Below are 57,176 nucleotides of genomic sequence, written 5' to 3'. Positions count from 1 at the left end.
GCCGGCGGCTCGCTCGCCCTGTCGCTGCGCGGCGCCCCCGTGCTGGGGCACCTGGTGCGGCCGGAGACCACCTTCGACGGCCCCGAGGTGCGCCGCCACCTCACAGTGCTCGTGCTGACCCCCCGCCACCTCCTCGTCAGCCACCTCGACGACGACCCGGCGGACGACCTCAACCCCAGCCAGGTCATCGCGACCACGGAGCGCATCCGCCTCAGCCGCGTCACCGGCACCGGGCTCTCCCAGGTCTTCGACACCGAGGGGACGAGGGTGCGGGGCAGCGAGGCCGAGGTGACGCTCGGCATCACCTGGGGCGGCACCCGTCGCGTCGACCTCGAGCGCGCGGACTGCGGCGACCCGTCCTGCCAGGTGGACCACGGCCTCAGCGGCACCGTCGCCCCCTCGGACCTCGCCCTGCGGGTGAGCGCGCTCGCCGACGGCGAGGCCGCCGTCCAGGAGGCGCTCGCCTTCCACGGTCTGCTGCTCGACGCCGTCGACGCGCTCGACTCCTGAGCCCGGTGCAGCCCGCCGACTGGCCCTCCGACCTGCTGCCGCCGCCCTTCGCGGCGGGCGCCCGTCCCGCGCTGCTCGACGTCGTCGCCCCGCTGGCCCGGGCCGACGCCCGTGGGCGCGACGTCGTCGTGCTGATCGACGGCCTCGGCGCCGAGCTGCTCGAGGAGCACCGCGCGCTGACCCCGACCCTGCGCCGTCTCGCCGGGAGCACCGAGCGCATCCGCACCGTCGCCCCCTCCACGACGGCGACCGCCATGGTGTCGCTGCACACGGGCCTGGCGCCGCTCGAGCACGGGGTGCTCGGCTACACCGCCATCGATCCCGCGACGGGCACCGCCGTCAACCAGATCACCGGTGAGCCCGGGATCGACCCGCAGCGGTGGATGCCGCTGCCCGGGCTGCTCGAGGAGCACCCCCGCCGCGCCGTGCAGGTCGCCCCCGCGAAGCATCAGGGCTCGCACCTCAGCCGCGTCGCCTATCGCGGCTGGGACTTCCAGGGGCACGGCCGCCACGACCGCGCGGACGCGGTCCTCGTGGCCGTGCGGCGCGCCGGCCCGGACGGCCTCGTGCACCTGCACGTCGACGACGTCGACCATGCGGGGCACCACCACGGCACGGACTCCGACGCCTGGCGCGAGGCGCTCGCCGAGGCGGACGCCCTGCTCGGCACCCTCCTGCGGCGCCTGCCCTCGGGCACCCGTGTCACGGTCACCGCGGACCACGGCATGGTCGACACGGACCCCGCGCACACCGTGGACCTCGCCGACCATCCGTCGCTGCAGCGGCTCGCTGGCACCGTCGCGGGGGAGGCCCGTGCGCTCGCGCTCGCCGTGCGCGAGCGGGACGAGGCGCCGCTGCTCGCGGCGGGGCTCGCGGAGCTGCTCGTGGACCGCGCCCTCGTGCTCACCCGCGACGAGGTGCTCAGCTCGGGTCTGCTGGGTCCGCAGGGCGCCGAGCCCTCCGCCGTCGCCGCCGGACGGGTGCCGGACGTCCTCGTGCTCGCCCGCGGCCGCTGGGGTGTCGACGACTTCTCCCGCCGCCCCGAGGGCGCACGGAAGCTGGTCGGCGTGCACGGGTCGCTCACGCCGCGCGAGGCGCTCGTCCCGCTGCTGCGCACGGAGGCCTGAGCGCCGGGTCCCCGGGACGACGGATCACGGGAGACGTCGGGCACCGAGGACGACGACAGCGGCCCCGCCCGTGAGGACGGAGCCGCTGCCGAGGTGGGCGGTCGAGCCGCTCAGTCGTGCTTGGCGCCGAAGACGATCTCGTCCCAGCTCGGCATCGAGGCGCGGCCCTTCTTCGCGGGCTTGGACGCCTTCTTCAGGGCGGGGGCGCTCTTCTGCTCGGGCTTCCCGGTGCTCTCCGCAGCGTCCTCATCGTGCCCATCGGCGCCCGGGGCGTCGGGGACCGACGGGTCCTCGGTGGCTCCCGCGTCCTCGTCACGAGGGTCGTCGAAGCCGGGGAGCGGGGTGAGGTCCTGGGTGAGGTCCACCGTGTCCTGGTACTGGAGCGGCTCCGGGGCGGGGGCGCCGTCCTCGTTCTCGAGCTCGCCGGAGGGGGCGGTCGCGGCGTCGTCCGTCAGGTCCTCGGAGAAGGGGTCCTCCTCCTCGGGGGCCGCTCCCGCATGGTCCCGGTGCGCGTCGAGGTCCGGATCGGCGTCCAGGCCACGGTCGGCGGACGGCACGATGTCGGCGTCGGCGTCGGCGTCGTCGGCCGGACCGGTGATCCCGCGCGACGGCGTGCTCCGCGGCACGTCCTCGTCCAGGGTGCTCCACACGCCGGCGGAGTCGTCGTCCTCGAGCGGCGGCACCGACCGCAGCCCGCGCCGGGCGTTGAGCGCGTCCAGCTCGGCCTCGTCGAAGGCGGCCGGATGGGCGGAGCGCTCGGCCGCGCCGCGGCGCGGCCCGGCGGACTCGTCGAAGGAGCCGTCGGCCTCGAGGTCGTAGACGGAGCTCTTGACCGCCATCAGACGGGTGCGGCCGCGGGACGGCTCGACGGGGGCGTCCTCGTCGCTGATCCAGCGCGCCTCGTCGTCGACGGGGGCGAGGGAGCGGTTGTCGAGATCCGCGACCCAGTGCGCCTGCCGGGTGCGACCGGCGGCGTTGAAGCTCAGCTCGAGGGTCCAGGTGCCGTCCGGGCGGCGCCAGGCGTCCCAGGCGACGTCCTCGGCGGCCTGACGGGCGGCGAGCCGCTCGGAGACCACGGAGGTGAGGGAGGGGCCGCCGCGTCCCACGGGGAAGGTGCGGGCACGGCCCGCGGTCCACTCGCGCTCGGCGAGCACCGGGCCCTCGTAGCGACGCACGTGCTCGACGGTGATGGCCGCGAGCTCGGCGATCTCCTCGGCGCTGCGTCCCGACCGCAGCAGGCCCTGGATCTGGCGGGGGCTGAGCGGGGCGGCGTCGGCCGCCTGGATCATGCCCAGCGCCGGTCGGTCGCGCCGGACGGCGGCGCGGAGCGCCTCGTCGATGCGCAGGGTGTACCGCTCACCATCGGAGTCGAGGAGGATGAGGTGCTCCCCGTCGTCGTGGATCCCGTCGAGCTCGAGCTCGCGCATCGTCGTCCTCTCCGTCGGTGCCTGGTCGGAACGTGGACCGAGTCTAGACGCCGAACATAGCGTGTCGCGCAGGGAACTCGCTGATGCGCCGCGCCCGGTGGAGGGGACGCGTGGGACCCGTGTTGTCGCATGCCGGGCGGTCTGCAATAATGCCGCCGCATTCGGCGTTGTGTCGCGCATCGGCCCGCAGGGGACGGGCGCCTGCGCACAGCCGAGGATCCACCCCCGGAGGACGGCGGAGCTCGCCCCCGTCATCCCCCGGACCACCACCAGGAACGGACCGTAGATGGCCACAGATTACGACGCACCGCGCAAGAACGACGACGAGTCGAACGACGACTCGATCGAGGAGCTCAAGGGTCGATCGAACAAGGCGGCGACGCCGGTGGTCGACGAGGACGAGGCGGAGGCCGCGGACTCCTACGAGCTGCCCGGCGCGGACCTCTCCGGTGAGGAGCTCTCCGTCCGCGTGCTGCCGCGGCAGGCCGACGAGTTCACCTGCGCCAGCTGCTTCCTCGTGAAGCACCGCAGCCAGATCGACCACGTCGAGGGGACCCTCATCATCTGCACCGAGTGCGCCGCCTGAGCGCATCCGCAGAGCATCACCCCCGCATCGCGGGTCAGAGCCGACGGCGCCCCTCCGGGAGGAGGGGCGCCGTCGGTGCATCAGGGGAGAGGGGCATCAGGAAAGAGCGGCCGCCGCGCGGCGGCCGGGCTCGCGGGGCTCAGGCGCTGCGCAGGGCGAGCGCGAGATCCTCGGGACGGCGGGTCGAGACGACCCAGGCGGTCGTGGGATCGCCCTCGTCGAGCACCTCGGCGCGCAGGCCCGAGCGGATCCAGCCGCGGGTGAGGTGGAAGGCGAGGGGCTCGAAGCCGACGCCCATCGTGCGCTGCCAGTCCTCGCCCTCGAGCTCCTCGGGAGTCCCCAGCAGCCCCACCTCGATCTGCGCGCGTCCCGCGCGCAGGCGCCCGCCGCTCACCTCGACCACGGGAGCGGTGAGCACCCCGAGCACGACGGCCACGACGATCCCGACGATCCCGACGACCAGCGCGAGCGTGGCGCCCAGCGGCACGAGCACCACGCCGCACATGGCTCCCACGGCGATGATGACGATCCAGGTGCCGATCCCGGGCAGCAGGCGCTCACGGTGCAGGGGCGCGCCCGGCGGAGCGGCGGCCGGCCGGGTCCCCGCACGGGAGGACGGGACGGCAGGATCAGGGGGGATCGGGGCGGCGGGGGAGCTCCCCTCGGCGGCGTCGGACATGCCCCCATCGTCTCACGCAGAGCTTGGACCACTCCTCAGCACGGAGCGCCTACCCTGGGTCCCATGCCTTCCACCACCCCGACCGCCACCGCCGCGGGCGCCGTCCCCGCGGAGGGTGCACCCGAGCTGCGCCTCCGCCTTGCCGAAGGGGCCGTCGCCCCCGTCCGCGCCCACGCGGACGACGCCGGCCTGGACCTCTCCAGCGCCGAGGACCTCACGATCGCCCCGGGCGGCCGTGCGCTCGTGGACACGGGTCTCGCCGTCGCCCTCCCGCCCGGCACCGTGGGCCTCGTGTGCCCGCGCTCGGGCCTCGCCTCCCGCCACGGCGTCACCGTGCTCAACGGCCCCGGCGTCGTCGACGCCGGCTACCGCGGGCCGATCAAGGTCGCGCTGCACAACACCGATCCCGCCGAGCCCTTCGCGCTGCGACGCGGCGACCGGATCGCCCAGCTCGTCGTGGTCCCCTTCCTCGCCCCCGTCCTGCGCACCGTCGAGGAGCTCGACGACACCGAGCGGGCGGCCTCCGGCTTCGGGTCGAGCGGCGGCTTCGGGCCCGCCACGGACGGGGAGGTGGCCTGAGATGGGACTGTTCTCCCGCCGCGGCAGGAAGGCCGCCGAGGACGTCGACGAGTCCTGGGTCGGGACCGCGGACGGCACAGGGACCGCTGCCGGCGCCGCGAAGGCCGATGCTGTCGACGCCGATGACACGGCCGACGCCGAGAAGGAGCAGGGGCGCGCCGCGCACCTCGAGGACGGCCCCTACGACGCCTCCGACGCGCCAGAGGAGGAGCGCATCGACCTCGGCGGCATCCAGGTCCCGGGGATCGACGGTCTCGAGCTGCGCATGGAGGTGGACCAGCGCACGAACGCCGTGACCGGCGCGAACCTCGTGCTGGGCGGCTCCTCGCTCCAGGTCCAGGCCTTCGCGGCGCCGAAGACCAGCGGGCTCTGGGACGAGGTGCGCACCTCCCTGCGCGACTCCGTGGTCGGGCAGGGCGGCACGGCGGAGACCCGCCCCGGCCCCTTCGGCACCGAGCTCATCACGCGACTGCCCGTCAAGCGCTCCGACGGCCGCACCGGCTACCGACCCGCCCGTTTCCTGGGCGTCGACGGTCCCCGCTGGTTCCTCCGCGCGATCCTCACCGGGAAGGCGCTCGGCGACCCGGCGCAGGCGAAGGAGTTCGAGACGCTGATCTCGCGGCTCGTCGTGGTCCGCGGGCACGAGGCGATGGCCCCGCAGGAGCTCATCCCCCTGCACCTGCCGGGGGAGCGCGTCGCGCCGACCTCCGCTGCGCCCGACGAGCTCCTCGACCCGCTCGCGCGCGGTCCCGAGATCACCCAGATCGGATGAGCGCCGCCGACGGCGGCACGCCGGAGCAGGGGAGCGGATCCGCCCCGGGCGGCGGGCCGCGCCAGGACGGAGCCGAGGACCGGCGCGCCCGCGGCCTGGGCGGCGTGCTGCGCCAGGAGGAGTTCTCGGTGCGCGACGCCGTCGGCGGTCCGCGCGGGATCGCCGAGTCCGTCGCGCCCACGCTCCTGTTCGTCGTGCTCTTCGTCGTCACCCGCTCGGTGGCCGTCGCGGCGGTCGTCGCGGTCGCCGTGGTGGTCGTCGCGCTCGTGGCGCGGCTCGTCCAGCGGCAGAGCCCGCAGACCGTCCTCGGCGGGCTGATCGGGGTGGCGCTCGGCGCGGTGCTCGCGCTCCGCTCGGGCGACGGCACCGACTTCTACGCGCCAGGCATCGCGATCAACGTCGTGACCCTCGTGCTGCTCGTGGTCTCGGTGCTCGCCCGTCGTCCGCTCATCGGCCTCGTCGTGGGCGCGCTCGACCCACGGGTCGAGGACTGGGCGCAGGACCCCGACGCCCGCCGTGTCTACACCCGTGCGACCTGGCTGTTCGCCGGTCTGTACGCCGCGAAGCTCGCGGTGCAGGTCCCGCTGCTGCTCGCGGGACAGGTCGCGGCGATGGGCGTGGCCAAGCTCGCCATGGGTCTGCCGCTGTTCGCCGTGGTGGCCTATCTGGTCTGGCTCATGCACCGGTCGCTGCTCGCGCGCCGGGCGGCACGAGCGCAGGACGGACCGGCGCACCGCGCCGGGTAAAGAATCGATCCCGATCCGCCGCCACGGCGCCAGGTGCGTCCGCATCGCGATCATCGGGGTGGGAGACTGGCCCGGACATGAACGAGTCCGCGGCGGGTGCCGCCGCGGGAAGGGAGCGGGACGCATGAACGCCACGGACTCCGAGCCGGAGCGCACGGTCGAGGACGCCGCCGCGCAGGGCCGTCTCCTCTCGCTGACCGCCGAGCGTCCCGCCGCCGGCGGCACCTTCGTCGCCCGCCACGAGGGTCGTGTGGTCTTCGTCCGCGGCACCGCTCCCGGGGAGACCGTCACCGCCCGTCTGCTCGACGACCCCGAGCAGGCGGCCGACGCGCGCTTCTGGCGCGCCGAGGCGATCGACGTGCTCGAGGCCGGCGTGGACCGTGTCCCCTCCGTATGGGCCGAGGCCGGCGTGGACGGCGTGGGCGGCGCGGAGTGGGCGCACATCGCCCTCCCTGCGCAGCGCCGCATCGCCTCCGAGGTCATGCAGGAGCTGCTCCAGCGCGCCGGCGTGACGAGCTACCCGATCGAGGACGTCCAGGTCGAGCCGGCCACCCATGACATGGACGGACTGGGATGGCGCACCCGCGTGCGCTTCGCGGTGGACGCCGACGGCGCGGTGGGCATGCGCGGCTGGCGCTCCCACGAGGTGCGGTCCGTGGGGGAGAACCCTCTCGCCGCCCAGGCGATCCGCGACCTGGACCTCGGCTCGTGGACCGCGCCGGAGGGCGTCGAGGCGATCGACGTCGTCGCGCCCTCGGCGGGCCCGCCCGCGGTCGTCCTGATCGGCCGGGAGCTGGACCCCGCCTCGGTGAGCATCCCGGACTCGTGGGGGGACGCCGACGTCGCCGTGCGCACCGCGCAGGGGCTGACCCCGCTGCGAGGAGACGGCACCGTCACCGAGCGTGTGGGGGAGCGGCTGTTCACCGTCGCGGCGACGGGCTTCTGGCAGGTGCACCGTCGGGCCGCGGAGCTGCTCACGGAGGTCGTCTCCGGTGATCTCGCCGCGCCCCGAGGCGGCAGCGTCTGGGACCTCTACGGCGGTGTCGGGCTGTTCGCCGCGGCCGCGGCGGAGCAGGTGGGCCAGGACGGCTCGGTCGTGAGCGTCGAGGGCAACCGTCGGGCCTCGCAGCTCGCGGCGGAGAACCTCGAGGACCTCCGGCAGGTCTCCACCGCGACCGCGGACGTCACCGACTGGGTGCGGGCGCGTCGCGGCGGCGTCGACGTCGTCGTGCTGGACCCGCCGCGCTCGGGCGCCGGGGCGGAGCTCATGGAGCTGCTCACGAAGGTCGTGCGGGAGCGGATCGTCTACGTCTCCTGCGAGCCGTCGACCCTCGCCCGGGACCTCGCCGTCGCGGAGAAGGCGGGCTGGGGCATCGTGGACCTGCGCGTCTTCGACCTCTTCCCGCACACCCATCACGTCGAGTCGGTGACCGTCCTGGAGCGCCCGCTGCGCTGATCAGGCGCACTCCGGCGTGCCCACTCGAATATCGGGACGCAGGAATTCGCTAATGCGGTGAGCATGCCCTTGGCGGCGGAACTCACGGCCCCGCCGCAGTGTGGCGGCGGCGAGGCTCCGCCGGACGAGTGCCCTGCGTGCTAGGGTTATCTTGACGTCAAGATAACTGGTCCGTGGCCCCTCGCCCCGTGATCGCCGCGTCATTCCGGCGCCGACGGAGAAGTCCGTGCAGTCCGCTCCGCGACGCTGTGACCGCGATTACGATGGACGAGTTCGCCCACGACATGAAGGAGTGTGCCCCGTGAGCACAGTCGATTCGTTCTCCGCGAAGCAGAATCTCAGCGTCGGCGAGACCGACTACGAGATCTACGCCCTCGACGCCGTCGATGGCGCTGAGAAGCTTCCCTACAGCCTCAAGATCCTCCTCGAGAACCTCCTGCGCACCGAGGACGGCGCGAACATCACCGCCGAGCACGTGCGCGCCCTCGCCGGATGGGACCCCACCGCGGATCCCTCCGTCGAGATCCAGTTCACGCCGGCCCGGGTGATCATGCAGGACTTCACCGGCGTGCCCTGCGTCGTCGACCTCGCCACCATGCGCGAGGCCGTGCAGGACCTCGGCGGCGACCCCGAGCGCATCAACCCGCTCGCCCCCGCGGAGATGGTCATCGACCACTCCGTCATGATCGACGTGGCCGGCCGCCTGGACGCGCTCGAGAAGAACATGGAGCTCGAGTACGAGCGCAACCGCGAGCGCTACCAGTTCCTGCGCTGGGGCCAGACCGCCTTCGACGACTTCAAGGTCGTCCCCCCGGGCACCGGCATCGTCCACCAGGTCAACATCGAGCACCTGGCCCGCACCGTCATGACCCGTGAGGTGTCCGTCAACGGGGAGGCGCCGGTGCTGCGCGCCTACCCCGACTCCTGCGTCGGCACCGACTCCCACACCACCATGGTCAACGGCCTGGGTGTGCTGGGCTGGGGCGTGGGCGGCATCGAGGCCGAGGCCGCGATGCTCGGCCAGCCGGTCTCCATGCTCATCCCGCAGGTCGTGGGCTTCAAGCTCACCGGCGAGATCCCCGCCGCCGCGACCGCGACCGACGTCGTGCTCACGATCACCGAGATGCTGCGCCAGCAGGGCGTCGTCGGCAAGTTCGTCGAGTTCTACGGCGAGGGCGTCGCCCAGGTGCCGCTCGCGAACCGCGCGACCATCGGCAACATGAGCCCCGAGTTCGGCTCGACCTGCGCGATCTTCCCGATCGACGACGTGACCGTCGACTACCTGCGCCTCACCGGCCGCTCCGAGGAGCAGCTCGCGCTGGTCGAGGCCTACGCCAAGCGCCAGGGCCTGTGGCACGACCCGTCCACCGAGGCGCAGTACTCGGTGACGCTCGAGCTGGACCTCTCCACCGTCGTCCCCTCGATCGCCGGCCCCAAGCGCCCCCAGGACCGCATCGTGCTGTCCGAGGCCAAGGAGTCCTTCCGCGAGGTGCTGCCCTCCTACGCGACCGGCCACCCGGCCGTGAGCAACGGCGACGGCTCCTTCCCGGCCTCCGACCCGGCCACCCCCGACTCCGACAACGAGTCCGGCGGCCCCGCTCCCGAGCACCAGCACGTCACGGGCCGCGCCTCGCAGCCCACCGCCGTGAAGGGCGCGGACTACACGATCGACCACGGCATCGTCTCGATCGCCTCGATCACCTCCTGCACCAACACCTCGAACCCCTCGGTCATGATGGCCGCCGGCCTGCTCGCGCAGAACGCCGTGGACAAGGGCCTCGAGGCGAAGCCCTGGGTGAAGACCTCGATGGCCCCCGGCTCGCAGGTCGTCACGAACTACTACACGAAGGCCGGCCTCTGGCCCGCCCTCGAGCAGCTCGGCTTCCACCTCGTGGGCTACGGCTGCACCACCTGCATCGGCAACTCCGGCCCGCTCGCGCCGGAGATCTCCGAGGCGATCGCCGAGAACGACCTCGCCGTCACCGCGGTGCTCTCGGGCAACCGCAACTTCGAGGGCCGCATCAACCCCGACGTGAAGATGAACTACCTGGCCTCGCCGCCGCTGGTCATCGCCTACGCGCTCGCGGGCACGATGGACTTCGACTTCGAGAACGACGCGCTGGGCACGGACAAGGACGGCAACGACGTCTACCTCCGCGACATCTGGCCCAACCCGACCGAGGTCGAGCGGGTCATCGGCGAGAACATCACGCAGGAGATGTTCTCCGAGGACTACAAGGACGTCTTCGCGGGTGATGACCGCTGGCGCGGGCTCGACACCCCCGAGGGCGCGACCTTCGCGTGGGACGAGGAGTCGACCTACGTGCGCAAGCCCCCGTACTTCGAGGGCATGGGCGCCACCCCGGACCCGGTCGAGGACATCACGGGCGCCCGCGTGCTCGCCAAGCTCGGCGACTCCACGACGACCGACCACATCTCGCCCGCGGGCTCGATCAAGGCCGACTCCCCGGCCGGTCGCTACCTGCGCGAGCACGGCGTCGAGCGCAAGGACTTCAACTCCTACGGCTCGCGCCGCGGCAACCACGAGGTGATGATCCGCGGCACCTTCGCGAACATCCGCATCAAGAACCAGCTCCTCGACGGCGTCGAGGGCGGGTACACGAAGAACTTCCTGACCGGCGAGCAGGAGTTCATCTACGACGCGGCGCAGGCCTACGCCGGGCAGGGCATCCCGCTCGTGGTCCTCGCGGGCAAGGAGTACGGCACCGGCTCCTCGCGCGACTGGGCCGCCAAGGGCACCAAGCTCCTGGGCGTCAAGGCCGTCATCACCGAGAGCTACGAGCGCATCCACCGCTCCAACCTCATCGGCATGGGCGTGCTCCCGCTGCAGTTCCCCGCGGGCCAGAACGCCGAGTCGCTGGGCCTGGACGGCACGGAGACCTTCGACATCTCCGGTGTCACCGCGCTCAACGAGGGCACCACGCCGAAGACGGTCGCCGTGAAGGCCACCAAGGAGGACGGCTCCGTCGTCGAGTTCGACGCGGTGCTCCGCATCGACACCCCCGGCGAGGCGGACTACTTCCGCAACGGCGGCATCCTGCAGTACGTGCTCCGCTCGCTGGTCGCCGCCTGACGATCACCGCGCTCTGAGCGGCGCCCCGTCCACCTCCTGGTGGGCGGGGCGCCGTCGTTCGGGGCGGCGGTGGTGGCCCGGCGCGGGGATACGAGCACCCCTGAGCACAGGATCTGCACCCTGTTGCAGATGGCTCCCGTACGCCGTGAATCCCCGGTGAAGATGTGCACAGATGTGACCATGCCTCCCGTCGATCCTGGTCAGGGAGTCGTACGCTGGGCTGGTCCCGTCCCCGACCTCCTTGGGAGGAACGCGCGTGCCCACCACCCAGCAGCGCTCCTTCACCTCGCTGATGCGCACCGCCGCGCCGAGCGACCTGCCGACGGCGCCGTCGGCCCACGCCGAGGTCGCCCCCGCGGAGGTCGCGATCCCCGCGGACCCCGCCGCGCTGCGCGCCCTGGACCCCGAACAGCTCCCCGGGCTCGCGCGCACCCTGCGCCGGCGACTGCTCGAGATCTGCTCCCGCACGGGCGGGCACCTCGGCCCGAACCTCGGCGTCGTCGAGCTGACGATCGCCCTGCACCGCGAGTTCGTCTCCCCGCAGGAACCGATCGTCTTCGACACCGGGCACCAGGCCTACGTCCACAAGATGCTCACCGGACGCGCGGACCTCCCCGGTCTGCGCAGCGCGGGCGGCACCTCCGGCTACCCCGACCGCGGAGAGTCCGCCCACGACCTCGTGGAGAACTCCCACGCCTCCGGCTCGATCGCCTGGGCCCACGGCCTGGACCGCGCCCACCGACTCGCCGGGCAGGACGGCGCGAGCGTCGCGGTGATCGGCGACGGCGCGCTCACCGGCGGCGTGGGCCTCGAGGCCCTCAACGAGCTCGCGGCGGACCGCGGCTCCCGCACCGTCGTCGTGCTCAACGACAACACCCGCTCCTACGCCCCGACCGTCGGCGGTCTCGCCCGGCACCTCGCGTCGCTGCGCGACGGGGACGTCCCTGCGGGGACGGACGTCTTCACCGCGCTGGGGCTGACCTACGTGGGGCCGGTCGACGGGCACGACCACGAGGCCCTCGCCGTCGCCCTGCGCCAGGCGCGGCGCGCCGCGGAGGACCCCTCCCGCCCCGGTGTCGTCGTGCACGTGCTCACCCGCAAGGGCGCCGGCTTCGCCCGCGCCGAGTCCGACGCCGTGGACCAGTGGCACGCCACCGGCCCCTTCGCCCTCGACGACGAGACCGCCGCCCCCGCCGCCGTGGACACCTGGACCCGGCGCCTCGGCGAGGCCGTGCTCGACGCTGCCCGGGAGGACGAGAAGGTCCTCGCGATCAGCGCGGCGATGGTCGACCCCGTGGGGCTCACCCCGATGCAGGAGGAGATGCCGGACCGTGTGCTCGACGTCGGCATCGCCGAGCAGCTGGCGCTGGACACCGCCGCCGGCCTCGCCGCGGGCGGCCGACGGCCCGTCGTCTCCCTCTACGCGACCTTCTTGGGTCGCGCCCACGACCAGCTGCTCCTCGACCTCGCCCTGCACGGCGAGGACGTCCTCATCACCCTCGACCGCGCGGGCGTCACCGGCGACGACGGCCCCAGCCACCACGGGGTGTGGGACCTGGGCCTCGCCGCGCAGGTGCCTGGGCTGTCGCTGTGGGCGCCGCGGGACGGCGAGCGGCTCGCGGGAGCGGTGCGCTCCGGGCTCGCGACCTCCGGCCCTTCGATCGTGCGCTTCCCCAAGGGCGCCTGCCCGCCCGATCTCCCGGCCACGGCGACGATCCCCGCGGGCGACGTGCTCGCCGGGGATCCTGACGCCCCGATCGACGTGCTCCTCGTGAGCATCGGCGCCCTCGCGGGCCGAGCCGTCGAGGCCGCCCGCCTCGTCGCCGCGGAGCACGAGGGCGCGAACGTCCTCGTGCTGGACCCGGTGCAGGCGCTGCCGCTCGGCGATGCGCTGCTCGACCTCGCGAGCGCCGCCTGCGCCGTCGTCACGCTCGAGGACGGCATCGCCGAGCGCGGCATCGGTGCGGCCCTCGCCGTGCGCCTCGCCGCTCGGGGCACCCTGTCCCGCCCGGCACCGGTGCTGCGCACACTCGGCCTCGCCCAGGAGTTCGTGCCCCACGCCAAGCGCGACGCGATCCTCACCGCGCACGGACTGGACGCCGAGGGGATCGCCGCGAGCCTGCGCCGCGTGCTCGGCTGAGCACGCGGGAGAGCGGACCGTGGACGCCGCGGAGCCGTCCCCGGGGAAGCCCGCTCGCTCCCGGGGGTGACGGTCTGACAGGGTGGGGCACATGAGCACCCTCACTGCGGATCTCGCACGTCTCCGCGAGGCCTTCGCCCTCAGCGAGCTCGGGACCGTGAGCCTGACCCCCTTCGCCGCGGTGCACCGCTGCCGCACGCGGGCGGGCGAGGACGCGGTGCTCAAGCGCACCGCGCGCGCCGCGCCCGCCATGGCCCGCTGGCTGCGGGCACTGGACGCCGCCGGGGTCGACGTGGTCGTCCCGCTCGCCGAGGCGCAGGAGGTCGACGGCGCGACGTGGGTGCTCTACCCGTACATCGAGGGGGAGCGGTACAGGGGCACGACGGAGCAGCTCCGCGCCGCCGGCGACCTGCTCGGACGCCTCCATGCCGCGGAGGTGCCGCTCGAGGGCCTGCGCCGCTACGCCCACCCCAGCACCGTGCGCGCCGAGGTCGAGGCGGACCTCGTGACCCTGCGGGAGATCCTGCACCGCGCCCTGCCCGCGGAGCGCGCCGCCGCGGCGGACGCCTCGATCACCGCGCTCGGCGCCCGCTGGTTCGAGCGCTCCTGGCCCGCCCTGCGCGCCGCGGACCCGGACCTCCCGCGCACGGGCGTCAGCTCCGACTGGAAGGCCGCGAACCTCGTGTTCCGGCCGGAGGGCGCGGTGCTCGTGGACCCGGACAACGGCGGTGTGGAGCCGCGGCTGCTCGACCTCGCCCTCGCGCTCGTGCTCTTCCCCTGCGAGACGCCCGGCGCGCCGCCGCGCATGCTCGAGCCCGCCGAGTGGGACGTGCTGGCCGGCGCCTACGCGCGGCACGTCACGCTCACCGACCGGGAGCGGGAGCTGTGGCCCGCGGCGCTGGACCACCAGTGGTGGGAGGAGGGCACCTGGGTGCTCGAGGACGCCGGGGAGGACGGCTGGACGGATCCCGTCCAGGGCGGCTACCTGCGCTCGCTCGCCGAGTGGGACCCCGCCCCGTACCTCCTGCCCGTCTGACCGGCGCAGCGGGGGAGTCAGCCCAGCGAGGAGCGCGGGGCAGGATCGTCCGCGCGGGCGGTGAGCACGACCGGGTCGCCGTCGGTCACCTGCAGCGTGTGCTCGGCGTGCGCGCCGCGGGAACCGTCGGCGGAGAGCTGGGTCCAGCCGTCGCGCTCGTCGACCACGAGCCGGTCGGTCGTCGGGACGAGGAAGGGCTCGACCGTGATGAGCTGCCCCGCCACGAGGCGCACGCCCTCCCCGGGGGTCCCGTGGTTCGGCACGAACGGCGCCTCGTGCATCGTACGGCCCACGCCGTGCCCGCCGAAGCGGTCGTTGATCGTGTAGCCGAGGTCGTGCGCGGCCGTCATCACCGCATGGCCGATGTCGCCCACCGTGCCGCCGGCGCGGACCTGGTCGATGCCGGCCCACATGACGCTCTCGGTGTCGCGGATCAGCTGCAGGTCCTCGGGCCGCGGGGTGCCCACGGGGACCGTGACGCAGGAGTCCGCGACCCAGCCCTCGAGCTCGACCGCGAAGTCGAGGGAGAGCAGGTCGCCGTCGGCCAGAACCCGGTCGTGGGGGCGGCCGTGCAGCACGCCCTCGTTGACCGAGGTGCAGATGACGTGCCCGAACGGCGAGGCGCCGAAAGCCGGGTGGTAGTCGATGTAGCAGCTGGTCGCGCCCGCCTCCCGGATCAGGCGGTGCGCCTCCGCATCGACGTCCAGCAGGTTCCAGCCCGGCTCGACCACGGTGCGCAGGTGCGAGAGCACGGAGGCGACGAACTCGCCCGCGGGCCGCGCCTGCGCGAGCGTGGGCAGCTCCTGGGTCGAGGAGCGGCGGCGCCGCCCGATCATCACCGCGTGCCCTCCGGGGCGACCGGCTCGGGGTGCTCGCCCGGCGCCGCGGGATCCGTGCCCGCGGCCGGACGCCGCGTGACGAGCTCCGCACCCACCCAGGCGATGCCGCCGCTGAAGAGCGCGGCCCCGATGAGGTGGAGGAAGACGACCGCCGCGGGGAGGCCCGCGAAGTACTGGACGTAGCCGATGACGCCCTGCAGCGCGGTGAGCAGCAGGAGGACGATCGCGGCGCGGCGCGGGGCGCGGTCCGCGCGGCCCTTCAGCAGGATCACGAGCAGCGCCACGAGCAGGGCGCAGAAGACCCACACGGCGGCCGCGTGGGCGCGGGCGATCTCGACGGGGTTGATGAGCAGGCGGGTGATGTCGCCGCTGTCCCCGGAGTGGGGGCCGGTGCCGGTGACGATCGTGCCCAGCACGAGGACGACGAAGCCGGCCGCCGCGAGCGGCGCGTAGACCCACACCGCGGCGCGGGGCGCGGCGAGACGGCGCGGCCCCTCCACGTCCATGGCGCGCACGAGGAGCACCGTGGAGGCGACGACGAGCAGCGGCGAGATGAGGAAGTGGGGGCTCACGAGGCCCGGGTGCAGGTGGAGGATCACGACGAGGGCGCCGATGAGCGCCTGGGCGATGGTGCCGATCAGGGGCACGGCCGCGAGCAGGAGGAACGCCCGGCCGCGGTGCCGCATCCAGCGCCAGGTGACGATCAGGACGAGCACGGCGACGATGCCGAGCAGGCCGGTCATGGTGCGGTTGCCGAACTCGATGAACGGGTGGATCCCGGACTCCGGCGTGTACCGCGGGGTGAACTGGCCGGGCTCGCAGCTGGGCCAGGTGGAGCAGCCCAGTCCGCTGCCGGTGAGGCGCACGAGCCCGCCGGTGAGGATGATGCCCATCTGGCACACGAGGTTCGCCCACAGGACGATCGCGACGATCCGGGAGCGGGCGGCGGCACCGAGCCCTGGGAGGCGGGGTTCGGGCAGGGTGGTCAGGCGGCCGTGGCGCTCGGGTCGCGTCCCGGCGCCCGCGACGGGGGCAGCGGCGGTGGGCATGCGGTCGATCCTAGTGACCGGCCCGCGCACGACGGGGGTCCGAAGGTCCCGACGACGCGGGGATGGGACCAATCCCATCCCCGCCGGCCGCCCGGGGGTGCCGGGAGCGTCCGCGCACGCGGCGGTGCTCAGGCGTCGGTCCAGCGGAACCAGCGGACGACGGCCGCGGTGCCGCCCACGGCCCACGCGAGGAGCACGACGACCGAGCCGATCGAGAACGGGCCGTGGGCGAGGCACGCGCGCAGCAGCTCGCCGAGAGCGCCGGAGGGCAGCAGGTCGACGATCCCTCCGAGGAACCGCGGGTACCGGGTGACGGGGACGGCGATCCCGGCGACCACGAACAGCACGAAGACGAGGTTCGAGGCGGCGAGGACGCCCTCGGTGCGCAGGCGCCCCGCGAGCAGCAGGCCCAGGGCGCCGAAGGCGATCGTGCCGAGCGCCCACACGGGCACCGCGGCGAGCAGGCCGCCGATCCCCGGGCGCCAGCCCATGACGAGCGCGACCGTGCCGAGCACGAGCACCTGGAGCACGTGCACGAGGAGCGTCGCGAGGATCTTCCCGGCGAGATAGCCGTCCCGCCCCAACGGCGTCGTCGCGACCCAGCGCAGAACCCCGTTGCGGCGGTCGAAGCCGGTCTGGATGGCCTGCGAGGTGAAGGCCGTCGAGACGAGGGCGGTCGCGAGGGTCGCGGCGATCGCGGTGTCGATCGGGGCGGCGCCGTCGATGCGGCCCACGGGCAGCAGCCGCAGGCCGACGAGCACCATCGCGGGCAGGGCCAGCGCCACCATGAGCTGCTCGCCGTTGGTGAGCAGGGTGCGGGCCTCGAGCGCGGCGTGGGCGAGGATGCGCCGGCCGCGCGGAGCGGGGGTGGCCCCGTCGGCGGGGACGGGGGAACCGGGATCGAGGGCGGGGTCGAGAGTGCGGTCGGGCGTGCTCATCGGGTGGTCTCCTGCTCGGGCTCGGCCTGCGCCATGAGGTCCAGCAGCACGGCCTCGAGATCGGCCGCCCCGCCCGCCGTGATCCGCAGCCGGGCGCCGTGACGCTCGGCCGCGGCGCGGAGGTCGTCCTCGAGGGCGTCCCGTCGGGCCGGGTCGACCGCGTCGATGCGGGCGCTGAGGGACTGCGCGCCCGCACGGTCCCGGTGCGAGGCGATGACCTCCTCGACGGTGCCGGAGGCGACGGTGCGTCCCCGGGCGATCACGTGGACCTCGTCGGCCAGGCCCACCACGTCCTCCATGAGGTGCGTGGTGAGCACGACCGCCGTGCCCTTGCGCGCGAGGCCGCGCACGAGGGTGCGCACGCGCCGCCGGATCGCCGGGTCCATGCCGGCGGTGGGCTCGTCGAGGAAGACCAGCTCGGGGCGGCCGATGATCGCGAGCGCGAGGCCGAGGCGCTGGCGCTGGCCGCCCGAGAGCCGCCGCACGAGGGTGCGGGCGAACCCGTCGGGCCCGGTGATGCCGAGGTACTCGGCGATCTCGTCGACGTCGAGCGGGTGGGCGTGCATCGCGGCGCCGTAGCGCAGCAGCTGCAGGGCCGTCGCCCCGGAAGTGAGGCCGCCGTCCTGGATCATGACCCCGACCCGGGCGCGGTGCTCCGGGGAGGCGCGCCAGGGGTCCGCGCCGAGCACGCGGACGCTCCCGCCGCCGGGGCGGAGCAGTCCGGTAGCGCAGGAGATCGCGGTGGTCTTGCCGGCGCCGTTGGGGCCCAGCAGGGCGGTGACGGCGCCGCGCCGCGCGGTGAGCTGGAGGCCGTCGAGGGCGCGGACCTCGCCGAAGGAGACGGCGAGGGACTCGGCGACGAGGGCGGGGGAGTGGTCTTCCATGGCGGCGCCCATGCTAGGCCCCCGTCCCCGGTAGCCGCCTCGACGTCCCGGGCGTCGCTCAGCGCCCCCGGACGACCAGCGGCGTGTGCGCGGGATCGACGACCTCCGCGGCGAGCGGCGGCTGCGGGGCGGTGCCGCCGGGGCCCCAGGTGTCGGTCGGGAAACGGTCGCGGTCGTGGGGGTCGATCAGCGGCGCCGGGTCCGGGCCGAGCGGCACCACGCGGGTGGGGTTGATGTCCGTCTGGACCGCGTAGTAGTGCTCCTTGATGTGCTCGACGTCGATCGTGTCGCCGAAGCCCGGGGTCTGGAAGAGGTCCTTCGTGTAGTTCCAGAGGTTCGGCATCGTGAACAGCGGCTGCCGGTTGGCCTTGAAGTGGGAGTAGTAGACGAGGTCGAAGCGCACGAGGGTCGGGAAGAGGCGCACATCCGCCTCGGTGATCGCGGGGCCCATGAGGTAGCGGCTGCGGGAGAGGCGGTCCTCGAGCTCGTCGAGCGCCGCCCAGAGCTCCCGGTACTCGCGCTCGTAGTCCGACTGCGTGCCGGCGAAGCCGACCTTGTAGACGCCGTTGTTGACGCGGTGCAGCATCCAGCGGTTCAGCTCGTCGATCTCGCCGCGCCGCTCCTCGGGGTAGAGGTCCGGGGCGCCCTCGCGCTGGAGCGCGGTCCACTGGGTCGCCAGGTCGAGGGTGATCTGCTGGAAGTCGTTGGTGACGACGGCGCGGGTGGGGACGTCGACCATGGCCGGGACGGTGATGCCGCGCGGGTAGTCGGGATAGCGGGCGAAGTAGGCCTGCTGGAGCCGCTCGTAGCCGAGTACCGGGTCCACCCCGCCCTCGTCGAGGTCGAAGGTCCACGAGCGCTTGTCATGGGTGGGGCCGGCGATCGCGAGGGAGATCGCGTCCTCGAGGCCCAGCAGGCGGCGCGAGATGATCGTGCGGTTCGCCCAGGGGCAGGCCCGGGAGACGGCGAGGCGGTAGCGGCCGGCCTCGACGGGCCAGCCGTCGCGCGCATCGACGGTGATGCGGTCGGGGATGTAGGTCATGTCGCGGTCGAAGGGCTTCCCGGCGTGGACGTAGCTGCCCGTCTGGTCGTTCGCGTCGGACGTGCTCATGAGGTCTCCTCGGTGCAGGGTCATCGCTTGGACCCGGCCAGAATAGTTGAAAACCGTACGATCGGTCGAGGGTATCGACCCCCTCGATCGTCCCGCAGGTGACGCTTCTCATGGGGTGGTCCGGGGTCGACAATATGCAAGCTGGACATTGTAAAATCTTGGACCGATGATGGTCCCGGGACCTGCGGCACCGACCGCGCGTCCCCGTCATCGCGAGGCCCGTCGTCACGGGACCCGAACGCACCGGAAGGAGGGGCGCATGAGCACGAGCGCCGGCACCGTCGACAGCACGGGCACCGGAGCCCCGCCCGCCGCAGGAGCTCCCGGCGACATCCCCGGCGAACCCGCTCGGGGCGCCGAGCACCGCGACACCCGCGAGCGGCTCATCGAGACGATCTCCGCCCACGGACCCATCACCGCCCGGCAGCTCGCCGAGCGGTTCGGGCTCACGAGCGCCGCCGTCCGGCGGCACCTCGCGGCCCTCGAGGCCGACGGCGTCATCGCCGAGCACGAGATCATCGTGGCCCACCGCGGCCGCGGCCGGCCCAGCAAGGCCTTCGTGCTCTCGCAGTCCGCGCACGAGGCCCTCCCGGGCGGCTACGACGAGCTCGCCGTCCTCGCCCTCCAGGAGATCTCCGCCCTGGGCGGCGACGAGGCGGTGGCCCGCCTCGCGGACCGCCGCGTGGAGGACTGGGAGCGCGAGGTCGCCCGCCGCACCGCCGAGCGCGAGGCGGCAGGGGAGCACGTCTCCCTCGCCCGCAAGCTCGAGCTCCTGGCCGAGCTCCTCACCGAGCGCGGCTACGCCACGACCGTGCGCCCCCTGAACGTCCCCCTCCCCGCCGCCGGTGCGCGATCCGGCACGGGGACGCGTACGCTCGTCACGGCGCAGCTCTGCCATGGTCACTGCCCCGTCCTCGACGTGGCCGCGGACCATCCGGAGCTGTGCGAGGCCGAGACCCGCATCATCGCGCGCATCATCGGAGCACCCGTCCAGCGCCTGGCGACCCTCGCCCAGGGCGCCCACGTGTGCACGACCCACATTCCGCTCACCGAGGGAAGGACACCATGACGAGCGCACCAGAGCAGCTAAGCCAGGACGAGATCATCGACTCCATCGGCAACTACGCCTTTGGCTGGCACGACGAGGACACGGCCGGCGCGAGCGCCCGCCGCGGTCTGGACGAGGACGTCGTCCGCGACATCTCCCGCCGCAAGGACGAGCCCGAGTGGATGCTCGAGCGTCGCCTCAAGGCCCTCGGCATCTTCGACAAGAAGCCGATGCCCACCTGGGGCCCCGATCTCTCCGGGATCGACTTCGACACCATCAAGTACTTCGTCCGCTCCACCGAGGGCCAGGCCTCCAGCTGGGAGGAGCTCCCGGCGGACATCCGCGAGACCTACGACCGCCTCGGCATCCCCGAGGCGGAGAAGCAGCGCCTCGTGGCCGGCGTCGCCGCCCAGTACGAGTCCGAGGTCGTCTATCACCAGATCCGTGAGGACCTCGAGGAGCAGGGCGTCATCTTCGTGGACACCGACACGGGTCTGCGCGACTACCCCGAGCTCTTCGAGGAGTACTTCGGCACCGTCATCCCCTCGGGTGACAACAAGTTCTCCGCGCTGAACACCGCGGTGTGGTCCGGCGGGTCCTTCGTGTACGTCCCCCCGGGCGTCCACGTCGAGATCCCGCTCCAGGCCTACTTCCGCATCAACACCGAGAACATGGGTCAGTTCGAGCGGACCCTGATCATCGCCGACGAGGGCTCCTACGTGCACTACGTCGAGGGCTGCACGGCACCGATCTACAAGTCGGACTCGCTGCACAGCGCCGTCGTCGAGATCGTCGTGAAGAAGGACGCCCGCGTCCGCTACACGACGATCCAGAACTGGTCGAACAACGTGTACAACCTGGTCACCAAGCGCACCACGGTGGAGCAGGGCGGCACCATGGAATGGGTCGACGGCAACATCGGCTCCAAGGTCACCATGAAGTACCCGGCCGTGTGGCTGATGGGCGAGCACGCCCGCGGCGAGACGCTGTCGATCGCCTTCGCGGGCGAGAACCAGCACCAGGACACCGGCTCGAAGATGGTGCACATGGCGCCCCACACCTCGAGCTCGATCGTCTCGAAGTCGGTCTCCCGGGCCGGTGGGCGGACCTCCTACCGCGGCCTCGTGCAGGTCATGCCCGGGGCGGAGCACTCCGCCTCGACCGTGCTGTGCGACGCGCTGCTCGTGGACACGGTCTCCCGTACCGACACCTACCCCTACGTCGACGTGCGCGTCGACGACGTCCAGATGGGCCACGAGGCGACCGTCTCGAAGGTCTCCGAGGAGCAGCTCTTCTACCTGATGAGCCGCGGCATGGAGGAGACCGAGGCCATGGCGATGATCGTGCGCGGCTTCATCGAGCCCATCGCGCGCGAGCTCCCCATGGAGTACGCCCTCGAGCTGAACCGCCTGATCGAGCTGCAGATGGAAGGAGCAGTCGGTTGATGACCACGTCCACCACGGAGGGCACCGAGACCACCCAGGAGCGCTCGGACGGCGAGATCGTCGGCGGGGCCGCCGGCGCCGCCCCGGTCGCGGCCCGTGCGACGATCGACGGCCTCGCGCCCGTCGCCCCGCAGCTGGAGGACGAGCGGCTCACGCTGCCCGCCGACGGCCCCGCGAAGCACGCGGCCACGAGCCGTGCGGCGCGGCCGCGCTCCTTCGAGCTCGGTGACCACCCGGTGCCGACCTCGAAGATCGAGGAGTGGCGCTTCACCCCGCTGCGCCGCTTCACGTCACTGTTCCAGGACGACGCGACCGAGGACGGCGCGGTCGACCACGCGGTGACCGTCCCCGAGGGCGCGCCCGAGGCCTCGACCCTCGCGATCGGCGAGGCGCCCCGCGGCACCGCGCTCGTGCCCGAGGACCTCACCGCGGCGATCGCCTCCGCCCGCACGGAGCAGGCGCTGCACCTGGTCGCGCCCCGCAACGCGGAGCTCGCCGAGCCCTTCCGCGTCGAGATCACCGGGCGCGGGGCGGACCGCCGCGCGAACGGGCACCTCGTGCTCGAGACCGAGGAGTCGTCCACGGCGACCTTCGTGCTCAACCACACCGGCTCCGCGCAGTACGCGCAGAACGTGGAGATGATCGTCGGCGACAACTCGCGGATGACCGTCATCGCCCTGCAGGACTGGGACGACGACGCTCTGCACATCTCCACGCACCACGCCAAGCTCGGTCGGGACGCGAAGCTCAAGCACATCGTCGTCTCGCTCGGCGGCAGCGCCGTGCGCGTCAACGCGATCGGCGAGTTCTCCGCGCCCGGCGCCGAGCTCGAGAACACCGGGCTCTACTTCGCGGACGAGAACCAGTTCCTCGAGCACCGTCTCTTCGTGGACCACGCCGCCCCGAACTGCACCTCCGACGTCGCCTACAAGGGCGCGCTGCAGGGGCAGAAGGCCCGCTCCGTGTGGGTGGGCGACGTCCTCATCCGCAAGGAGGCCGAGGGCACCAGTACCTACGAGCTGAACCGCAACCTCGTGCTCACCGAGGGCGCGCGCGCCGACTCCGTCCCCAACCTGGAGATCGAGACGGGCGAGATCGAGGGCGCCGGCCACGCCGCCGCCACCGGGCGCTTCGACGACGAGCAGCTGTTCTACCTCCGCGCCCGCGGCATCCCCGAGAAGGAGGCCCGCCGCCTGGTGGTGCGCGGCTTCTTCGCGGAGCTCATCCAGAAGATCGACGTGCCGGAGATCCGCGAGCACCTCTTCGAGTCCATCGAGGCGGAGCTCACCCGGAGCATGAACTGATGCAGGACGTCTCCGACCGCTTCGTGCAGGTCGCCCGGCTCGAGGACCTCGCGCCGGGCACCGCGCTCGACGTCGTCGCAGGAGGGCTCGAGATCGCCCTCGTGCGCGACGAGGCCGGAGGCGTCCACGCCCTCGAGGACCGCTGCTCGCACGACGAGATCGCGCTGAGCGACGGCGACGTCGAGGGTTGCACCATCGAGTGCTGGAAGCACGGGAGCCAGTTCGATCTGAACACCGGCCGCCCGCTCCAGCTCCCCGCCGTCCGCCCCGTCCGGGTGCTGCCCGTGCGGATCGACGAGGCCGCCGGGACGATCCACGTCGATCTCGCCGGCGACGCCTCCCACCCCTGAACACTTCCACCGTCCCGCGAGGGATACCGGTCAAGGAGAAACCCACCATGTCTGTCCTGGAGATCACGAACCTCCACGCCACCGTCGACACCCCCGAGGGGACCAAGGAGATCCTCAAGGGCGTCGACCTCACCATCCGCGGCGGCGAGACGCACGCGATCATGGGCCCCAACGGCTCGGGCAAGTCGACCCTCGCCTACGCGCTGGCCGGCCACCCCAAGTACCAGATCACCGAGGGCTCGGTGACCCTGGACGGCGAGGACGTCCTCGAGATGAGCGTCGACGAGCGCGCCCGCGCCGGCGTGTTCCTCGCGATGCAGTACCCCGTCGAGGTCCCCGGCGTCACCGTCTCGAACTTCCTGCGCACCGCCAAGACCGCGGTGGACGGCGAGGCCCCCTCGCTGCGCACCTGGGTCAAGGACGTCAAGGGCGCCATGGACGACCTCCGCATGGACCCCGTCTTCGCCGAGCGCAACGTCAACGAGGGCTTCTCCGGCGGCGAGAAGAAGCGCCACGAGATCCTGCAGATGCAGCTGCTCAAGCCCTCCATCGCGATCCTCGACGAGACCGACTCCGGCCTCGACGTCGACGCCCTGCGCATCGTCTCCGAGGGCGTGAACCGCGCCAAGGAGAACACCGAGGTGGGCATCATGCTCATCACGCACTACACGCGCATCCTCAACTACGTGAAGCCCGACTTCGTGCACGTCTTCGTCAACGGCCGGATCGCCGAGCAGGGCGGCCCGGAGCTCGCCGAGCGCCTCGAGAACGAGGGCTACGACCGCTTCCTCGCGGCCGCGAACTGACCCTCCCGCCCCTCACCAGGAGGACACCATGACCGACCAGCTCCCGACGGCGACCGTGACCGTCGAGCAGGTGACCGAGGCGCTCAAGGACGTCATCGATCCCGAGCTCGGCATCAACGTCGTCGACCTGGGCCTCGTCTACGGGGTCACCGTCGAGGACGGCAACGCCGTGATCGACATGACCCTGACCTCGGCCGCGTGCCCGCTCACGGATCTGCTCGAGGAGCAGACCTTCGCGGCGCTCGATCCGATCACCGAGACCCACCGCATCAACTGGGTGTGGATGCCCCCGTGGGGCATGGAGAAGATCACCGAGGACGGCCGCGAGCAGCTGCGCGCGATCGGCTTCAACCTCTGATCGACCTCGCCCCGGACCCCCTGCCCCGCCTCGTGCGGGACAGGGGGTCCGTGCTGTGCGGGGGTCGAGCGACGTGTGCTTCCGCGGATGGGAAGCAGGCGTCGTCCGGCCGTTCGTGCAGCGCCGGGGTGCCGGCCGGACGGGGTCAGGCGAGGACGGTCGCGGGGTCGGTGACGTCGAGGTCGTGCGCCTCGCCGGTGCCCTCGTGCGTGAGCACACCCTCGTGGGTGTGCAGGCCCGCGGCGAGGGCGGCGTCGGCGCGCAGCGCGACCTGCCAGCCCTGGCCGGCGAGGCGCAGCACGTAGGGGAGCGTCGCGTTGGTGAGCGCCGCCGTCGCCGTGACGGGCACCGAGCCGGGCATGTTCGCGACGCAGTAGTAGATCGCGTCGTGCACCGTGAAGGTCGGGTCCGCATGGGTGGTGGGGCGGGAGTTCTCGAAGCAGCCGCCCTGGTCGATCGCGACATCGACGAGCACGGAGCCGGGCTTCATCGAGGCGACCATCTCGTCGGTCACGAGTTTCGGGGCGCGCTTGCCGGGGATCAGCACCGAGCCGATGACGACGTCGGACTCCGCGACCTGAGCCGCGACGTCGAGGGTCGTCGAGTAGCGGGTGAGGATCCCGCCGTCGTGGGTGGTCGCGATCTGGGAGAGCCGCGGGACGTTCACGTCCATCACGGTGACCTGCGCGTGCAGGCCCAGCGCCATCATCGCCGCCTGCTCGCCGACGACCCCGCCGCCCAGCACCGTCACCTTCGCCTCGGAGGTGCCGGGCACGCCGCCCATGAGCACGCCGGAGCCGCCGAGCGGTGCCATCAGGTGGTAGGCGGCGACCTGGGTCGCGAGGCGGCCTGCGATCGCGCTCATCGGGGCGAGCAGCGGCAGCGAGCGGTCCGGCAGCTGCACCGTCTCGTAGGCGATCGCGGTCGCGCCCGAGTCGATCAGGGCGTCGGTCAGGGCGCGGTCCGCGGCGAGGTGCAGGTAGGTGAACAGCACGAGCCCGCGCCGCAGGCGGTGGTACTCGGCCGGCAGCGGCTCCTTGACCTTGACGACCATCTCGGCGCGGGACCAGACCTCGTCCGCCTCGGTCACGAGGACCGCTCCGGCGGCCGCGTACTCCTCGTCGGTGATCCGGGCGCCGACGCCCGCGCCGGCCTCGACGAGCACCTCGTGGCCGCGCGCCACGAGCTCGTGGACGCCGGCGGCCGTGAGACCCACCCGGTTCTCGTTGTCCTTGATCTCCCGGGGGATGCCGATGCGCATGGGAAGCTCCTCGTCCTTCGCTCGTCGCGTGGCCCGGCCTCCTTGCCGGACCGGCACCAGCTTCGCATCGAGGGTGCCCGCCGCGGGCAGGAACGGCGCACCCCGTCGCCCGCCGAGACCGTGCTGTGATCCGGCGCCCCGGGGGAGGCGACGGCGCCGCCGTGTGGCGCTGGGCACCGCGGGCGATATGCGCGGGACCTCCCGCCGCCCGCGGACCTAGACTTCACGGGGCCGTCCGGCCCCCTGACCGTCCCTCCTGAGGAGCTCCTTCCGTGATCACCGTGCACGACCTCGCCATCCGGGTGGGCGCCCGCCTCCTCATGAGCGACGTCAGCTTCCAGGTGACCGCCGGGGACCGGGTGGGCCTCGTGGGCCGCAACGGCGCCGGCAAGACGACCCTCACCAAGGTGCTCTCGGGGACCCTCGCGCCCACCGAGGGCAGCGTCGAGATCACCGGCGAGCTCGGCTACCTGCCCCAGGACACGCACACGGGCGAGGACACGGAGCTGGTGCTCGCGCGGATCCTCTCCGCGCGCGGCCTCGACGACATCTTCGCCCGCCTGCGGAAGGCGGAGCACGAGATGGGCGACATGGACCTCAGCGAGGCCAAGCGGATGAAGGCGATGGACCGCTACCCGCGCCTCGAGGCGGAGCTCGACTCCCGCGGCGGCTACGCGGCGGAGGCCGAGGCGAAGCGCATGGCGGCGAACCTCGGCCTGCCCAGCCGGATCCTCGAGCAGGAGCTCGGCACGCTCTCCGGCGGCCAGCGCCGCCGCGTCGAGCTCGCCCGGATCCTGTTCTCGCAGGCGGACACGATGATCCTCGACGAGCCCACCAACCACCTCGACGCGGACTCCGTGATCTGGCTGCGGGAGTACCTGCTGACGTACCGCGGCGGGCTCATCGTCATCTCCCACGACGTGCAGCTCGTCGAGCAGGTCGTCAACAAGGTGTTCTACCTCGACGCGAACCGCCAGCAGATCGACATCTACAACATGGGCTGGAAGAACTACCTGCGCCAGCGCGAGGACGACGAGAAGCGCCGCAAGCGCGAGCGCCAGAACGCGGAGAAGAAGGCCGGCGCGCTCACCGCCCAGGCGGAGAAGATGCGCGCGAAGGCCACCAAGGCTGTCGCCGCACAGAACATGCTCAAGCGCGCCGAGCGGATGCTCGACGGCGTCGAGGGGGAGCGGCAGAAGGACCGCGTCGCCTCCCTGCGCTTCCCCAAGCCCGCCCCCTGCGGGAAGACGCCGCTCATGGCGGAGGACCTCTCGAAGTCCTACGGCAGCCTCGAGATCTTCACCGGCGTGGACCTCGCGATCGACCGCGGCTCGCGCGTGGTCATCCTCGGCTTCAACGGCGCCGGCAAGACGACCCTGCTGCGGATCCTCGCGGGAGTGGACCAGCCGGACACGGGCGGGATCATCCCCGGTCACGGGCTCCGCGTGGGCTACTACGCGCAGGAGCACGAGACCCTCGACGGGGAGCGCACGGTGCTGGAGAACATGATGACGGCCTCCCTCGACCTGCCCGAGGTCGAGGCGCGGAAGATCCTGGGCTCCTTCCTCTTCACGGGCGACGACGTGCACAAGCCGGCGAAGGTGCTCTCCGGCGGCGAGAAGACCCGCCTGGCGCTCGCGACCCTCGTCGTCTCGAGCGCGAACGTGCTCCTGCTCGACGAGCCGACGAACAACCTCGACCCGGCGAGCCGCGAGGAGATCCTCGGCGCCCTCGCCGCCTTCGAGGGCGCCGTGGTCCTCGTCTCGCACGACCCGGGCGCCGTGCAGGCGCTGTCCCCGGAGCGCGTGCTGCTCATGCCCGACGCCGTCGAGGACCTCTGGAACGCCTCCTACGAGGAGCTCATCCAGCTCGCCTGAGACCGCCCTCGCCGACGGCGGGATCCGATGATCCCCGCTGTCCCTCGAGGGTCAGCGGATAAGCGCTGTTCCGCGGTCGCCGGCTGGTAGCGTCCGAACCATGCTCGTCATCGCCCTCTCCCCGCCGCGCGGGCACCGCGGTCCCGACCCGCTGCCCGCCCTCCAGGAGGCGCTCGCCCCGCTGGACCTGCGCCGGCCCCCGGAGCGGACGGTCGGCAGCGCCGCGATCGCCCTCGCGGACCGCGCGGAGACGGCCGTGGACGCCGTGCGGATCGCCGCCGAGACGGGCGCCTGGGAGGTCGGCCTCGGCGTCGGCCCCGTCGAGCAGCCGCTCCCCGCGGAGACCCGCGCGGCCGGAGGGCCGGGCGTCGCCGCCGCGACCCTCGCGCTGCGCGCCTCCCGCACGACCGGCCAGGTGCCCCTGTCCGTGCGCGCCTCCGACCCCCGCCACGAGGCGACCGCCGCCGACGCCGAGGCGGTCCTCCGCCTCGTCGGCTGGATGATCGTGACCCGCAACCGGGGCCAGTGGCGCGCCGTGCACGCGCTGCGCGAGCACCCGGGGGCGACCCAGCGCGAGCTCGCCGCCCTCCTCGACATCACCCAGCAGACGGTCTCGCGGGCCGTGAAGACGAGCGGCTGGCGCGAGGAGAGCGCCGCCGTGCCGCTCGTCGTGCGCCTGCTGTCCATGATCGAGCTCACGTCGAGGCCCTGACCGTCGCGGCGTGCGCGGGGGAGCGGCGCCGCGGCACGCTATCCTGAATCGCGCGCGAGCCGCGGATGACCCGGCGGCGCCGACACTCATCCACATCGCCGCGGGGTCCCACGTGCCCGGCGGGAACCCGAGGAGACACATGGCGACGACGAACGACCTCAAGAACGGGATGGTCCTCAAGCAGGACAACGGCCTCTGGACCGTCACCGAGTTCCAGCACGTCAAGCCCGGCAAGGGCCCGGCCTTCGTGCGCACCAAGCTCAAGAACGTCCTGTCCGGCAAGACCGTGGACAAGACCTTCAACGCGGGTGTCAAGGTCGAGACCGCGACCGTCGACCGCCGCGACATGCAGTACTCGTACCTCGACGGCGAGCTGTACGTCTTCATGGACCCCAGCAACTGGGAGCAGACCAACGTCACCGCGGAGACCGTCGGTGACGCCAAGGACTTCATGCTCGAGGGACAGGACGTCATCATCGCCTTCCACGAGGGCGAGGCGCTGTTCGTCGAGCTCCCGGCCTCCGTGGTCCTCACGATCAGCTTCACCGAGCCGGGCCTGCAGGGCGACCGCTCCAACGGCGGCACCAAGCCCGCGACCCTCGAGACCGGCCGCGAGATCCAGGTCCCGCTGTTCCTCAACCAGGGGGACAAGGTCAAGGTCGACACCCGCTCCGGCAGCTACCTCGAGCGCGTGAAGTGACCGATTCCTCGGCGTCCTCCACCCCCTCGGCCCCGCGCAAGGGGCCGGGTCTGCCCCTGCCCGCACGGGACGGGGAGGAGATCGAGTTCGAGCGCACCCTCCCGGCCCGCACGGACCGGCTGCACACCCTGACCCGTCAGCGCATCCGTGCGCTCGACGTGCTCTTCGAGGCCGACGCCCGCCGCCTGCCCGTCCTCGAGGTGCTCGCGCAGCGTCTCCGGGTGACGGCCGCGCAGACCCCGGTCCCGGAGCGGGCCCGCGAGCTCGTCGAGGGGTACGCGGAGCACGCCGAGGAGGTCGACGACCAGCTCGAGACCCACTCGCGCGACTGGCCGCTGCACCGCATGCCCGCCGTGGACCGCGCGATCCTGCGCCTCGGCGCCGCGGAGGTGCTCTTCGACACCGAGGCGTCGGACCGCGGCCCCGTGATCGGCGAGTACACGAAGATCGCGGAGGCGCTCTCCACAGACGACTCGCCCCGCTTCGTCAATGGGCTCCTGCAGCGTCTGGCCGACGTGCGGGGCCTGCTGGGCTGAGCCCGCCCCGGCTCCGCGCCACGGCCCGCCGGCGCCGTCCCACGGGATGGGCGCCGGCGTGGCCCCGGCCGGGTCTCGCGTAGACTCGGCCCCGGTCCGCACGGACCGATCCACCCTTTAACGACACGTCCCGTGAGGCGTGGAAGGGAGAGACATGACCGAGAGCACGACCCCCGTCCCGGACCGCGTCAGGATCCTGGGGCCCGAGGAGATCCGACGTGCGCTCGTGCGCATCGCGCACGAGATCCTCGAGAGCGGCCACGGTGCCGACGACCTCGTCCTGCTGGGCATCCCGCACCGCGGCGTGCCCCTCGCCGAGCGGCTCGCCGCGCAGATCCTCGCCGCCGAGGGCATCGACCGCCCCGTCGAGGACCTCGCCGGCTCCCTCGACGTGACGATGTACCGCGACGACCTGCGGCAGCATCCCACCCGGGCCCCGAGCCCCACCCGCATCCCGCGCGGCGGCATCGACGGCCGCACCGTCGTCCTCGTCGACGACGTCCTCTTCTCCGGCCGCACCGTGCGCGCCGCCCTCGACGCCCTCGGCGCGATCGGCCGCCCCTCCGCGGTGCGCCTCGCGGTGCTCGTGGACCGTGGCCACCGCGAGCTCCCGATCCGCGCGGACCACGTCGGCAAGAACCTCCCCACCTCGCGCGGGGAGCGCGTCCACGTCGAGCTCGCCGAGACCGACGGCGAGGACGCGGTCGTCCTCGCCCGCCCCGCCGGCGAGGAGGAGACCCGATGAAGCACATGATCTCGATCGCGGACCTCTCCCGCGAGGAGGCTATCGCCGTGCTCGCGACCGCCGAGCACATGGCGCAGACCCAGTCCCGCTCGATCCGCAAGCTGCCCACTCTCGTGGGCACCACGGTCGTGAACCTCTTCTTCGAGGACTCCACCCGCACCCGCATCAGCTTCGAGGCGGCCGCCAAGCGCCTCTCCGCCGACGTCATCAACTTCTCCGCGAAGGGCTCGAGCGTCTCCAAGGGCGAGTCGCTCAAGGACACGGCCCTCACCCTGCAGGCGATGGGGGCGGACGCCGTCGTCGTCCGCTCCGGCTCCTCGGGCGCCGCGCACCTGCTGGCCCACGCGGGCTGGATCGACCAGCCGATCGTCAACGCCGGCGACGGCGCGCACGAGCACCCCACGCAGGCCCTGCTCGACACCTTCACCCTGCGCCGCCACCTGCGGCCGGGGGAGCCGGAGGCCGGGCTCGACGGCGCCCACGTCGTCATCGTCGGCGACGTGCTGCACTCGCGCGTCGCCCGCTCCAACGTCCTCCTGCTGACCCTGCTCGGCGCACGCGTCACGCTCGTCGCCCCGCCGGCCCTCGTCCCCGTCGGCGCGAGCGCCTGGCCGTGCGAGATCACCTACGACCTCGACGAAGCGCTCGGGCAGGGCCCGGACGCCGTCATGATGCTCCGCGTCCAGCGCGAGCGGATGGTCGGCGGCGGGTTCTTCCCGACCGCGGGGGAGTACTCGCGCCGCTACGGCCTCTCCACCGCCCGCGCCGCGGCGCTGCCCGAGCACACGCGCGTCATGCACCCCGGCCCCATGAACCGCGGCTTCGAGATCGCCGGTGACGTGGCCGACGGCCCCCGCAGCGTCATCGTCGAGCAGGTCTCCTCCGGCGTGTTCGTCCGGATGGCCGTGCTCTACCACCTGCTCGCCACCGACTCCCGGGAGGACGCCCGATGACCACCGCACCCACCCTCCTCCTGCGCGGGGGCCTGCTCTACGGCGAGACCGCGGCGGACCTCCTCCTCGAGGGCGGCGAGATCGCCGCCGTCGGCACGGACCTCGAGGCGCCCGCGGGCGCCGAGGTGATCGACGTGGACGGCTGCGTGGTCCTCCCGGGCCTCGTCGACCTCCACACGCACCTGCGCGAGCCGGGCGGCGAGGAGGCGGAGACCGTCGAGACCGGCACCCGCGCCGCCGCCCGCGGCGGCTACACGGCAGTCCACGCGATGGCCAACACGACCCCCACCGCGGACACGGCGGGCGTGGTGGAGCAGATCGCCCGCGCGGGCGAGAGCGCCGGCTGGTGCACCGTGCGGCCCGTCGGCGCCGTCACCGTGGGCCTCGCGGGGGAGCGGCTCGCCGAGCTCGACGCCATGGCGAGCTCCCGGGCCCGCGTGCGCGTGTTCAGCGACGACGGGAAGTGCGTGCACGACCCCGTCCTCATGCGCCGCGCGCTGGAGTACGTGAAGTCCTTCGACGGCGTCATCGCCCAGCACGCGCAGGACCCGCGCCTCACCGAGGGCGCCCAGATGCACGAGGGCGAGGTCTCCGCGCAGCTCGGCCTCGCCGGCTGGCCCGCCGTCGCCGAGGAGTCCGTCATCGCCCGCGACGTGCTGCTCGCCCACCACGTCGGCTCCCGCCTGCACGTCTGCCACCTGTCCACCGCGGGCAGCGTCGACATCATCCGCTGGGCCAAGCAGCGCGGCATCGCCGTGACCGCCGAGGTCACGCCGCACCACCTGCTGCTGACCGACGAGTCCGTGCGCGGCTTCGACGCCCGCTACAAGGTGAACCCGCCGCTGCGCACGCAGGCGGACGTCGAGGCGGTCCGCGAGGGCCTCGCCGACGGCACGATCGACATCGTCGCGACCGACCACGCCCCGCACCCCGCGGACGCCAAGGACCGCGAGTGGGACCAGGCGGCGATGGGCATGACCGGCCTCGAGACCGCGCTGTCCATCGTGCAGTCCACGATGGTGGACCGCGAGGCGCTCAGCTGGCGCGACGTCGCCCGCGTCATGTCCGAGACCCCCGCGCGGATCGGCCGGGACGAGGACCAGGGCCGCCCCCTCGAGGCCGGCAGCCCCGCGAACGTGCTCGTGTGGGACCCGCGCCCCACGACCGTCGTCGACCCCGCCGTGCACGCCTCCCGCAGCATGAACAGCCCCTTCACGGGCCGGGAGCTGCCGGGCCGCAACCGCCTCACCGTCCACCGCGGCCGCGTCACCGTGCGCGACGGCGCCCTCGTCGAGGGCTGAGGCGCGATGGACCGCCTTCTGCCCGTGCTCGTGCTCGCGGTGGTGTTCCTCGCGGCGCTCGGCCTCATGGTGCTCGGCTGGCGTCTGCGCGGCCGGCGCCAGTCCGGCCTACCCGCCCCGGACCGCCGCAGCGAGCTCGCCGACCTCGGCGAGGAGACCGAGGTGGGGCCCGTCGACGCGATCTACGTCGACACCGTCCTCGCCGACCGTCCCCTCGAGCGGGTCGTCGCCCACGGTCTCGGCGCGCGCTCCACGGCGCGCGTGAGCCGCGGCGACGGCGGCTCCTGGCGGATCCTCCGTCAGGGAGCCCCGTCCCTGACCATCCCCGCCGCTGCCGTCCTCGACGTCGCCTCCGCCCCCGGCATGGCCGGGAAGTTCGTGGGCGGCGACGGACTCCTCGTCATCCGCTGGCGCCTCGGCGACCAGGACCTCGACACCGGCCTCCGCCTCGGCGCACGCGCCGACCACGACCTGCTGCTCTCCCGGAAGGAGCACCCATGACCGCCCCCACCCCCGCTCGGGAGCGCCGAGGCGCCTCGCGCACCGAGCCCGCCCTGCTGATCCTCGAGGACGGCACCACCCTGCGCGGCAGCGCCTACGGCGCCCGCGGCTCCCGCCTCGGCGAGGTCGTCTTCTCGACCGGCATGACCGGCTACCAGGAGACCCTCACGGATCCCTCCTACGCCGGGCAGATCGTCGTGCAGACCGCTCCGCACATCGGCAACACTGGCGCCAACGCCCAGGACATGGAGTCCTCCCGGGTGTGGGTGCGCGGCTACGCCGTGCGCGAGGCCAGCCGCGTCGCCTCGAACTGGCGCTCCGAGCAGACCCTCGACGAGCTGCTCGAGAGCCAGGGCGTCGTCGGCATCGCCGGCATCGACACCCGCATGCTCACCCGCGTGCTGCGCGAGACCGGCTCCCTGCGCGGCGGCGTCTTCTCCGGCGACGCCCTCGCCGCGGGCGAGGCGGCCCTGCTCGAGCAGGTCCGCGAGCAGCCCTCCATGGAGGGCGCGAGCTTCGTCGACGAGGTCACCATCGCCCAGCCGCTGCTGCTCGAGCCCGAGGGCGAGGCGATCGGCACGGTCGCCGCCGTGGACCTCGGCATCAAGGGCGCGACCCCCCGCGCGATGCTCGAGCGCGGGCTGCGCGTGCACCTGCTGCCCGCGACGACGACCCTCGAGGAGCTCCGCTCCACCGGCGCGGACGCCGTCTTCTTCTCCAACGGCCCGGGCGACCCGGCGACCGCCGACGCGCAGGTCGAGCTCCTGCGCGGCGTGCTCGACGCCGGGCTGCCGTTCTTCGGCATCTGCTTCGGCAACCAGCTGCTGGGCCGCGCCCTCGGCTTCGAGACCTACAAGCTCAAGTACGGGCACCGCGGCATCAACCAGCCGGTGCTCGACCGCGAGTCGGGCACCGTCGAGATCACGGCCCACAACCACGGCTTCGCGGTGGACGTCCCGCTCGAGGGCGAGCACACCGCTCCCCACGACGGCGGCCGCTACGGGAAGGTCGTCGTCTCCCACGTCGGCCTCAACGACGACGTGGTCGAGGGTCTGCGCTGCCTCGACCTGCCGGCCTTCTCGGTCCAGTACCACCCCGAGGCCGCCGCGGGACCCCACGACGCCTCGTACCTCTTCGACCGCCTCGTCGACCTCGTGCGCGCCCGCCGCGCCGGCGACCAGAGCAAGGAGTCCTGATGCCCCGCCGCACCGACATCTCGTCCGTCCTCGTCATCGGCTCCGGCCCGATCGTCATCGGCCAGGCCGCCGAGTTCGACTACTCCGGCACCCAGGCCTGCCGCGTGCTCCGCGAGGAGGGCCTGCGGGTGATCCTCGTGAACTCGAACCCCGCGACGATCATGACCGACCCGGAGATCGCCGACGCCACGTACGTCGAGCCGATCGACCCCGACGTCATCCGGACGATCATCGCCGCCGAGCGCCCCGACGCGATCCTGCCGACCCTCGGCGGGCAGACGGCGCTCAACGCCGCCGTCGCCCTCGCCGAGAACGGCACCCTGGAGGAGTTCGGCGTCGAGATGATCGGCGCGAGCCTCGACGCGATCCAGAAGGCCGAGGACCGCCAGCTGTTCAAGGGCGTCGTCGAGCGCGTGGGCGGGGACTCTGCCCGCTCCCGGATCTGCCACAGCATCGAGGACCTGCTCGAGGCCGCCGACGAGCTCGGCTACCCGATGGTCGTGCGCCCGAGCTTCACCATGGGCGGCCTGGGCTCCGGCATGGCCTACGACGAGGCGGACCTGCGCCGCATCGGCGGCGACGGCCTGCACTACTCGCCGACCACCGAGGTGCTCCTGGAGGAGTCGATCCTCGGCTGGAAGGAGTTCGAGCTCGAGCTCATGCGCGACCGTGCCGACAACTGCGTGGTCATCTGCTCGATCGAGAACGTCGACCCCGTGGGCGTGCACACCGGCGACTCGGTGACCGTCGCCCCCGCGCTGACCCTCACCGACGTCGAGCTGCAGAAGCTCCGCGACCTCGGCATCGGCATCATCCGCGAGGTCGGCGTCGACACGGGCGGCTGCAACGTGCAGTTCGCGGTGGACCCCGCGACGGGGCGCGTGGTCGTCATCGAGATGAACCCCCGCGTCTCCCGCTCCTCGGCGCTCGCCTCCAAGGCGACGGGCTTCCCGATCGCGAAGATCGCCGCGCGCCTCGCGATCGGCTACACGCTCGACGAGATCCGCAACGACATCACCGGCACCACCCCGGCGAGCTTCGAGCCGACCCTCGACTACGTCGTCGTCAAGGTGCCCCGCTTCGCCTTCGAGAAGTTCCCGGCGGCGGACCCGACGCTCACCACGACCATGAAGAGCGTCGGCGAGGCGATGGCCCTGGGCCGCAGCTTCACCGAGGCGCTCGGCAAGGCGCAGCGCTCCCTCGACGTCAAGGGCGCCGCGGTCTCCTACGCGGGCCGGCCGCCGAGCCCCGCCGAGGTCACCGAGCTCATCGATGCCTCCCGGATCGCGACCGACGGTCGCCTCGGGGCGCTCGCCCGCGTGCTGTGGTCCGCCGCGGAGGGCGTCGTGGACGTCGACGAGACGCTCGAGCGGGTCCACGAGGCCACCGCGATCGACCCGTGGTTCCTGGACCAGATGCTGCTGGTCGCGGAGATCGCCGCCGAGATCCGCTCGGCCTCCGTGCTCGACGCGGAGCTCATGCGGCTGGCCAAGCGCCACGGCCTCTCCGATGACCAGATCGGCGAGCTGCGCGGCCAGGGCGGCGACGTCGTCAAGGGCGTGCGCGAGGCGCTCGGCATCAACCCCGTCTTCAAGACCGTGGACACGTGCGCCGCCGAGTTCGCCTCGAGCACGCCGTACCACTACTCGAGCTACGACCAGGAGACGGAGATCGAGCCGCGCGAGCGGCCGGCCGTGCTCATCCTCGGCTCGGGCCCGAACCGGATCGGCCAGGGTATCGAGTTCGACTACTCGTGCGTCCACGCGGTGCTCGCCCTCGGCGACCGGGACCTCCCCGGCGGCGGCTACGAGACCGTCATGGTCAACTGCAACCCCGAGACCGTGTCGACGGACTACGACGTCGCCGACCGCCTCTACTTCGAGCCCCTCACCTTCGAGGACGTCGTCGAGGTGTACGAGGCGGAGAAGGCCGTGGGCCCCGTGGCCGGCGTCATCGTGCAGCTCGGCGGGCAGACCCCCCTCGCCCTCGCCCGCCGGCTCGAGGCCGCGGGCCTGCCGATCATCGGCACGAGCCCCGCGGCGATCGACCTCGCCGAGGACCGCGGCCACTTCGGCGCCGTCCTCGCCGACGCCTCCCTCCCGGCCCCGCCCTACGGCACCGCCTGGGGGCTCGGCGACGCGCTCGAGGTGGCCCGAGAGGTGGGCTACCCCGTGCTCGTGCGCCCCAGCTACGTGCTGGGCGGCCGCGGCATGGAGATCGTCTACGACGAGGCGCAGCTGACGGACTACGTGGGCCGCAACCTCCCCGAGGGCGGTCGCGCCGAGGCGCCGATCCTCATCGACCGCTTCCTCGACACCGCGACCGAGATCGACGTCGACGCCCTGTACGACGGCGAGGAGCTCTACATGGGCGGGATCATGGAGCACATCGAGGAGGCCGGGATCCACTCGGGCGACTCGGCCTGCACCCTGCCCCCGGTGACCCTCGGCGACGGCGTGCTCGAGCGGATCCGCGAGTCGACCCTCGCGATCGCGCGCGGCGTGGGCGTGCGCGGCCTGCTGAACGTGCAGTACGCGCTCGCGCAGGACATCCTCTTCGTCCTCGAGGCGAACCCGCGCGCCTCCCGCACGGTGCCCTTCGTCTCGAAGGCCACCGGCGTTCAGCTCGCCCAGGCCGCCGCCCGCGTCATGGCGGGGGAGAGCGTCGCGCAGCTGCGGGCCGCGGGCGTGCTGCCCGCGGAGGGCGACGGCACCTCGCTCCCGGACGACGCGCCGATCGCGGTCAAGGAGGCCGTCCTGCCCTTCAAACGGTTCCGCACCGCCGAGGGCCGCGCGGTGGACTCCCTGCTGGGCCCCGAGATGCGCTCGACCGGCGAGGTGATGGGCCTGGACACGACCTTCCCGCTCGCCTTCGCGAAGTCGCAGCTGGCGGTCTCCGGCCAGGGTCTGCCCACCTCCGGGGCGGTGTTCGTCTCCGTGGCCGACGGCGACAAGCGCGGCGTGGTGCTGCCCGTCGCGCGGCTCGCGGCCCTCGGCTTCGAGATCCTCTCCACCGCGGGCACCGGCCGTGTGCTGCGCCGTTCCGGCATCCCGTGCCGGGTCCTGCGCAAGGCCTCCGAGGCCGGCGAGGGCGACAGCGTCATCGAGATGATCGAGTCCGAGCAGATCGCGCTCGTGCTCAACACCCCCTCGGGCTCCGACGCCCGCGCGGACGGCTACGCGATCCGCGCGGCGGCGACGAGCATGGACGTCCCGATCATCACCACGCTGCAGGAGTTCCAGGCGGCCGTGCAGGCGATCGAGGCGCTCCCGGAGGAGCCGTTCTCGGTGCTCAGCCTCCAGGAGCACACCGCACGCCTCGTGGCCGCGCGGACGGTGACGGCGTGAGCAGCACGGCCGGGGCGACCGGGCCGGTGAGCTTCGGCGCACGGCTGCAGGCCGCCGTCGCGGAGCACGGCCCGCTGCTCGCCGGCGTGGACCCCCACGCGGGGCTGCTCGCGCAGTGGGAGCTGCCGGACTCCCCGGCCGGGCTGGCCACCTTCTCCCGGGCGGTGCTCGACGCCGTGGACGGGCAGGTCGCCGCGATCAAGCCGCAGTCGGCGTTCTACGAGCGCCACGGCTCCCGCGGTCTGGCGGTGCTCGAGGAGCTGCTCGCCGGTGCCCGGGAGCGCGGCATCCTCACGATCCTCGACGTCAAGCGCGGGGACATCGGCTCCACCATGGGCGCCTACGCCGAGGCGTACCTGCGCCCCGGCGCCCCGCTCGAGGCCGATGCCATCACGGCGAGCCCGTTCCTCGGTGCCGGGTCCCTGGACCCCGCCGTGGACCTCGCGCTCGAGCACGGCAAGGGCGTGTTCCTGCTCGCGCTGACCTCGAACCCCGAGGGGCACGGCGTGCAGCACGCGATCGCGGCCGACGGCACGAGCGTCGCGCTCGGCGTGGCGCGACACGCCGAGGAGCGCGGCGGCGGCGACGGATCCGTCTGGGGCTCGGTCGGGCTCGTGGTCGGCGCGACGGTGGGGGACGCCTATCGTCGCCTCGGCCTGGACGCGGCCGCACCGAGCGTGCCGCTCCTCGCCCCGGGCTTCGGCGCCCAGGGCGCGGGCATCGCGGAGCTCGCCGACGTCTTCGGTGAATCCGCAGGTCACGTGCTGGTCTCGGTGTCCCGCGGGCTTCTCGCCGCGGGCCCGTCGGTCGAGGACCTGCGGGTGCGCGCGAAGGACCTGCAGGCCGACTACAGCTGAGCCGCGGCGACGGGGCGGGACCGGGGCGGATCACCGCTCGCCGGGCCCGCCCCGTCGGCGTCCCGGACGCCTCCCCGGGGGAGTGCACATGCCCCTGATCTGCGACACCTCGGGCGATCAGTGTGCTCCGACACGTCGATGGGGTTACGCTCTTCCCACGTGCGGGGGCCTTCCGGTTCCTGCGTACCACCAGCGACAGAAGAGGTTAGAACCGTGGCTCTCCCTCCCCTCACCCCCGAGCAGCGGGCCGAGGCCCTCAAGAAGGCCGCTGAGGCCCGCCGCGAGCGCGCCGCCATCAAGGCCCGGCTCAAGGACAGCGCCGGTCGTCGCAGCGAGGAGATCCAGAAGGTCCTCGAGGAGGCCGAGACCAACGAGGTGATCGGTCGCCTCCGCGTCGCGGCGCTGCTCGAGGCCCTCCCGGGCGTCGGCAAGGTCAAGGCGCAGCAGATCATGGAGGAGATCGGCATCTCCCCGTCCCGCAAGATCCGGGGCCTCGGCTCCCATCAGGCGGAGAAGCTCGTCTCGCACTTCTCGGAGTGACGCCGCTCGACGGGGCCGGTGCCGCCACGGCACCGGCCCCCGTGACGGTCCTCGCCGGCCCCACCGCGGTCGGCAAGGGCACGGTCTCCGCCGCGATCCGCGCGCGCTATCCCGAGATCTGGCTGTCCGTCTCCGCGACCACCCGTGCCCCGCGGCCCGGGGAGATCGACGGCGTGCACTACCGCTTCGTGAGCGAGGAGGAGTTCACCCGTCTCGTCGACGAGGGCCAGATGCTCGAGTGGGCCGTGGTCCACGGCCGCAACAAGTACGGGACCCCGCGCGGCCCCGTCGAGGAGATGCACGCGGCCGGCCGGCCCGTGCTCCTCGAGATCGACCTCGCCGGAGCCCGCCAGGTGCGCGAGACCATGCCCGAGGCGCACTTCGTCTTCCTCGCCCCGCCGGACTGGGACACGCTCGTGGACCGGCTCGTGGGACGCGGCACGGAGGACGAGGAGGAGCGGGCCCGCCGGCTCGAGACCGCGAAGGTCGAGCTCGCCGCCGAGAGCGAGTTCGACGTCACCATCGTCAACGACGTGGTGGAGCGCGCGGCGGACGAGCTCGCCGCGCTCCTCGGCGTCCGGCGCTGATCATCCGCCCCGCGCACCGGGCCAGGCGCGAGGGTCGGGGGAGTGCGCAGTCTCACCCGACCCCGCCCCGGAACGCCTCGCGCTCGCACGGCTCCAGGGCGTATCCTGGACCGTCGCACGCACACTTTCGATGAAGGGACTTCCGTGGCCGGAACCGTCGCCCAGCCCGAGGGCATCACGAACCCGCCGATCGACCGTCTCCTGGAGACCGTCGACTCGAAGTACGCCCTGGTGCTCTACGCGTCCCAGCGCGCCCGCCAGATCAACGCCTACTACTCGCAGCTCTCCGAGGGCCTGCTCGAGTTCGTCGGCCCGCTGGTGGACGTCGAGAACCAGGAGAAGCCCCTCTCGATCGCGCTGCGCGAGATCGACGAGGGCCTGCTGACCGTCCGCGAGGTGGACGAGGAGGAGCTCGCCGCGGCCGCCGCCCCGGATCCCGACGCCCCTGCCCCGCTCGTCCTCGGCGACGACGCCCCCGAGGCGCCGTCCACGGACTTCACGCTCTGAGATGACTCCTCCGGGACGCGCCGCGGATCTGAGCGGCGCACGGGTCCTGGTCGGCATCGGCGGCGGCATCGCCGCGTACAAGGCCGCGCACCTGGTGCGCGGCCTTGTCGGCGTCGGGGCCGAGGTGCGCGTGGTCCCCACCGCCGCGTCCCTCGAGTTCGTGGGCCGTGCCACCTGGGAGGCGCTGAGCCACCATCCGGTGCTCACGAGCGTCTTCGAGCAGGTCGACGAGGTCGCGCACGTGCGCCACGGCCAGGAGGCCGATCTGACGATCGTCGCCCCCGCCACCGCCGATCTGCTCGCTCGGATGCGGGCCGGCCGGGCGGACGACATGCTCACCGCCTCGCTGCTCGTGACCCGCGGGCCGGTCGTCGTCGCCCCGGCGATGCACACCGAGATGTGGGAGCACCCCGCCACCCGCGAGAACGTCGCCGTGCTGCGCGAGCGCGGGACGATCGTGCTCGAGCCGGCCGTGGGGCGCCTGACCGGCCCGGACTCCGGTGCGGGGCGACTGCCCGAGCCCGAGGCGATCCTCGCCGCCGCGCGCGCCGTGCTCGCCGCACCGCGCGCCGAGGACGGCGCCGTGCGCCGCGACCTCGCCGGGCGCACCGTGCTCGTTACCGCCGGTGGCACGCGTGAGGAGCTCGACCCCGTGCGCTATCTCGGCAACCACTCCTCGGGCAAGCAGGGCTGGGCGCTCGCCCATGCCGCCCTCGCCCGCGGCGCGCGCGTGCAGCTGCTCGCCGCCAACGTCGACCTCGAGACCCCTCCCGGCGCCGAGCGCGTGGACGTGGGCAGCGCCGCCGAGCTCGCCGAGGCCGTCGAGGCCCGTCTGGACGGCGTGGACGCCCTCGTCATGGCCGCCGCCGTCGCGGACTTCACGGCGGCCTCGCGCTCCGGGGACAAGATCAAGAAGGACGAGTCGCAGCCGGACTCCGTGCCCGTGCTCGCGCTCGCCCGCACCCGCGACATCCTGCGTCACAGCGTCGAGGTGCGCTCCGTCTCCTCCCACCCGGCGCGGCCCGTGATCGCCGGCTTCGCTGCGGAGACCGGGGGAGAGGGCGGCACCGCCCTCGAGCTCGGGGCGCAGAAGGCGCGACGCAAGGGCGCGGACCTGCTCGTCCTCAACGACGTCTCCACGGGCGTCTTCGGGGCCGAGGACAACGCGGTGCGGATCCTCGACGCCCAGGGGGAGATCCGCGGCGAGGCGAGCGGGAGCAAGGTCACGGTCGCCCACGCCGTGCTCGACGCGCTCGTCCCGCGCCTGCCTGTCCTACCCTGGGACGCATGACGTCCAGCGACCTGCGCACCTTCACGTCCGAATCGGTCACCGAAGGGCACCCCGACAAGATCTGCGACCAGATCTCCGACGCCATCCTCGACGACATGCTCGCGCAGGACCCCGGCGCCCGCGTCGCCGTCGAGACGATGGTGACCACCGGACTCGTGCACGTCGCGGGCGAGGTGCGCACCACCGGCTACAGCGACGTCGCCCGCATCGTGCGGGACGTCATCCGCGAGATCGGCTACGACTCCTCCGCGAAGGGCTTCGACGCGGACTCGTGCGGCATCGAGGTCTCGATCGGCGCGCAGAGCCCCGACATCGCCGCGGGCGTCGACGAGTCCTGGGAGCGCCGCGACGGCGGCTCCACGGAGGCCTTCGCGAACCTCGGCGCCGGGGACCAGGGCCTCATGTTCGGGTACGCCTGCAACGACACCCCCGAGCTCATGCCGCTGCCCGTGCACGCCGCGCACAAGCTCTCCGAGAACCTCTCCGAGGCCCGCCGCAGCGGAGTGCTGCCCTTCCTCCGCCCGGACGGCAAGACCCAGGTCTCGATCGGCTACGACGCCGACGGCGTGGCCCGCAGCGTCGAGGCCGTCGTCGTCTCCTCCCAGCACGACGACGATGTCGACGTGCGCGAGCAGCTCGACCCGGGCCTGCGCCGCGTGGTCATCGCCCCCGTGCTCGAGGAGCTCGCGGGCATCGGCCTGGACGTCGAGGACGTCACCTTCCACGTGAACCCCTCGGGCCGCTTCGTCATCGGCGGCCCCAAGGGGGACGCGGGCCTCACGGGCCGCAAGATCATCGTCGACACCTACGGCGGCATGGCGCGCCACGGCGGCGGCGCCTTCTCCGGCAAGGACCCGAGCAAGGTCGACCGCTCCGCCGCGTACGCGATGCGCTGGGTCGCGAAGAACGTCGTCGCCGCCGGCCTCGCGGACCGCTGCGAGGTGCAGGTCGCCTACGCGATCGGCGTCGCCGCCCCCGTCGGCCTGTACGTCGAGACGTTCGGGACCGGCAAGGTCGCCGACCACCTCATCGCCCGCGCCGTCGAGAAGGTCTTCGACCTGCGCCCCGCCGCGATCATCGACGCCCTGGACCTGCTCCGCCCGATCTACGCGCGCACCGCCGTGCACGGCCACTTCGGTCGCGAGCTGCCCGAGTTCACCTGGGAGCGCACCGATCGGGTCGCCGAGCTGGAGCGTGCCCTGTGAGCGCCGCGGACGCCGCGGCCCCCACCGCCTCCTCACCGGCGGCCCCCGGGCTCGACCCCGCCCTCGCCGCCCGGCTCAAGCGTGACCCGCAGGGGCTCGTGACCGCCGTCGTCCAGGACGCGAGCAGCCGTCGCGTGCTCATGGTCGGCTGGATGGACGACGAGGCCCTGCACCGCACGCTCACCACGGGCCGCGCGACCTACTGGTCCCGCTCCCGCCAGGAGCTGTGGGTCAAGGGGGAGACCAGCGGGCACGTGCAGTACGTGCGCTCCGCGTCCCTGGACTGCGACGGCGACACGCTGCTGCTCGAGGTGGACCAGATCGGCCCGGCCTGCCACCGCGACACCGACACCTGCTTCGACGGCGGGGAGCTGGAGGCCGTGGTCCTGCACCCGGAGGAGCGCACCGCATGAGCGCCGAGTCCTACCCCGAGCTCGTGGGCGGGATCGAGGGGGACGCCCTCGGCGTCGTCCAGCCCGACCGTGAGACCTTCCGCGCCCTCGCCGCCCGCCAGCGCATCGTCCCGGTGACCCTGCGGCTGCTCGCCGACGAGGACACCCCGATCTCCCTGTACCGCCGCATCACCCGCGGCACCGACGCGCGGGGCACGTTCCTGCTGGAGTCCGCCGGGGAGGGCGAGGACTCCCGCTGGTCGATCATCGGCGCCCGCGCCCGCGCCGTGCTCACCGAGTCCGGCGGCCGCGCCCGCTGGATCGGCGACGTGCCCGCGGGCCTCGCCGAGGGCGGCACGCCCGTCGAGGCGCTGCAGGAGATCACCTCCGCCTTCCGCGCCGCGCGGCTGCCGCACCTGCCCCCGTTCACGGGCGGCATGGTCGGCTACCTCGCCTACGACGCGGTGCGCTACTGGGAGCGCCTGCCCGACTCCCCGCCGGACGAGATCGGCCTGCCCGACCTCTCGATGCTGCTCGCCGAGGACGTGCTCGTCCACGACGCGCACGACGCGACCGTGCTGCTCGTCGCGAACGCCCTGAACATCGACGGCTCCCCGGACAACGTCGACGCCGCCTACGACGCGGCCGTGGACCGCCTCGACGCGCTGCGCGGGAAGCTCCGCGGCCCGGGCGGCGACGGCGCGGTCGCCTACACGGGCGTGCGCGAGGTCGAGCCGAAGTCCCGCACCGCCCAGCTCGAGTACGAGGCCGCGGTGCAGGAGGCGGTGCGCGACATCGTCGACGGCGAGATCTTCCAGGTCGTGCCCTCGCAGCGGTTCTCGCTGCCCACGGCGACCGACCCGCTGGACGTGTACCGGGTGCTGCGGCGCATGAACCCGAGCCCCTACATGTTCCTGCTGCGCACGACCGATGCCGACGGCGCCCCGATCGACGTGGTCGGCGCGAGCCCCGAGTCGCTCGTGACCGTGCGCGGCCGCACCGCGACCACCCACCCGATCGCCGGCTCCCGCCCCCGCGGCGCGAGCCCGGAGGAGGACCAGGCCCTCGCGGAGGAGCTGCTCGCCGATCCCAAGGAGCGCTCCGAGCACCTCATGCTCGTGGACCTCTCCCGCAACGACCTGCAGCGCTTCTGCGAGCCGGGCACGGTGGTGGTGCGCGACTTCATGCACATCGAGCGGTTCTCGCACATCCAGCACATCGTGTCCACGGTCACGGGCCGCCTCCGCGAGGACGCCCGTGCCTACGACGCGCTGCGCTCGACCTTCCCCGCGGGGACGCTCTCGGGCGCCCCGAAGCCCTCCGCGATGGCGATCATCGACCGGCTCGAGCCGGTGCGCCGCGGCGTCTACGGCGGCACGGTCGGCTACATCGACTTCGCCGGGGACATGGACATGGCGATCGCGATCCGCACCGCCGTGCTCAAGGACGGCACCGCCCACGTGCAGGCCGGCGGGGGAGTGGTGGCGGACTCGGTCCCCACGATGGAGCATCGCGAGACCCAGTCCAAGGCGGCCGCCGCCCTGCGCGCCGTCGCCTCCGCCGAGACCCTGCGGCCCGCATGAGCGCCGACGACACCACCCCGGCGCCGTTGCCCGAGCGCACCGACAGCGCAGACAGCGCTGTCGAGGCTCGCACGACCGGCGCCCCGGACGGACCGACGGGCCGCCGCCGCGGACCGGGCCGCCGGGGCGCGGTCCTGGGCGGACTCGTCATCGCGGGCCTCGTCGCCGGCAGCACCCGCACCAGCTGGGCGACCGCCACCGCCCCGGACATCACCGGAGCCGTGCAGACCTATCCCGTGACCGGTGCGGACGCCGCCCCGGCCGTGCTCGCCCTGTCGCTCGTGGCCCTCGCGGCCGCGGCCGCGACCTCCCTCTCCTCGCGCTGGGTGCGCTGGGTGACCGGCCCCGTGCTGGCCCTCGCGGGCATCGGCACCGTCGTGGCCGCCGCCGGCATGCTCGGCGACCCCACGGCGGCCTCTGCCGGCGCGGTCGCCGACGCGACGGGCATCTCCGGCGTCGAGCTGCACGCGACCGCGAGCGCCTGGCCCGTCGCCGCGATCGTCGGCGGCGCGCTGCTCGCCCTGCTGGGCGTCCTCGTGCTCGTCGTGGGCGGCCGCTGGCCCCGCGGGAGCAGCCGCTACTCGCGGGCGACGCTCGCCCCGCGCCGCGCCGTGGACCCGGAGCAGGACCCGGCCGCCGCCTGGGACGCCCTCACCCGGGGCGAGGACCCCACCGAGCCCCCGGACGACGACGCCGACCCCGATGCCGACGCGGAGCCCGCGCCGGCCCAGGAGCACGCCGACGCAGCGGACGAGCAGGTCCCCGCGACGTCCGATGACCCGCGTCACAGCGCCGCGTCAGGACCCGCCGCACGCCCCGCGGACCGCGAAGATCCGCCCGCTGGCGTGGCACAATGACCCCGTACCCCACGCCTTCGATCGGAGCTGGACGATGACCAAGACCTACACGGTGCCGCCGCCCCCGCCGCACAACGAGGGCAAGACCCCCGCCGCCTGGACGCTCAGCCTCGGCGTCGTGATCGGCATCACGCTCGCGGCGCTCGGCATGGTCATCGGAATGCCCGCGCTGCTCGTCGTCGGCATCGTCGTCACGGCGCTCTCCGTCGTCGCCGGCGTCGTCATGTCCGTCGTCGGCCTCGGGAAGAAGCGCCCCACCCGCTCGGCCGCCACCTCGTGAGCTCCGCGGTGCGGGCCGGGGACGGCCTCCCCGCGCCGGAGGACCCGCGGCCCCGCGGCCCGCACCGCGCCCTGCTCCCGCTCGGCATCGCCCTCGGCGGCGCCGGCCTCGCCCTGCTCGTGCAGCAGGTGTTCGACCCCTTCCGCACGGACATCCCGTTGTGCGCGGTGTACCACCTCACCGGTCTGTACTGCCCCGGCTGCGGCGCCACCCGCGCCGTGCACGCGCTGCTCGACGGCGATCCGCTGCTCGCCCTGCGCAACAACGTCCTCATCGTGGTCGCCCTGCCCGTCGTCGCCGCGGGACTCGTACTCTGGACCGCACGGCGAGTGCAGGGACGCACCCTCGGCCCGCCGCCGCAGGTCGTGGTCGTCCTCCTCGCCGTGCTGGCCCTCGTGTTCGCGGTGCTCCGCAACATCCCGGCCTTCTGGTTCATCGCCCCGACGTCCCTGATCGGCGCCTGATCTGGCCCCGCCGTGATCGGCCCGACCCCTGCAGGAGTGCACCCGTGACCCTCACCGGAACGGTCCTCGACGAGATCATCGTCGGCGTCCGCGAGGACCTCGCCGCCCGCCGCGCCGAGGTCCCCCTCGCCGCGGTCGAGGAGCGCGCCGCGGCGACCGCCCCGGCACGGGACGCCCGCGCCTCCCTCGCGGGCGACGGCACGACCATGGGTCTGATCGCGGAGGTCAAGCGCCGCAGCCCCTCCAAGGGCGCGCTCTCCGAGATCCCCGAGCCCGCCGTCCTCGCGGCTGCCTACGCGGGCGCGGGGGCGAGCGCGATCAGCGTGCTCACGGAGGAGCGCCGCTTCGGCGGCACCCTCGCGGACCTCGACGCCGTGCGCGCCCGGGTCGAGGTGCCCGTGCTGCGCAAGGACTTCGTCGTGGACCCCTACCAGGTGACCGAGGCGCGGGCCCACGGAGCGGATCTCGTGCTGCTCATCGTGGCCGCGCTCGACGACGCGCTCCTGCGGGACCTGCACGACCAGATCACGGGCCTCGGCATGCAGGCCCTCGTGGAGACCCACACCGAGGAGGAGGTCGAGCGCGCCCTCGCCCTCGGCGCCGACATCGTCGGCGTCAACGCCCGCAACCTGCGCACCCTCGACGTGGACCTCGACCGCGCCGCCGCGCTGCTGCGGCGGATCCCCGCCGGCCCCCTCGCGATCGGCGAGTCCGCCGTCGCAGGCGTCGCGGACGTCGAGGCCTACGCGGCCGCCGGCGCCGACGCCGTGCTCGTGGGCGAGGCCCTCGTGACCACCGACGACCCGGCCCGCGAGGCCGCCGCCTTCCGCGCGGTCACCCGCCGCGGCCGGCCCCAGCAGGACGGAGAGAGCCGATGACCGACACCGCTCCCCAGGACGGCCCCGTGCTGCCCGAGCTCACCCGCCCCACGACGCCGCTGCGCGCCGTCACCGGCCCCTACTTCGGCGACTTCGGCGGGCGCTTCCTGCCCGAGGCGCTCGTGCCCGCCCTCGACGAGCTCACCGAGGTCTACGAGAAGGCTCTCGTGGACCCGGAGTTCCTCGCCGAGTACCGCCGGCTGTGCGCCGAGTACACCGGCCGCCCCTCCCTGCTCAGCGAGGCGCCGCGGTTCTCGAGGCTCGCCGGCGGCGCGCGGATCCTGCTCAAGCGCGAGGACCTCAACCACACCGGCAGCCACAAGATCAACAACGTGCTGGGCCAGGCGCTGCTCACGCGGCGCATGGGCAAGACCCGCGTCATCGCGGAGACCGGCGCCGGCCAGCACGGCGTCGCGACCGCGACCGCCGCGGCCCTGTTCGGCCTCGAGTGCACGATCTACATGGGTGAGGAGGACACCGAGCGGCAGGCGCTGAACGTCGCCCGGATGCGCCTGCTCGGGGCGGACGTCGTCGCCGTGTCCCAGGGGTCCCGCACGCTCAAGGACGCCATCAACGAGGCCTTCCGCGACTGGGTCGCCAACGTGGAGACCACCCATTACCTGCTGGGCACGGTCGCCGGCCCCCACCCCTTCCCGACGATGGTCCGCGACTTCCACCGGATCATCGGCGAGGAGGCCCGCTCCCAGGTCCTCGAGCGCACCGGCGCCCTGCCCGACGCGGTCGTCGCGTGCGTGGGCGGCGGCTCCAACGCCATGGGCATCTTCCACGCCTTCCTCGACGACACCGACCCGCTCGTGCGGCTCGTCGGCTGCGAGGCAGGCGGCGACGGGATCGCGACCGGACGCCACAGCGCGACCCTCACCGGCGGGACGCCCGGCGTGCTCCACGGGGCGCGCAGCTTCGTCATGCAGGACGAGGACGGCCAGACCATCCCCTCGCACTCCGTCTCCGCGGGGCTCGACTACCCGAGCGTCGGCCCCGAGCACGCCTGGCTCGCGGCGACCGGCCGCGCCGAGTACCGCGCGATCGACGACGGACCCGCGATGGACGCCTTCGCCCTGCTCTCCATGACCGAGGGCATCATGCCCGCCGTCGAGTCCGCCCACGCCCTCGCGGGAGCGCTCGAGCTGGGCCGTGAGCTGGGGGAGGGGTCCACGATCCTCGTGAGCCTCTCCGGCCGCGGCGACAAGGACGTCGACACGGCCTCGCGCTGGTTCGGCCTCGTCGACGACCAGGACCGCCCCGCCGAGCAGGGCACCTTCCCGGGCGTCCCCGGCGATCTCGAGCACCTGCGCGAGCTCGCCCGCGGCACCCTCGACACCCCTGCCCAGGAGGCCACGCGATGACCGCGCCCCGCTCCGTCGCCGCGAGCGGCACCGACCGGCTGCGCGCCGGCCATGCGATCGACGCCGCCCGCGCCGAGGGCCGCCCCGCCCTGATCGGCTACCTGCCCGTCGGCTTCCCGTCCGTGCAGGGCTCGATCGATGCCGCTCGCACGCTCATCGACCACGGTGCGGACATGATCGAGCTGGGCCTGCCCTACTCCGACCCCGTCATGGACGGCGCCGTCATCCAGCAGGCCGCGAGCGCGGCCCTCGCCGCCGGGACCCGCACCCGCCACGTGCTCGAGGCCGTCGAGGCGCTCTCCGGCCGCGGCGCCGCGATCCTCGTCATGTCCTACTGGAACCCGATCCTGGCCTACGGCCCGGACGCCTTCGCCCGGGACCTCGCCGGCGCCGGCGGCGCGGGGGTCATCACCCCGGACCTCATCCCCGACGAGGGCGCCGACTGGATCGCCGCGAGCGAGGAGCACGGGGTGGACCGCGTCTTCCTCGTCGCCCCGAGCTCCCCGGCCGACCGCCTCGCCTACGTCGCCGGGCACAGCCGCGGCTTCGTCTACGCCGCCTCCACGATGGGCGTCACCGGCACCCGCGCGAGCGTCTCCGCCGCGACCGAGGGCCTCGTCGAGCGCACCCGCGCCGCGGGCGCCCGCAACGTGTGCGTGGGCCTCGGCGTCTCCGACGGCGCCCAGGCCGCGCAGGTGGGCTCCTACGCCGACGGCGTGATCGTCGGCTCCGCCTTCGTGCGCGCGCTGATCGAGAGCCCCGAGGGCGACCTCGCGCCGCTCGCCGCCGTCGCCGACGACCTCCGCGCCGGCGTGGACCGCGCGCGCGGCGCCGGGGCACGGCCATGATCCCCAGCTCCCCGATCTCCGCGATCCACCTCGGACCGCTGACGATCCACTTCTACGCGATCTGCATCCTGCTGGGGATGGGCGTCGCCCTGTGGTGGGCCACGAAGCGCTGGGTGGCCCGCGGCGGGGACGGCGACGACCTCTTCGACATCGCCTTCGCGGGGATCATCGCCGGCATCGTCGGCGCCCGGGTCTGGCACGTCCTCACCTCCCCGGAGCCGTTCTTCGGCCCCGGCGGGAACCCTGTCGCGGTGCTCTACATCTGGCAGGGCGGCCTCGCGATCTACGGCGGCGTGGCCGGCGGCGCGATCGCCGTGTACGTCATGTCGCGGATCAAGAAGGTCTCCTTCGCCGCGCTCGCGGACACGATCGCCCCCACGCTGATGGTCGCCCAGGCGATCGGCCGCTTCGGCAACTGGTTCAACCAGGAGCTGTACGGCCCCCCGACGGACCTCCCCTGGGCCTGGCAGGTCACCTGCGTCACCAACGGCGAGACCATCGCCGGCTGCACCCCGGGCGGCTACCACCCGACCTTCCTCTACGAGCAGGTCTGGAACCTCCTCGGCGTGATCGTCCTGCTCGCGATCTCCCGCCGCCTCCACCTCGCGGGCGGCCGCGTGTTCTGGGCCTACGTCGGCATCTACTCCGCCGGGCGCGCCTGGATCGACGCGATCCGCACCGAGCCCGTCCTCATGGTGGGACCGCTGCGCATCCACACCGTGGTCGCCCTCGCCATGGTCGTGGTCGCAGTGGGTATGTTCTGCCTCCTGACGGTCCGCCGGCGTCGCCGCGGCGGTGAGACCGTCGCCGCCGACGGCGCCTTCGAGCTCTCCCCCCAGAACCCGGGGAACGGGCCCGACGAGACCGCCGTCGCCACCTCCGGCACCCCGCCCTCCGACCAGGACGAGCCCCGCACCGGATCGTAGGACCGGGCCCCCGCGCCACCGCGCGGCAGGCGCCAGGCCACGTCCGGAACCCGTCCCTCCCGACGCGCCCTGGCCGTCGGCCGAACCCTGAAGGGTCCCGCATGATCCCCCTCGACTCCCGCTTCTCCAGCCTCCCTCCCGCTCAGGGCCTCTACCGGCCCGAGAGCGAGGTCGACTCCTGCGGCGTGGCCATGGTCGCCACCCTCCGCGGCACTCCCGGGCACGACATCGTCGAGGCCGGGCTCACCGCCCTGCTCAACCTCGACCACCGCGGCGCCGTGGGCGCCGAGGAGAACACGGGCGACGGCGCGGGCATCCTGCTGCAGATGCCCGACGCCTTCCTCCGCGAGGTCTCCGGCCTCGAGCTCCCCGAGCGAGGCGCCTACGCGGCCGGCATCGGCTTCCTTCCCCGCGAGGACGCCGCCCGCGGCGAGGCCCTCGCGGCCCTCGACACGATCGCCCGGGAGGAGGGCCTGAGCGTCCTCGGCCGGCGCGAGGTCCCGATCGTCGAAGGGCTCGTGGGCCCCTCGGCGGCCGCCGTCCAGCCCCGCTTCGAGCAGGTCTTCCTCGTCGACGCGGCGGGGGAGCGCACCGGCCTCGCCCTCGAGCGCGCCGCCTTCGCGGTGCGCCGCCGGTTCGAGCACACGACCGGCGCGTACTTCCCCTCGCTCTCCACCCGGGTCATGGTCTACAAGGGCATGCTCACCCCGCAGCAGCTCGCGGACTTCTACCCGGACCTCGCCGACCCGCGGATGACCACCGAGCTCGCGGTCGTCCACTCGCGCTTCTCGACGAACACCTTCCCCGCCTGGCCGCTCGCGCACCCCTTCCGCGTGCTCGCCCACAACGGCGAGATCAACACCGTCATCGGCAACCGCAACCGCGTGCGCGCGGCCGAGGGCGTCATGTCCACCGACGTGTTCGGGGAGGACTTCTCGCGGCTGCTGCCCGTGAACAGCGAGGGCGCCTCCGACTCCGCGAGCCTCGACGAGGTCCTCGAGCTGCTGCACCTCTCGGGCCGCTCCCTCCCGCACGCGCTCATGATGCTCGTGCCGGAGCCGTGGGAGAACGACCCCCACATGGACCCCGAGCTGCGCGCCTTCTACGAGTACCACGCGGCGCTCCAGGAGCCGTGGGACGGCCCCGCCTCGCTCGTCTTCACCGACGGCACCCAGGTGGGCGCCCGTCTGGACCGCAACGGACTGCGCCCCCTGCGCTACTGGATCACCGAGGACGACCTCGTCGTCCTCGGCTCCGAGACCGGCCTGCTCGACGTGCCCCGCGAGCGGATCGCCCGCACCGGCCGCGTCGCCCCCGGCGAGATCTTCCTCGTGGACCTCGAGCGCGGCGAGGTCGTCCCGAGCGACGAGGTCAAGCACGAGATCGCGAGCGCTCAGCCCTACGGGCAGTGGGTCGCCGAGCAGAAGGTGCGCCTCGCGGACCTCCCGCGCCGCGAGCACATCGTCCACTCCCGCTCCTCGGTCGTGCGCCGCCAGCAGACCTTCGGCTACACGGAGGAGGAGCTGCGGGTGCTGCTCGCCCCCATGGCCGCCAAGGGCGCGGAGCCGCTCGGCGCGATGGGCACCGATACCCCGATCGCGGTGCTCTCGGACCGCCCGCGGCTCCTGTTCGACTACTTCACGCAGATGTTCGCGCAGGTGACGAACCCGCCTCTCGACTCGCTGCGCGAGGAGATCGTCACCAGCCTCGGCGTCACCATCGGCGCCTCGGGCAACCTGCTCGACGAGACGCCGGAGCACGCGCGCCAGCTCTCGCTCGACTTCCCGATCATCGACAACGACGAGCTCGCCACGATCTACGGCGTCCACACGCTCGAGGGCACCGCGGACTTCCGCGCCGCGCGCCTCAAGGGGCTGTACCACGTGGCCGGCGGAGCGCGGGCGCTCGAGGAGCGGCTCCACGAGATCTGCGAGGAGGCCGTCGCCGCGATCGACGCGGGCGCGACCTTCCTCGTGCTCACCGACCGCGACGCCAACGCGCTGCTCGCCCCGATCCCCTCGCTGCTCATGACCTCGGCCGTGCAGCACCACCTCGTGCGCACCGGTCGCCGCACCCGCGCCGCGCTCGTGGTCGAGGCGGGCGACGTGCGCGAGGTGCACCACGCGGCGCTGCTCATCGGCTACGGCGCGAGCGCCGTGAACCCGTACCTCGCGATGGAGAGCGTCGAGGACCTCGTGCGCCGCGGCGTCCTCGGCGACGTGACCCCGGAGAAGGCCGTCGCGAACCTCAACTACGCGCTCGGCAAGGGCGTCCTGAAGATCATGTCGAAGATGGGCATCGCGACGGTCGCCTCCTACCGCGGCGCGCAGATCTTCGAGGCCGTGGGCCTCGCCGAGGACTTCGCGGAGACCTGGTTCCCCGGCACCACGACCCGGATCGGCGGCATCGACCTCGAGGTCGTCGCGAAGGAGAACGCGGCGCGCCACGCGCTCGCGTACCCCGTCGAGGGCGACCAGCTCGCGCACCGCCGCCTCCCCGTGGGCGGCGAGTACCAGTGGCGTCGCGAGGGCGAGCCGCACCTGTTCACCCCGGAGACCGTCTTCCGCCTCCAGCACTCGACCCGCAGCCGCCGCTACGACGAGTTCCGGAAGTACACGGACGCCGTGGACGACCAGCACGAGCGGCTCATGACGATCCGCGGCCTGCTGCGCCTGCGCACCGGCCAGCTGAACCCGGTGCCGATCGAGGAGGTCGAGCCGGTCGAGTCGATCACCAAGCGCTTCATGACCGGTGCGATGAGCTACGGCTCGATCTCGCAGGAGGCGCACGAGACCCTCGCGATCGCGATGAACCGCCTCGGCGGCATGTCCAACAGCGGTGAGGGCGGCGAGGACCCCGAGCGCCTGCACGATCCCGAGCGCAGCAGCGCGATCAAGCAGATCGCCTCGGGCCGCTTCGGCGTGACGAGCGAGTACCTCAGCTTCGCCAAGGACATCCAGATCAAGATCGCGCAGGGCGCGAAGCCCGGCGAGGGCGGCCAGCTCCCGCCGGAGAAGGTCTACCCATGGATCGCGCGGACCCGTCACTCGACCCCCGGGATCGGTCTCATCTCCCCGCCGCCGCACCACGACATCTACTCGATCGAGGACCTCGCCCAGCTGATCCACGACGCGAAGTCCGCGAACCCCGCGGCCCGCGTCCACGTCAAGCTCGTCTCCCGCTTCGGGGTGGGCACGGTCGCGACCGGCGTCTCGAAGGCGCATGCGGATGTCGTCCTCATCTCGGGGCACGACGGCGGCACCGGCGCGAGCCCGATGAACTCGCTCAAGCACGCGGGCACGCCCTGGGAGCTGGGCCTCGCCGAGACCCAGCAGACCCTGCTCCTGAACGGTCTGCGGGACCGCATCACCGTCCAGGTCGACGGTCAGATGAAGACCGGGCGCGACGTCGTCATCGCCGCACTGCTGGGCGCCGAGGAGTACGGCTTCGCGACCGCCCCGCTCGTCGTCTCCGGCTGCGTCATGATGCGCGTGTGCCACCTGGACACGTGCCCCGTGGGCGTCGCGACCCAGAACCCTGAGCTGCGCGCCCGCTACACCGGGCACGCCGACCACGTCGTGACCTTCTTCCAGTTCATCGCCGAGCAGGTGCGCGAGCACCTCGCGGCGCTGGGGCTGCGCTCCCTCGACGAGGCGGTGGGCCGCACCGACCTGCTGGGCCTCGCCGAGGACGACCGCTCCCGCAGCGAGCTCGCCCGCGCCAAGCACCGCGGGCTCGACCTCGAGGCGATCCTCGCGGCACCCACGATCATGGAGGGCGACTTCCCGCGCCGCCGTCGCGGGCAGGACCACCACCTCGACCTCGCCGCGGACCACCCGTGGATCGAGCAGGCGCTCCCCGTCATCGAGGGGGAGCAGGAGTCCGTGCGCATCACCGGCTCCATCCGCAACGTGCAGCGCACGACGGGCACCCTGCTGGGCCACGAGGTCACTCGCCGCACGGGCGGCGCGGGCCTCGCGGAGGACGCGATCGTGCTCGACCTCGACGGCACCGGCGGCCAGAGCCTCGGCGCCTTCCTCCCGGCGGGCGTGACCCTCGAGCTCACGGGCGACACGAACGACTACGTGGGCAAGGGGCTCTCGGGCGGCATCGTCGCCGTGGGCCACGGCCGCGGGACGACCGGCTCGCTGACCTCCGCCGCGATCGCGGGCAACACCTGCGCCTACGGCGCCACGAGCGGGAAGCTGTTCCTCGCGGGCGCCGCGGGCGAGCGCTTCGGTGTGCGCAACTCCGGCGCGACGCTCGTGGTCGAGGGCATCGGCGACCACGGCGCCGAGTACATGACCGGCGGCGTCGTCCTGGTGCTCGGCCCCACCGGCCGCAACCTCGGCGCGGGCATGAGCGGCGGCACGCTCTTCGTGCTCGACCTCGACGAGAACGACCTGAACCCCGCGGACGCCGCGACCTTCGAGATCTCCCCGGTCCGCGAGGACCACCGGGAGTTCGTGGTCTCCGCGATCCGTGAGCACGCCCGGCGCACGGGCTCCGACCGCGCGGCCTCGCTGCTCGCGGACGAGGACGAGCTGTTCGCGCGCCTCACCGAGATCGCGCCGCGCGCGTTCCTCGAGATCACCGGCATCCGCGAGGACGCCCTCGCCGCCGGGATCGACCCCGATTCGAACGAAGTCTGGAACACCATCATGGAGGCCACCCATGGCTGATCCCCGCGGATTCCTGCGGTACCGCGAGCGTGAGCTCCCCGAGCGTCGCCCGGTCCCCGTGCGCCTCATGGACTGGCGCGAGGTCTACGAGGCCCGCGAGAAGGGCACCCTCGACGTCGTGTCCCGGCAGGCCGGACGCTGCATGAACTGCGGCATCCCGTTCTGCCACCAGGGCTGCCCGCTGGGCAACCTCATCCCCGAGTGGAACGACCTCGTGTACCGGGGCGACTGGCAGGAGGCCGCCGAGCGGCTCCACGCGACGAACAACTTCCCGGAGTTCACCGGTCGCGCCTGCCCCGCGCCCTGCGAGTCCAGCTGCGTGCTCGGCATCAACCAGCCCGCGGTGACGATCAAGAACGTCGAGGTGTCGATCATCGACCGCGCCTTCGACGAGGGCTGGGTCCAGCCCGTCGAGGCGAGCCGCCAGACGGGTCGCTCGGTCGCCGTGGTCGGCTCCGGGCCCGCGGGCCTCGCGGCCGCGCAGCAGCTGACCCGGGCGGGCCACTCGGTCGTGGTGCTCGAGCGCGACGACCGCATCGGCGGCCTCCTGCGCTACGGCATCCCGGAGTTCAAGCTCGAGAAGCGCCACGTGGACCGCCGGCTGAAGCAGATGCGGGCCGAGGGCACGCGCTTCCGCACGGGTGTGGACGTGGGCGGCAGCGGCGAGGGCGCGATGAGCGTCGAGGAGCTGCGCAGCCGCTTCGACGCGGTGCTCGTGGCGACGGGCTCCTCCGCGCCGCGCGACCTGCCCGTCCCCGGCCGCGAGGCCGCGGGCATCTTCCCGGCGATGGAGTACCTCACCCAGGCCAACCGGCTCGTGGAGGGGGACACGCTCGAGGCGCCGATCTCCGCGGAGGGCAAGGACGTCGTCATCATCGGCGGCGGCGACACCGGCGCCGACTGCCTGGGCACCGCTCTGCGCCAGGGCGCGCGCTCGGTGACCACGCTGGCGATCGGCACCCAGCCGCCGGTCGAGCGCGACGAATCGCACCCGTGGCCCACGCACCCCGTGCTCTTCGAGGTGACGACCGCGCACGAGGAGGGCGGCGACCGCTCCTTCCTCGCCTCCACGACCGGCTTCGAGGTCGACGAGGACGGCGCCGTCACGGGCCTGCGCGTGGCGCGGACCCAGTACCGCGACGGCAAGCGGCTCCCGACCCCGGGCACCGACCAGGTGCTCCCGGCGACGCTCGTTCTCGTGGCCATGGGCTTCACCGGCCCGCAGCAGGAGGGTCTGGTCGAGCAGCTCGGTCTCGTGACCACCTCCCGCGGCAACATCGAGCACGACGACAGCTGGGAGACGAGCGTCCCCGGCGTCTTCACCGCGGGCGACTGCGCGCGCGGTCAGAGCCTCATCGTCTGGGCGATCGCGGAGGGTCGCAGCGCGGCCGCCGCGGTGGACCGTCACCTCATGGGCGCGAGCTCCCTCCCGGCGCCTGTCCACGCCGGGGAGACCGCGCTCACGGTGTGAAAGACTAGGCTCTGATCACGCGATGCTGCGTCCCCCGAGGCGGAGCGTCCCCACTCCGCCCTGGCCCGCGGCCCCTACAGGAACAACAGATGGGTTGACATGCGAAAAGCGAAGATCGTCTGCACTCTCGGTCCGGCGACGAACACGTATGAGCAGATCCGTACCCTGATCGAGTCCGGGATGAACGTCGCCCGGATGAACCTCAGCCACGGCTCTCACGCGGACCACGAGCAGGTGTACGCGAACATCCGGCGCGCGGCCGAGGACCTCGGCCAGAACGTGGCGATCCTCGTCGATCTGCAGGGCCCCAAGATCCGTCTGGGGAAGTTCGAGGACGGCCCGCACTTCCTCGAGGTGGGTGACACCTTCACGATCACGGTCGACGACATCGTCGGCACCAGGGACCGCGTCTCGACGACCTTCAAGGGCCTCCCGGGCGACTGCCGCCCCGGCGACGTGCTCCTGATCGACGACGGCAAGGTCTCGGTGCGCGTCACCGACGTCTCCGACACCGACGTCACCACGGTCGTCGAGGTCCCCGGGCCCGTGTCCAACAACAAGGGCATCAACCTCCCCGGCGTCGCCGTGTCCGTCCCCGCCATGAGCGAGAAGGACATCGACGACCTCCGCTGGGGCCTGAACCTCGGTGCGGACCTCATCGCGCTGTCCTTCGTGCGCGATGCGCACGATATGGACGACGTGCTGCGGATCATGCAGGAGGAGGGGCGCCGCGTCCCGGTCATCGCGAAGATCGAGAAGCCCCAGGCCGTGCGTGCGCTGCGCTCGATCGTGGGTGCCTTCGACGGCATCATGGTCGCCCGCGGCGACCTCGGCGTCGAGCTCCCCTTCGAGCAGGTCCCGCTCGTGCAGAAGCGCGCGATCGAGCTGGCCCGCCGCAACGCCAAGCCGGTCATCGTCGCGACCCAGGTGCTCGAGTCGATGATCGAGAGCCCGCGCCCCACCCGCGCCGAGGCCTCCGACTGCGCCAACGCCATCCTCGATGGCGCGGACGCCGTCATGCTCTCCGG

Annotated in this window: 52 protein-coding genes (2 of these 52 only partly in view); 44 read left to right on the top strand and 8 right to left on the bottom strand. The window is 73.3% G+C overall.

Annotated features, from left to right (window positions below):
* Both C1N80_RS11665 and C1N80_RS11660 read left to right on the top strand, forming a co-directional pair.
* Positions 1-510, top strand: the 3' portion of a protein-coding gene (locus tag C1N80_RS11665) for a DUF5998 family protein (protein WP_137770920.1). It extends 66 nt beyond the left edge of the window; only the last 510 of its 576 coding nucleotides appear in the window; its start codon lies beyond the left edge, outside the window; the stop codon is at positions 508-510.
* A gap of 5 nt (positions 511-515) precedes the next feature.
* The gene (locus C1N80_RS11660) at positions 516-1,637 is read left to right on the top strand and encodes an alkaline phosphatase family protein (RefSeq protein WP_240811112.1); all 1,122 of its coding nucleotides are present in this window, start codon (positions 516-518) and stop codon (positions 1,635-1,637) included.
* 110 nt (positions 1,638-1,747) lie between these two features.
* Here C1N80_RS11660 and sepH read toward each other — a convergent pair whose 3' ends face one another.
* Positions 1,748-3,064 carry a septation protein SepH gene (gene sepH, locus C1N80_RS11655; protein WP_137770919.1) on the bottom strand — a complete coding sequence of 439 codons (1,317 nt, stop codon included), beginning with the start codon at positions 3,062-3,064 and terminating at the stop codon, positions 1,748-1,750.
* Positions 3,065-3,350: 286 nt separating this feature from the next.
* Here sepH and C1N80_RS11650 point away from each other — a divergent pair, with 286 nt between their 5' ends.
* Complete coding sequence (locus tag C1N80_RS11650) at positions 3,351-3,650, top strand: DUF4193 domain-containing protein (RefSeq protein WP_137770918.1); 300 nt, start codon at positions 3,351-3,353, stop codon at positions 3,648-3,650.
* Positions 3,651-3,789: 139 nt separating this feature from the next.
* Here C1N80_RS11650 and C1N80_RS11645 read toward each other — a convergent pair whose 3' ends face one another.
* A complete protein-coding gene (locus C1N80_RS11645; protein ID WP_137770917.1) occupies positions 3,790-4,329 on the bottom strand; it encodes a DUF3093 domain-containing protein in 540 nt (179 codons plus the stop codon).
* Positions 4,330-4,392: 63 nt separating this feature from the next.
* Between C1N80_RS11645 and dut the strand changes: the two genes are divergently transcribed.
* From dut to C1N80_RS11610, 7 genes are all read left to right on the top strand, one after another.
* Positions 4,393-4,908, top strand: coding sequence for a dUTP diphosphatase (gene dut / locus C1N80_RS11640; protein WP_137770916.1), 516 nt, complete (start codon positions 4,393-4,395; stop codon positions 4,906-4,908).
* Position 4,909: 1 nt separating this feature from the next.
* A complete protein-coding gene (locus C1N80_RS11635; protein WP_137770915.1) occupies positions 4,910-5,680 on the top strand; it encodes a DUF3710 domain-containing protein in 771 nt (256 codons plus the stop codon).
* Entirely contained in the window at positions 5,677-6,426 is a 750-nt protein-coding gene (locus C1N80_RS11630) for a DUF3159 domain-containing protein (RefSeq protein ID WP_137770914.1), read from the top strand. The genes C1N80_RS11635 and C1N80_RS11630 overlap by 4 nt, the downstream gene beginning before the upstream one ends.
* Positions 6,427-6,550: 124 nt before the next feature.
* The gene (locus C1N80_RS11625; protein ID WP_137770913.1) at positions 6,551-7,882 is read left to right on the top strand and encodes a class I SAM-dependent RNA methyltransferase; all 1,332 of its coding nucleotides are present in this window, start codon (positions 6,551-6,553) and stop codon (positions 7,880-7,882) included.
* Between the two features lie 301 nt (positions 7,883-8,183).
* Entirely contained in the window at positions 8,184-10,976 is a 2,793-nt protein-coding gene (gene acnA / locus C1N80_RS11620) for an aconitate hydratase AcnA (protein WP_137770912.1), read from the top strand.
* Positions 10,977-11,232: 256 nt separating this feature from the next.
* Entirely contained in the window at positions 11,233-13,116 is a 1,884-nt protein-coding gene (locus tag C1N80_RS11615; protein WP_370296988.1) for a 1-deoxy-D-xylulose-5-phosphate synthase, read from the top strand.
* 91 nt (positions 13,117-13,207) lie between these two features.
* Complete coding sequence (locus C1N80_RS11610; protein WP_137770911.1) at positions 13,208-14,152, top strand: phosphotransferase; 945 nt, start codon at positions 13,208-13,210, stop codon at positions 14,150-14,152.
* Between the two features lie 17 nt (positions 14,153-14,169).
* On the opposite strand, the gene map is transcribed toward C1N80_RS11610, so the two are convergent.
* The 5 genes from map to C1N80_RS11585 form a co-directional block, all read right to left on the bottom strand.
* Positions 14,170-14,991, bottom strand: coding sequence for a type I methionyl aminopeptidase (gene map, locus C1N80_RS11605; protein ID WP_137770910.1), 822 nt, complete (start codon positions 14,989-14,991; stop codon positions 14,170-14,172).
* Complete coding sequence (locus C1N80_RS11600; RefSeq protein ID WP_137770909.1) at positions 14,988-16,040, bottom strand: heme A synthase; 1,053 nt, start codon at positions 16,038-16,040, stop codon at positions 14,988-14,990. Before C1N80_RS11600 ends, map begins: the two co-directional genes overlap by 4 nt.
* Positions 16,041-16,168: 128 nt before the next feature.
* On the bottom strand, positions 16,169-16,978 hold the full coding sequence (locus C1N80_RS11595; protein ID WP_137770908.1) for an ABC transporter permease: 810 nt from the start codon (positions 16,976-16,978) through the stop codon (positions 16,169-16,171).
* On the bottom strand, positions 16,975-17,862 hold the full coding sequence (locus tag C1N80_RS11590; protein WP_168198096.1) for an ABC transporter ATP-binding protein: 888 nt from the start codon (positions 17,860-17,862) through the stop codon (positions 16,975-16,977). Before C1N80_RS11590 ends, C1N80_RS11595 begins: the two co-directional genes overlap by 4 nt.
* 58 nt (positions 17,863-17,920) lie before the next feature.
* Positions 17,921-18,973, bottom strand: coding sequence for a glutathione S-transferase family protein (locus C1N80_RS11585; protein WP_168198095.1), 1,053 nt, complete (start codon positions 18,971-18,973; stop codon positions 17,921-17,923).
* 259 nt (positions 18,974-19,232) lie between these two features.
* On the opposite strand from C1N80_RS11585, the gene C1N80_RS11580 reads away from it, so the two are divergent.
* The 6 genes from C1N80_RS11580 to C1N80_RS11555 are packed head-to-tail and all read left to right on the top strand — an operon-like array spanning position 19,233 to position 24,284.
* Positions 19,233-20,042, top strand: a complete 810-nt coding sequence (locus tag C1N80_RS11580) for a metalloregulator ArsR/SmtB family transcription factor (RefSeq protein WP_137770905.1) — start codon at positions 19,233-19,235, stop codon at positions 20,040-20,042.
* Complete coding sequence (gene sufB / locus C1N80_RS11575) at positions 20,039-21,466, top strand: Fe-S cluster assembly protein SufB (RefSeq protein WP_137770904.1); 1,428 nt, start codon at positions 20,039-20,041, stop codon at positions 21,464-21,466. Before C1N80_RS11580 ends, sufB begins: the two co-directional genes overlap by 4 nt.
* On the top strand, positions 21,466-22,770 hold the full coding sequence (sufD, locus tag C1N80_RS11570) for a Fe-S cluster assembly protein SufD (protein WP_137770903.1): 1,305 nt from the start codon (positions 21,466-21,468) through the stop codon (positions 22,768-22,770). The genes sufB and sufD overlap by 1 nt, the downstream gene beginning before the upstream one ends.
* Entirely contained in the window at positions 22,770-23,120 is a 351-nt protein-coding gene (locus C1N80_RS11565) for a non-heme iron oxygenase ferredoxin subunit (protein WP_137770902.1), read from the top strand. Before sufD ends, C1N80_RS11565 begins: the two co-directional genes overlap by 1 nt.
* 47 nt (positions 23,121-23,167) lie before the next feature.
* A complete protein-coding gene (sufC, locus tag C1N80_RS11560) occupies positions 23,168-23,926 on the top strand; it encodes a Fe-S cluster assembly ATPase SufC (protein ID WP_137770901.1) in 759 nt (252 codons plus the stop codon).
* Between the two features lie 28 nt (positions 23,927-23,954).
* Positions 23,955-24,284, top strand: coding sequence for a metal-sulfur cluster assembly factor (locus C1N80_RS11555; RefSeq protein ID WP_137770900.1), 330 nt, complete (start codon positions 23,955-23,957; stop codon positions 24,282-24,284).
* A gap of 145 nt (positions 24,285-24,429) precedes the next feature.
* On the opposite strand, the gene ald is transcribed toward C1N80_RS11555, so the two are convergent.
* Positions 24,430-25,545: an alanine dehydrogenase gene (gene ald, locus C1N80_RS11550; RefSeq protein WP_137770899.1), complete on the bottom strand. Its 1,116-nt coding sequence runs from the start codon at positions 25,543-25,545 to the stop codon at positions 24,430-24,432.
* Between the two features lie 272 nt (positions 25,546-25,817).
* Between ald and C1N80_RS11545 the strand changes: the two genes are divergently transcribed.
* The 28 genes from C1N80_RS11545 to pyk form a co-directional block, all read left to right on the top strand.
* Positions 25,818-27,422, top strand: a complete 1,605-nt coding sequence (locus C1N80_RS11545) for an ABC-F family ATP-binding cassette domain-containing protein (protein WP_137770898.1) — start codon at positions 25,818-25,820, stop codon at positions 27,420-27,422.
* Positions 27,423-27,522: 100 nt separating this feature from the next.
* Positions 27,523-28,134 carry a MarR family transcriptional regulator gene (locus tag C1N80_RS11540; RefSeq protein ID WP_137770897.1) on the top strand — a complete coding sequence of 204 codons (612 nt, stop codon included), beginning with the start codon at positions 27,523-27,525 and terminating at the stop codon, positions 28,132-28,134.
* A 139-nt stretch (positions 28,135-28,273) separates the two neighbouring features.
* Positions 28,274-28,834, top strand: a complete 561-nt coding sequence (gene efp, locus C1N80_RS11535) for an elongation factor P (RefSeq protein ID WP_137770896.1) — start codon at positions 28,274-28,276, stop codon at positions 28,832-28,834.
* On the top strand, positions 28,831-29,370 hold the full coding sequence (gene nusB, locus C1N80_RS11530; RefSeq protein ID WP_137770895.1) for a transcription antitermination factor NusB: 540 nt from the start codon (positions 28,831-28,833) through the stop codon (positions 29,368-29,370). The genes efp and nusB overlap by 4 nt, the downstream gene beginning before the upstream one ends.
* Positions 29,371-29,524: 154 nt before the next feature.
* Positions 29,525-30,115 carry a bifunctional pyr operon transcriptional regulator/uracil phosphoribosyltransferase PyrR gene (gene pyrR, locus C1N80_RS11525; protein ID WP_137770894.1) on the top strand — a complete coding sequence of 197 codons (591 nt, stop codon included), beginning with the start codon at positions 29,525-29,527 and terminating at the stop codon, positions 30,113-30,115.
* Positions 30,112-31,068: an aspartate carbamoyltransferase catalytic subunit gene (locus C1N80_RS11520; RefSeq protein WP_137770893.1), complete on the top strand. Its 957-nt coding sequence runs from the start codon at positions 30,112-30,114 to the stop codon at positions 31,066-31,068. Before pyrR ends, C1N80_RS11520 begins: the two co-directional genes overlap by 4 nt.
* Positions 31,065-32,369 (top strand): dihydroorotase, encoded by a 1,305-nt coding sequence (locus C1N80_RS11515; protein WP_137770892.1) that lies wholly within the window; start codon positions 31,065-31,067, stop codon positions 32,367-32,369. Before C1N80_RS11520 ends, C1N80_RS11515 begins: the two co-directional genes overlap by 4 nt.
* Positions 32,370-32,375: 6 nt before the next feature.
* On the top strand, positions 32,376-32,870 hold the full coding sequence (locus C1N80_RS11510; RefSeq protein WP_137770891.1) for a hypothetical protein: 495 nt from the start codon (positions 32,376-32,378) through the stop codon (positions 32,868-32,870).
* Positions 32,867-34,066 (top strand): glutamine-hydrolyzing carbamoyl-phosphate synthase small subunit, encoded by a 1,200-nt coding sequence (carA, locus tag C1N80_RS11505; RefSeq protein ID WP_137770890.1) that lies wholly within the window; start codon positions 32,867-32,869, stop codon positions 34,064-34,066. The genes C1N80_RS11510 and carA overlap by 4 nt, the downstream gene beginning before the upstream one ends.
* Positions 34,066-37,413, top strand: coding sequence for a carbamoyl-phosphate synthase large subunit (gene carB, locus C1N80_RS11500; protein ID WP_137770889.1), 3,348 nt, complete (start codon positions 34,066-34,068; stop codon positions 37,411-37,413). The genes carA and carB overlap by 1 nt, the downstream gene beginning before the upstream one ends.
* The gene (gene pyrF, locus C1N80_RS11495; protein ID WP_137770888.1) at positions 37,410-38,270 is read left to right on the top strand and encodes an orotidine-5'-phosphate decarboxylase; all 861 of its coding nucleotides are present in this window, start codon (positions 37,410-37,412) and stop codon (positions 38,268-38,270) included. Before carB ends, pyrF begins: the two co-directional genes overlap by 4 nt.
* Positions 38,271-38,483: 213 nt before the next feature.
* Entirely contained in the window at positions 38,484-38,810 is a 327-nt protein-coding gene (mihF, locus tag C1N80_RS11490) for an integration host factor, actinobacterial type (RefSeq protein ID WP_137770887.1), read from the top strand.
* Positions 38,807-39,397: a guanylate kinase gene (gmk, locus tag C1N80_RS11485; protein ID WP_137770886.1), complete on the top strand. Its 591-nt coding sequence runs from the start codon at positions 38,807-38,809 to the stop codon at positions 39,395-39,397. The genes mihF and gmk overlap by 4 nt, the downstream gene beginning before the upstream one ends.
* A 144-nt stretch (positions 39,398-39,541) precedes the next feature.
* The gene (rpoZ, locus tag C1N80_RS11480) at positions 39,542-39,904 is read left to right on the top strand and encodes a DNA-directed RNA polymerase subunit omega (protein WP_137770885.1); all 363 of its coding nucleotides are present in this window, start codon (positions 39,542-39,544) and stop codon (positions 39,902-39,904) included.
* A gap of 1 nt (position 39,905) precedes the next feature.
* Positions 39,906-41,195 (top strand): bifunctional phosphopantothenoylcysteine decarboxylase/phosphopantothenate--cysteine ligase CoaBC, encoded by a 1,290-nt coding sequence (coaBC, locus tag C1N80_RS11475; protein WP_137770884.1) that lies wholly within the window; start codon positions 39,906-39,908, stop codon positions 41,193-41,195.
* Positions 41,192-42,400 (top strand): methionine adenosyltransferase, encoded by a 1,209-nt coding sequence (gene metK / locus C1N80_RS11470; protein WP_137770883.1) that lies wholly within the window; start codon positions 41,192-41,194, stop codon positions 42,398-42,400. Before coaBC ends, metK begins: the two co-directional genes overlap by 4 nt.
* The gene (gene hisI / locus C1N80_RS11465; RefSeq protein ID WP_137770882.1) at positions 42,397-42,813 is read left to right on the top strand and encodes a phosphoribosyl-AMP cyclohydrolase; all 417 of its coding nucleotides are present in this window, start codon (positions 42,397-42,399) and stop codon (positions 42,811-42,813) included. The genes metK and hisI overlap by 4 nt, the downstream gene beginning before the upstream one ends.
* The gene (locus tag C1N80_RS11460) at positions 42,810-44,375 is read left to right on the top strand and encodes an anthranilate synthase component I (RefSeq protein WP_168198094.1); all 1,566 of its coding nucleotides are present in this window, start codon (positions 42,810-42,812) and stop codon (positions 44,373-44,375) included. The genes hisI and C1N80_RS11460 overlap by 4 nt, the downstream gene beginning before the upstream one ends.
* Complete coding sequence (locus C1N80_RS11455; protein WP_137770881.1) at positions 44,372-45,232, top strand: Trp biosynthesis-associated membrane protein; 861 nt, start codon at positions 44,372-44,374, stop codon at positions 45,230-45,232. The genes C1N80_RS11460 and C1N80_RS11455 overlap by 4 nt, the downstream gene beginning before the upstream one ends.
* Before the next feature lie 34 nt (positions 45,233-45,266).
* The gene (locus C1N80_RS11450) at positions 45,267-45,512 is read left to right on the top strand and encodes an HGxxPAAW family protein (RefSeq protein WP_137770880.1); all 246 of its coding nucleotides are present in this window, start codon (positions 45,267-45,269) and stop codon (positions 45,510-45,512) included.
* Positions 45,509-45,976 carry a DUF2752 domain-containing protein gene (locus tag C1N80_RS11445; protein ID WP_137770879.1) on the top strand — a complete coding sequence of 156 codons (468 nt, stop codon included), beginning with the start codon at positions 45,509-45,511 and terminating at the stop codon, positions 45,974-45,976. The genes C1N80_RS11450 and C1N80_RS11445 overlap by 4 nt, the downstream gene beginning before the upstream one ends.
* Before the next feature lie 44 nt (positions 45,977-46,020).
* On the top strand, positions 46,021-46,854 hold the full coding sequence (gene trpC / locus C1N80_RS11440; RefSeq protein WP_137770878.1) for an indole-3-glycerol phosphate synthase TrpC: 834 nt from the start codon (positions 46,021-46,023) through the stop codon (positions 46,852-46,854).
* The gene (gene trpB, locus C1N80_RS11435) at positions 46,851-48,221 is read left to right on the top strand and encodes a tryptophan synthase subunit beta (protein WP_137770877.1); all 1,371 of its coding nucleotides are present in this window, start codon (positions 46,851-46,853) and stop codon (positions 48,219-48,221) included. Before trpC ends, trpB begins: the two co-directional genes overlap by 4 nt.
* The gene (trpA, locus tag C1N80_RS11430) at positions 48,218-49,069 is read left to right on the top strand and encodes a tryptophan synthase subunit alpha (protein ID WP_137770876.1); all 852 of its coding nucleotides are present in this window, start codon (positions 48,218-48,220) and stop codon (positions 49,067-49,069) included. The genes trpB and trpA overlap by 4 nt, the downstream gene beginning before the upstream one ends.
* Positions 49,066-49,995, top strand: coding sequence for a prolipoprotein diacylglyceryl transferase (gene lgt / locus C1N80_RS11425; RefSeq protein WP_137770875.1), 930 nt, complete (start codon positions 49,066-49,068; stop codon positions 49,993-49,995). Before trpA ends, lgt begins: the two co-directional genes overlap by 4 nt.
* Before the next feature lie 101 nt (positions 49,996-50,096).
* On the top strand, positions 50,097-54,677 hold the full coding sequence (gene gltB / locus C1N80_RS11420) for a glutamate synthase large subunit (protein ID WP_137770874.1): 4,581 nt from the start codon (positions 50,097-50,099) through the stop codon (positions 54,675-54,677).
* Positions 54,670-56,148 carry a glutamate synthase subunit beta gene (locus C1N80_RS11415; RefSeq protein WP_137770873.1) on the top strand — a complete coding sequence of 493 codons (1,479 nt, stop codon included), beginning with the start codon at positions 54,670-54,672 and terminating at the stop codon, positions 56,146-56,148. The genes gltB and C1N80_RS11415 overlap by 8 nt, the downstream gene beginning before the upstream one ends.
* Positions 56,149-56,247: 99 nt before the next feature.
* Positions 56,248-57,176 carry the 5' portion of a pyruvate kinase gene (gene pyk / locus C1N80_RS11410; protein ID WP_137770872.1) on the top strand. Its footprint extends 541 nt past the window's final position, so the window shows 929 of its 1,470 coding nt (coding positions 1-929); it begins with the start codon at positions 56,248-56,250; its stop codon lies off the right edge, out of view.

Source organism: Brachybacterium sp. SGAir0954 (genome assembly GCF_005490785.1).
Classification (GTDB): domain Bacteria; phylum Actinomycetota; class Actinomycetes; order Actinomycetales; family Dermabacteraceae; genus Brachybacterium; species Brachybacterium rhamnosum.
The sequence above is the reverse complement of the archived record's forward strand: the minus strand, read 5'-3'. Positions and strand labels throughout refer to the sequence as shown.

Bases quoted from the DNA above. Each gene is read 5' to 3' on its own strand.
- C1N80_RS11520 (WP_137770893.1), top strand. From the start codon at position 30,112: ATGAAGCACATGATCTCGATCGCGGACCTCTCCCGCGAGGAGGCTATC.
- C1N80_RS11555 (WP_137770900.1), top strand. From the start codon at position 23,955: ATGACCGACCAGCTCCCGACGGCGACCGTGACCGTCGAGCAGGTGACC.
- sufB (WP_137770904.1), top strand. From the start codon at position 20,039: ATGACGAGCGCACCAGAGCAGCTAAGCCAGGACGAGATCATCGACTCC.
- C1N80_RS11630 (WP_137770914.1), top strand. From the start codon at position 5,677: ATGAGCGCCGCCGACGGCGGCACGCCGGAGCAGGGGAGCGGATCCGCC.
- C1N80_RS11600 (WP_137770909.1), bottom strand. From the start codon at position 16,040: ATGCCCACCGCCGCTGCCCCCGTCGCGGGCGCCGGGACGCGACCCGAG.
- trpA (WP_137770876.1), top strand. From the start codon at position 48,218: ATGACCGCGCCCCGCTCCGTCGCCGCGAGCGGCACCGACCGGCTGCGC.
- C1N80_RS11580 (WP_137770905.1), top strand. From the start codon at position 19,233: ATGAGCACGAGCGCCGGCACCGTCGACAGCACGGGCACCGGAGCCCCG.
- C1N80_RS11625 (WP_137770913.1), top strand. From the start codon at position 6,551: ATGAACGCCACGGACTCCGAGCCGGAGCGCACGGTCGAGGACGCCGCC.
- C1N80_RS11645 (WP_137770917.1), bottom strand. From the start codon at position 4,329: ATGTCCGACGCCGCCGAGGGGAGCTCCCCCGCCGCCCCGATCCCCCCT.
- C1N80_RS11540 (WP_137770897.1), top strand. From the start codon at position 27,523: ATGCTCGTCATCGCCCTCTCCCCGCCGCGCGGGCACCGCGGTCCCGAC.
- gltB (WP_137770874.1), top strand. From the start codon at position 50,097: ATGATCCCCCTCGACTCCCGCTTCTCCAGCCTCCCTCCCGCTCAGGGC.
- carA (WP_137770890.1), top strand. From the start codon at position 32,867: ATGACCGCCCCCACCCCCGCTCGGGAGCGCCGAGGCGCCTCGCGCACC.
- coaBC (WP_137770884.1), top strand. From the start codon at position 39,906: ATGACTCCTCCGGGACGCGCCGCGGATCTGAGCGGCGCACGGGTCCTG.
- C1N80_RS11565 (WP_137770902.1), top strand. From the start codon at position 22,770: ATGCAGGACGTCTCCGACCGCTTCGTGCAGGTCGCCCGGCTCGAGGAC.
- dut (WP_137770916.1), top strand. From the start codon at position 4,393: ATGCCTTCCACCACCCCGACCGCCACCGCCGCGGGCGCCGTCCCCGCG.
- sufC (WP_137770901.1), top strand. From the start codon at position 23,168: ATGTCTGTCCTGGAGATCACGAACCTCCACGCCACCGTCGACACCCCC.
- sufD (WP_137770903.1), top strand. From the start codon at position 21,466: ATGACCACGTCCACCACGGAGGGCACCGAGACCACCCAGGAGCGCTCG.
- C1N80_RS11510 (WP_137770891.1), top strand. From the start codon at position 32,376: ATGGACCGCCTTCTGCCCGTGCTCGTGCTCGCGGTGGTGTTCCTCGCG.
- trpB (WP_137770877.1), top strand. From the start codon at position 46,851: ATGACCGACACCGCTCCCCAGGACGGCCCCGTGCTGCCCGAGCTCACC.
- C1N80_RS11415 (WP_137770873.1), top strand. From the start codon at position 54,670: ATGGCTGATCCCCGCGGATTCCTGCGGTACCGCGAGCGTGAGCTCCCC.
- C1N80_RS11515 (WP_137770892.1), top strand. From the start codon at position 31,065: ATGACCACCGCACCCACCCTCCTCCTGCGCGGGGGCCTGCTCTACGGC.
- C1N80_RS11450 (WP_137770880.1), top strand. From the start codon at position 45,267: ATGACCAAGACCTACACGGTGCCGCCGCCCCCGCCGCACAACGAGGGC.
- pyrR (WP_137770894.1), top strand. From the start codon at position 29,525: ATGACCGAGAGCACGACCCCCGTCCCGGACCGCGTCAGGATCCTGGGG.
- C1N80_RS11635 (WP_137770915.1), top strand. From the start codon at position 4,910: ATGGGACTGTTCTCCCGCCGCGGCAGGAAGGCCGCCGAGGACGTCGAC.
- C1N80_RS11590 (WP_168198096.1), bottom strand. From the start codon at position 17,862: ATGGAAGACCACTCCCCCGCCCTCGTCGCCGAGTCCCTCGCCGTCTCC.
- C1N80_RS11650 (WP_137770918.1), top strand. From the start codon at position 3,351: ATGGCCACAGATTACGACGCACCGCGCAAGAACGACGACGAGTCGAAC.
- sepH (WP_137770919.1), bottom strand. From the start codon at position 3,064: ATGCGCGAGCTCGAGCTCGACGGGATCCACGACGACGGGGAGCACCTC.
- C1N80_RS11595 (WP_137770908.1), bottom strand. From the start codon at position 16,978: ATGAGCACGCCCGACCGCACTCTCGACCCCGCCCTCGATCCCGGTTCC.
- C1N80_RS11455 (WP_137770881.1), top strand. From the start codon at position 44,372: ATGAGCGCCGACGACACCACCCCGGCGCCGTTGCCCGAGCGCACCGAC.
- C1N80_RS11585 (WP_168198095.1), bottom strand. From the start codon at position 18,973: ATGAGCACGTCCGACGCGAACGACCAGACGGGCAGCTACGTCCACGCC.
- C1N80_RS11460 (WP_168198094.1), top strand. From the start codon at position 42,810: ATGAGCGCCGAGTCCTACCCCGAGCTCGTGGGCGGGATCGAGGGGGAC.
- metK (WP_137770883.1), top strand. From the start codon at position 41,192: ATGACGTCCAGCGACCTGCGCACCTTCACGTCCGAATCGGTCACCGAA.
- carB (WP_137770889.1), top strand. From the start codon at position 34,066: ATGCCCCGCCGCACCGACATCTCGTCCGTCCTCGTCATCGGCTCCGGC.
- lgt (WP_137770875.1), top strand. From the start codon at position 49,066: ATGATCCCCAGCTCCCCGATCTCCGCGATCCACCTCGGACCGCTGACG.
- C1N80_RS11610 (WP_137770911.1), top strand. From the start codon at position 13,208: ATGAGCACCCTCACTGCGGATCTCGCACGTCTCCGCGAGGCCTTCGCC.
- efp (WP_137770896.1), top strand. From the start codon at position 28,274: ATGGCGACGACGAACGACCTCAAGAACGGGATGGTCCTCAAGCAGGAC.
- ald (WP_137770899.1), bottom strand. From the start codon at position 25,545: ATGCGCATCGGCATCCCCCGGGAGATCAAGGACAACGAGAACCGGGTG.